The sequence below is a fragment of the Brotaphodocola sp. genome (assembly GCF_050873065.1).
Taxonomy (GTDB): Bacteria; Bacillota; Clostridia; order Lachnospirales; family Lachnospiraceae; genus Brotaphodocola.
Genome location: NZ_JBNMIC010000006.1, coordinates 1 through 57,671, shown reverse-complemented (window position 1 = coordinate 57,671; position 57,671 = coordinate 1). Strand labels below are relative to the sequence as shown.

Annotated in this window: 43 protein-coding genes, 2 pseudogenes and 1 riboswitch (1 of these 46 running past the window's edge); of the genes and pseudogenes, 22 read left to right on the top strand and 23 right to left on the bottom strand. The window is 50.1% G+C overall.

From position 1 onward, the window contains the following. The 3 genes in view from ACR0QE_RS03305 to ACR0QE_RS03295 are tightly spaced (at most 42 nt apart) and all read right to left on the bottom strand, a layout consistent with a single transcriptional unit that may run on beyond the window. Positions 1-82 carry the beginning of an ABC transporter permease gene (locus tag ACR0QE_RS03305; RefSeq protein ID WP_432626941.1) on the bottom strand. 731 nt of this gene lie to the left of the window's left edge, so 82 of the gene's 813 nt are visible here — the first part of the coding sequence; the start codon lies at positions 80-82; its stop codon lies off the left edge, out of view. Beyond that, positions 75-1,151 carry an ABC transporter ATP-binding protein gene (locus ACR0QE_RS03300; RefSeq protein WP_432626940.1) on the bottom strand — a complete coding sequence of 359 codons (1,077 nt, stop codon included), beginning with the start codon at positions 1,149-1,151 and terminating at the stop codon, positions 75-77. Before ACR0QE_RS03300 ends, ACR0QE_RS03305 begins: the two co-directional genes overlap by 8 nt. A 42-nt stretch (positions 1,152-1,193) precedes the next feature. Next, positions 1,194-1,727, bottom strand: coding sequence for a helix-turn-helix domain-containing protein (locus ACR0QE_RS03295; protein ID WP_432626939.1), 534 nt, complete (start codon positions 1,725-1,727; stop codon positions 1,194-1,196). Positions 1,728-2,065: 338 nt separating this feature from the next. Between ACR0QE_RS03295 and ACR0QE_RS03290 the strand changes: the two genes are divergently transcribed. The 3 genes from ACR0QE_RS03290 (at position 2,066) to rpiB (ending at position 4,884) form a co-directional block, all read left to right on the top strand. Beyond that, the gene (locus tag ACR0QE_RS03290; protein ID WP_432626938.1) at positions 2,066-3,127 is read left to right on the top strand and encodes a lactonase family protein; all 1,062 of its coding nucleotides are present in this window, start codon (positions 2,066-2,068) and stop codon (positions 3,125-3,127) included. A gap of 132 nt (positions 3,128-3,259) precedes the next feature. Continuing rightward, positions 3,260-4,336: a chorismate synthase gene (gene aroC, locus ACR0QE_RS03285; RefSeq protein WP_432626937.1), complete on the top strand. Its 1,077-nt coding sequence runs from the start codon at positions 3,260-3,262 to the stop codon at positions 4,334-4,336. A 104-nt stretch (positions 4,337-4,440) separates the two neighbouring features. Continuing rightward, on the top strand, positions 4,441-4,884 hold the full coding sequence (gene rpiB / locus ACR0QE_RS03280) for a ribose 5-phosphate isomerase B (protein WP_432626936.1): 444 nt from the start codon (positions 4,441-4,443) through the stop codon (positions 4,882-4,884). 151 nt (positions 4,885-5,035) lie between these two features. Here the strand turns inward: rpiB and ACR0QE_RS03275 are convergent, their stop codons facing one another. The 5 genes from ACR0QE_RS03275 to ACR0QE_RS03255 form a co-directional block, all read right to left on the bottom strand. After that, entirely contained in the window at positions 5,036-6,217 is a 1,182-nt protein-coding gene (locus ACR0QE_RS03275; RefSeq protein WP_432626935.1) for an iron-containing alcohol dehydrogenase, read from the bottom strand. 334 nt (positions 6,218-6,551) lie between these two features. After that, positions 6,552-7,241 (bottom strand): potassium channel family protein, encoded by a 690-nt coding sequence (locus ACR0QE_RS03270; protein WP_432626934.1) that lies wholly within the window; start codon positions 7,239-7,241, stop codon positions 6,552-6,554. Between the two features lie 43 nt (positions 7,242-7,284). Continuing rightward, the gene (locus tag ACR0QE_RS03265) at positions 7,285-8,580 is read right to left on the bottom strand and encodes a TrkH family potassium uptake protein (protein WP_432626967.1); all 1,296 of its coding nucleotides are present in this window, start codon (positions 8,578-8,580) and stop codon (positions 7,285-7,287) included. A gap of 135 nt (positions 8,581-8,715) precedes the next feature. Continuing rightward, positions 8,716-9,723: an aspartate--ammonia ligase gene (asnA, locus tag ACR0QE_RS03260; protein ID WP_432626933.1), complete on the bottom strand. Its 1,008-nt coding sequence runs from the start codon at positions 9,721-9,723 to the stop codon at positions 8,716-8,718. Positions 9,724-10,095: 372 nt separating this feature from the next. Next, positions 10,096-11,742 carry a putative polysaccharide biosynthesis protein gene (locus tag ACR0QE_RS03255; RefSeq protein ID WP_432626932.1) on the bottom strand — a complete coding sequence of 549 codons (1,647 nt, stop codon included), beginning with the start codon at positions 11,740-11,742 and terminating at the stop codon, positions 10,096-10,098. Positions 11,743-12,042: 300 nt separating this feature from the next. On the opposite strand from ACR0QE_RS03255, the gene ACR0QE_RS03250 reads away from it, so the two are divergent. The 5 genes from ACR0QE_RS03250 to ACR0QE_RS03230 all read left to right on the top strand — a co-directional run bounded on the left by ACR0QE_RS03250 (position 12,043) and on the right by ACR0QE_RS03230 (position 18,835). Further along, on the top strand, positions 12,043-12,915 hold the full coding sequence (locus ACR0QE_RS03250; protein WP_432626931.1) for an NAD(P)-dependent oxidoreductase: 873 nt from the start codon (positions 12,043-12,045) through the stop codon (positions 12,913-12,915). 48 nt (positions 12,916-12,963) lie between these two features. Continuing rightward, a complete protein-coding gene (gene recJ / locus ACR0QE_RS03245; RefSeq protein ID WP_432626966.1) occupies positions 12,964-14,691 on the top strand; it encodes a single-stranded-DNA-specific exonuclease RecJ in 1,728 nt (575 codons plus the stop codon). A gap of 152 nt (positions 14,692-14,843) precedes the next feature. Then, on the top strand, positions 14,844-16,091 hold the full coding sequence (gene glyA, locus ACR0QE_RS03240; RefSeq protein WP_432626930.1) for a serine hydroxymethyltransferase: 1,248 nt from the start codon (positions 14,844-14,846) through the stop codon (positions 16,089-16,091). 363 nt (positions 16,092-16,454) lie between these two features. Continuing rightward, positions 16,455-17,129: a response regulator transcription factor gene (locus ACR0QE_RS03235; RefSeq protein ID WP_432626929.1), complete on the top strand. Its 675-nt coding sequence runs from the start codon at positions 16,455-16,457 to the stop codon at positions 17,127-17,129. Continuing rightward, on the top strand, positions 17,126-18,835 hold the full coding sequence (locus ACR0QE_RS03230) for an ATP-binding protein (protein ID WP_432626928.1): 1,710 nt from the start codon (positions 17,126-17,128) through the stop codon (positions 18,833-18,835). Before ACR0QE_RS03235 ends, ACR0QE_RS03230 begins: the two co-directional genes overlap by 4 nt. Positions 18,836-19,537: 702 nt before the next feature. On the opposite strand, the gene asnS is transcribed toward ACR0QE_RS03230, so the two are convergent. Further along, entirely contained in the window at positions 19,538-20,929 is a 1,392-nt protein-coding gene (gene asnS / locus ACR0QE_RS03225; protein WP_432626927.1) for an asparagine--tRNA ligase, read from the bottom strand. Between the two features lie 365 nt (positions 20,930-21,294). Between asnS and ACR0QE_RS03220 the strand changes: the two genes are divergently transcribed. The 4 genes from ACR0QE_RS03220 to ACR0QE_RS03205 all read left to right on the top strand — a co-directional run bounded on the left by ACR0QE_RS03220 (position 21,295) and on the right by ACR0QE_RS03205 (position 25,705). Further along, positions 21,295-22,569 carry a glucose-1-phosphate adenylyltransferase gene (locus ACR0QE_RS03220; RefSeq protein ID WP_432626926.1) on the top strand — a complete coding sequence of 425 codons (1,275 nt, stop codon included), beginning with the start codon at positions 21,295-21,297 and terminating at the stop codon, positions 22,567-22,569. Further along, entirely contained in the window at positions 22,566-23,687 is a 1,122-nt protein-coding gene (gene glgD, locus ACR0QE_RS03215; RefSeq protein WP_432626925.1) for a glucose-1-phosphate adenylyltransferase subunit GlgD, read from the top strand. Before ACR0QE_RS03220 ends, glgD begins: the two co-directional genes overlap by 4 nt. Before the next feature lie 88 nt (positions 23,688-23,775). Further along, a complete protein-coding gene (spoVG, locus tag ACR0QE_RS03210) occupies positions 23,776-24,060 on the top strand; it encodes a septation regulator SpoVG (protein WP_177978168.1) in 285 nt (94 codons plus the stop codon). A 265-nt stretch (positions 24,061-24,325) separates the two neighbouring features. Beyond that, the gene (locus tag ACR0QE_RS03205) at positions 24,326-25,705 is read left to right on the top strand and encodes an MATE family efflux transporter (protein WP_432626924.1); all 1,380 of its coding nucleotides are present in this window, start codon (positions 24,326-24,328) and stop codon (positions 25,703-25,705) included. Positions 25,706-25,790: 85 nt separating this feature from the next. On the opposite strand, the gene ACR0QE_RS03200 is transcribed toward ACR0QE_RS03205, so the two are convergent. From ACR0QE_RS03200 to ACR0QE_RS03190, 3 genes are read right to left on the bottom strand one after another with little or no spacing between them, the layout of a single operon-like run. After that, complete coding sequence (locus tag ACR0QE_RS03200; RefSeq protein WP_432626923.1) at positions 25,791-27,227, bottom strand: MATE family efflux transporter; 1,437 nt, start codon at positions 27,225-27,227, stop codon at positions 25,791-25,793. Beyond that, the gene (locus ACR0QE_RS03195; protein WP_432626922.1) at positions 27,220-28,056 is read right to left on the bottom strand and encodes a polysaccharide deacetylase family protein; all 837 of its coding nucleotides are present in this window, start codon (positions 28,054-28,056) and stop codon (positions 27,220-27,222) included. Before ACR0QE_RS03195 ends, ACR0QE_RS03200 begins: the two co-directional genes overlap by 8 nt. Beyond that, a complete protein-coding gene (locus tag ACR0QE_RS03190; RefSeq protein ID WP_432626921.1) occupies positions 28,053-28,964 on the bottom strand; it encodes a polysaccharide deacetylase family protein in 912 nt (303 codons plus the stop codon). The genes ACR0QE_RS03195 and ACR0QE_RS03190 overlap by 4 nt, the downstream gene beginning before the upstream one ends. A 369-nt stretch (positions 28,965-29,333) precedes the next feature. Here ACR0QE_RS03190 and ACR0QE_RS03185 point away from each other — a divergent pair, with 369 nt between their 5' ends. The 5 genes from ACR0QE_RS03185 (at position 29,334) to mfd (ending at position 36,402) form a co-directional block, all read left to right on the top strand. Next, on the top strand, positions 29,334-30,236 hold the full coding sequence (locus ACR0QE_RS03185; RefSeq protein WP_432626920.1) for a transporter substrate-binding domain-containing protein: 903 nt from the start codon (positions 29,334-29,336) through the stop codon (positions 30,234-30,236). 26 nt (positions 30,237-30,262) lie between these two features. Continuing rightward, positions 30,263-30,931: an amino acid ABC transporter permease gene (locus ACR0QE_RS03180; protein ID WP_432626919.1), complete on the top strand. Its 669-nt coding sequence runs from the start codon at positions 30,263-30,265 to the stop codon at positions 30,929-30,931. After that, complete coding sequence (locus ACR0QE_RS03175; RefSeq protein WP_432626918.1) at positions 30,915-31,637, top strand: amino acid ABC transporter ATP-binding protein; 723 nt, start codon at positions 30,915-30,917, stop codon at positions 31,635-31,637. Before ACR0QE_RS03180 ends, ACR0QE_RS03175 begins: the two co-directional genes overlap by 17 nt. Before the next feature lie 240 nt (positions 31,638-31,877). Continuing rightward, positions 31,878-32,456, top strand: a complete 579-nt coding sequence (pth, locus tag ACR0QE_RS03170; RefSeq protein WP_432626917.1) for an aminoacyl-tRNA hydrolase — start codon at positions 31,878-31,880, stop codon at positions 32,454-32,456. A gap of 361 nt (positions 32,457-32,817) precedes the next feature. Further along, the gene (mfd, locus tag ACR0QE_RS03165; RefSeq protein ID WP_432626916.1) at positions 32,818-36,402 is read left to right on the top strand and encodes a transcription-repair coupling factor; all 3,585 of its coding nucleotides are present in this window, start codon (positions 32,818-32,820) and stop codon (positions 36,400-36,402) included. A 135-nt stretch (positions 36,403-36,537) separates the two neighbouring features. Here the strand turns inward: mfd and ACR0QE_RS03160 are convergent, their stop codons facing one another. The 10 genes and pseudogenes from ACR0QE_RS03160 to ACR0QE_RS03115 all read right to left on the bottom strand — a co-directional run bounded on the left by ACR0QE_RS03160 (position 36,538) and on the right by ACR0QE_RS03115 (position 48,347). Next, a complete protein-coding gene (locus ACR0QE_RS03160) occupies positions 36,538-37,950 on the bottom strand; it encodes an NAD(P)/FAD-dependent oxidoreductase (protein WP_432626915.1) in 1,413 nt (470 codons plus the stop codon). A gap of 136 nt (positions 37,951-38,086) precedes the next feature. After that, positions 38,087-38,183, bottom strand: a riboswitch (purine riboswitch). A 68-nt stretch (positions 38,184-38,251) separates the two neighbouring features. Then, positions 38,252-39,580 (bottom strand): annotated as a pseudogene (locus ACR0QE_RS03155) (uracil-xanthine permease family protein). Between the two features lie 3 nt (positions 39,581-39,583). Then, positions 39,584-40,171: a xanthine phosphoribosyltransferase gene (locus ACR0QE_RS03150; RefSeq protein WP_432626914.1), complete on the bottom strand. Its 588-nt coding sequence runs from the start codon at positions 40,169-40,171 to the stop codon at positions 39,584-39,586. A 189-nt stretch (positions 40,172-40,360) separates the two neighbouring features. Then, positions 40,361-40,939 (bottom strand): peptidylprolyl isomerase, encoded by a 579-nt coding sequence (locus ACR0QE_RS03145; RefSeq protein WP_432626913.1) that lies wholly within the window; start codon positions 40,937-40,939, stop codon positions 40,361-40,363. A gap of 76 nt (positions 40,940-41,015) precedes the next feature. Next, positions 41,016-42,092 (bottom strand): M24 family metallopeptidase, encoded by a 1,077-nt coding sequence (locus ACR0QE_RS03140; RefSeq protein ID WP_432626912.1) that lies wholly within the window; start codon positions 42,090-42,092, stop codon positions 41,016-41,018. A gap of 512 nt (positions 42,093-42,604) precedes the next feature. Further along, positions 42,605-43,441, bottom strand: a complete 837-nt coding sequence (locus tag ACR0QE_RS03135; protein ID WP_432626911.1) for an ABC transporter permease — start codon at positions 43,439-43,441, stop codon at positions 42,605-42,607. Further along, the gene (locus ACR0QE_RS03130) at positions 43,441-44,460 is read right to left on the bottom strand and encodes an ABC transporter permease (protein WP_432626910.1); all 1,020 of its coding nucleotides are present in this window, start codon (positions 44,458-44,460) and stop codon (positions 43,441-43,443) included. Before ACR0QE_RS03130 ends, ACR0QE_RS03135 begins: the two co-directional genes overlap by 1 nt. A 64-nt stretch (positions 44,461-44,524) precedes the next feature. Further along, a complete protein-coding gene (locus tag ACR0QE_RS03125) occupies positions 44,525-46,165 on the bottom strand; it encodes an ABC transporter substrate-binding protein (protein WP_432626908.1) in 1,641 nt (546 codons plus the stop codon). A 201-nt stretch (positions 46,166-46,366) separates the two neighbouring features. Then, positions 46,367-47,344: an ABC transporter ATP-binding protein gene (locus ACR0QE_RS03120; RefSeq protein WP_432626907.1), complete on the bottom strand. Its 978-nt coding sequence runs from the start codon at positions 47,342-47,344 to the stop codon at positions 46,367-46,369. Then, positions 47,337-48,347 (bottom strand): ABC transporter ATP-binding protein, encoded by a 1,011-nt coding sequence (locus ACR0QE_RS03115; RefSeq protein WP_432626906.1) that lies wholly within the window; start codon positions 48,345-48,347, stop codon positions 47,337-47,339. Before ACR0QE_RS03115 ends, ACR0QE_RS03120 begins: the two co-directional genes overlap by 8 nt. Before the next feature lie 436 nt (positions 48,348-48,783). Here ACR0QE_RS03115 and ACR0QE_RS03110 point away from each other — a divergent pair, with 436 nt between their 5' ends. From ACR0QE_RS03110 to ACR0QE_RS03090, 5 genes are all read left to right on the top strand, one after another. Continuing rightward, positions 48,784-49,320, top strand: a complete 537-nt coding sequence (locus tag ACR0QE_RS03110) for a V4R domain-containing protein (RefSeq protein WP_432626905.1) — start codon at positions 48,784-48,786, stop codon at positions 49,318-49,320. A 43-nt stretch (positions 49,321-49,363) separates the two neighbouring features. Beyond that, positions 49,364-50,647: a diguanylate cyclase domain-containing protein gene (locus ACR0QE_RS03105; protein WP_432626904.1), complete on the top strand. Its 1,284-nt coding sequence runs from the start codon at positions 49,364-49,366 to the stop codon at positions 50,645-50,647. Positions 50,648-50,667: 20 nt separating this feature from the next. After that, positions 50,668-51,387: a substrate-binding periplasmic protein gene (locus ACR0QE_RS03100; RefSeq protein WP_432626903.1), complete on the top strand. Its 720-nt coding sequence runs from the start codon at positions 50,668-50,670 to the stop codon at positions 51,385-51,387. A gap of 91 nt (positions 51,388-51,478) precedes the next feature. Further along, complete coding sequence (locus tag ACR0QE_RS03095) at positions 51,479-54,013, top strand: ATP-binding protein (RefSeq protein WP_432626902.1); 2,535 nt, start codon at positions 51,479-51,481, stop codon at positions 54,011-54,013. A gap of 78 nt (positions 54,014-54,091) precedes the next feature. Next, positions 54,092-56,821, top strand: a complete 2,730-nt coding sequence (locus ACR0QE_RS03090; protein ID WP_432626901.1) for a hybrid sensor histidine kinase/response regulator — start codon at positions 54,092-54,094, stop codon at positions 56,819-56,821. A gap of 7 nt (positions 56,822-56,828) precedes the next feature. Here the strand turns inward: ACR0QE_RS03090 and ACR0QE_RS03085 are convergent. Continuing rightward, positions 56,829-57,527 (bottom strand): annotated as a pseudogene (locus ACR0QE_RS03085) (EAL domain-containing protein); the annotation flags it as partial. Between the last annotated feature and the right edge of the window lie 144 nt (positions 57,528-57,671).

Here is a 57,671-nt window from a genome sequence, read left to right as displayed (position 1 = left end):
AGTACACGATCAGGGCGAGCGGGATGATCGTAAAGCCGATCATCCAGAAAAGATAAGGTCCGGATAATAATTTCTTATTCATTGACTCCAACCGCCTCCTCATCTTCAGAAGCAGGTTTGTTCATGATCTGGATGTTGAACGGATCAACGCGCAGGCCCACTTTTTTGCCGACCGGGCAGAGGGTGGTGGAGTGAACCAGCCACTCAAAGCCGTCCGGGGTTGTGATTTCCATCTCGTAGTGGACACCCTTGAAGATCAGGTGTGTGCAGGTTCCGGTCAGGGTACCCTGCTCCGGCTCGACAAGTTCGATATCCTCAGGACGGATCACGACGTCGACCGGCTTATTGGTGCCAAATCCCTTGTCGACACAGGCAAATTTGGCGCCGAAGATCTCTACGAGCTCATCGTGAAGCATCACGCCCGGAACGATGTTGCTCTCACCGATGAAGTCGGCGACGAATGCGTTCTCCGGCTCGTTGTAGATCTGCTCCGGAGTGCCCATCTGCTGAATGTAGCCCTGGTTCATGACGACGATCGTGTCGGACATCGTCAGTGCCTCCTCCTGATCGTGGGTGACGTAGATGAAGGTGATGCCGAGCTCATTTTTCAGGCGGATCAGCTCATACTGCATATCCTGGCGCAGCTTTAAGTCGAGAGCGCCGAGCGGCTCGTCGAGAAGCAGAAGGCGAGGCTCGTTTACAATCGCGCGCGCGATCGCGATACGCTGCTGCTGACCTCCGCTGAGGGAGTCAACCGTGCGCTTCTCGTAGCCGTCGAGGTTTACGAGTTTGAGCGCATATTTGATTTTATCGTCGATGTATGCCTTTGATTTGCCCTTGATCTTCAAACCAAAAGCGATATTCTCTGCAATGTTCATGTGGGTGAACAGCGCGTATTTCTGAAATACGGTGTTTAACTGGCGCTTGTTCGGCGGAAGATCATTGATCTCGGTGCCGTCGAAAATGACTTTGCCGGTGTCTGCTTTCTCAAAACCTCCGATGATTCTCAAGGTTGTGGTTTTTCCGCAGCCGCTGGGGCCAAGAAGCGTGACAAATGTATTTTCTTTTACGGAAAGATTTAAGTCATCCAGAACCATTGTCCCGTCAAAGCTCTTGGAAATATTCACTAAATCGATTAAAGACTGACCCATGTACGTCTCCTCCTCATGTGTGTGATCCGTTTTTATCCAAAATTAAAAACTTGGCGGAGAGCTGACCCAGATCAGAGTTGCTCCCGCTTTGCTGGTCAAATAATGTTGTTTGTCCGCGGTGAAGTAGAAGGATTCCCCCTTCTTTGCGCGGTAAGTTTTGCTCCCGATATGAATGGCGACACTGCCCTGAAGCACGTAGCCGAATTCCTCTCCCTCATGAGGAGTGTCCGGGTAGGTGGAACCGCCGGCTTCCAGCGTGAGGAGGATTGGTTCCATCACATTTTTCTGGGCGTTTGGAATGATCCACTTGATTGTGTTTTTTAAGTCTGCCTCATATTTCTCAAAATAATCCGCTTTTCCAAATACGATCTGTTCCTCCGGCGTCTCATTGAAGAATTCTCCCAGAGAAGTACCGAGACACTGTAAAATATCGGTCAGGGTCGCAATGGAGGGAGAAGTTAAGTTCCTCTCCAACTGGGAAATAAAGCCTTTGGACAGTTCCGCACGGTCAGCCAGCTCTTCCTGTGTGAGCCCTTTTAAGATTCTCAGCTCTTTCAGCTTTAAACCGATATCCATACAGATGCCTCCTGAAGATCCGGATATTTCCGGATACTTTTTGTTGCCTTGCATAGCAAGGACGCGCCGGCGACGCGTCCAATGTTAACCAAAAAGTTTAGAAATATTAAATCAATGTAAAATTAATCTCAAAGTTTAGTATTAATAAACACAAAACAACATTCATTATACAGAAAAATCTCTGTATGTCAATAGATTCTCAATAGATTTTTTCAGGAGAGTGTGGTAATATAGAAACAGTTGTTACTGTATACAGACAGGAAGTTTCTGAACGGTAACAAATCGTATTTGTGAAGAGAAACGAAAGACCGAAAAGGGGATCTAAGGAGGAATTGAAAATGGCTGTTTCAGGAAAATATATGGCATATGTAGGTTCTTATTCTTACACAGGAAAAGCGAAGGGAATTACCGTCTACGACGTGGATGTGGAGAAAGGCGTTTTTCACGAGCGCTGTGAAGTGGAAGTGGACAATTCTTCTTATGTGATTGCATCCAGCGACGGAAAGACTCTGTACTCGATCGCAGATGAGGGTGTTGTGGCATTCCGAATTCTTGAGAACGGCAGCCTTTCCAGACTGAACAGTGCAAAGATCAACGGCATGAGAGGCTGTCATCTCTCTACAGATGCCGATGACAAGTATATTTTCGTATCCGGATATCATGACGGAAAAGCGACAGTTCTGCGTCTGAGAAAGGATGGCGGAGTCGGCGAGATCGTGGATGGCGTCTTCCACAAGGGACTCGGAAGTGTTGCAGAGAGAAACTTCCGCCCGCATGTGAGCTGCTGCCGCCGTACCCCGGACAACAAGTTTGTTCTGGCAGTTGACTCCGGTCTGGATCAGGTAAAGATCTACAAGTTCGATGAGAAGGACGAGCACCTGGTACAGGTTGACATGATCCCGTGCGACATCGAGTCCGCACCGCGCTGCTTCCGCTTCAGCTCCGACGGAAAGTTTGCATATCTGCTGTCTGAGCAGAAGAACACGATCGACGTATTTACTTACGAAACGGGAAATCGTGTGCCGAAGATCGAGAAAATCCAGACGATCTCGACAACCGGCAAGAAGGCAAGCCAGCAGACGGCAGCCTGTGCACTGAGATTTTCACCGGATGAGAGACATATGTTCTGCGGAAATGCCGGAGATGAGACCGTTTCTGTATACAACCGTGATCCGGAGACGGGTCTGCTGACCCAGATCTGCTGTCTGCCGATCAGCGGAGAGTATCCGAAGGATATCGCCGTATTCCCGGACGACAGACACATTGCCTGCATCAACCACGGAAGCGGCACGATCACATTCTTCAAGGTGGACTATGAGAAAGGTCTGCTGATCATGAGCGCAAATGAGATCAAGTGCAACGAGCCGAACAGCTGTGCAATCGTAAAAGTCAGCGACTAATGGAAAGTCAGCGACGGATCCGGCAGCCAATCTGAAAGAAAATTTGAGAATGGACCGGAGTGTGAGCAGAGAGAGGGCCGGGCTGTCAGAAAGAGATTCGGGACAGTCCGGCAGAACAGGAGTGAGAGAAGAATGGCAGGATCAACATTTGGGACTGTGTTTCGCGTTATGACCTGGGGAGAGTCCCATGGAAAGGGAATCGGTGTCACGATCGACGGATGTCCGGCAGGCCTTCCGCTGAGCGAGGAGGACATCCAGCCTTATCTGAACAGGAGAAAACCGGGCCAGAGCCGTTACACGACAGCGAGACAGGAGAGTGATCTTGTAGAGATCTTATCGGGCGTCTTTGAGGGAAAGACGACTGGAACTCCGATTGCGATGATGGTTCGGAATACGGATCAGAGATCGAGAGATTATGGAAATATCATGGATGTGTACCGCCCGGGTCATGCGGACTTTGGATTTGACTCCAAATACGGATTCCGCGATTACCGTGGCGGTGGGCGTTCTTCTGGAAGAGAGACGACCGCCCGCGTGGCGGCAGGCGCAGTTGCATGCAAGCTGCTTGAGCATTTTGGAATCAAGGTGACTGCGTATGTGAAGAGCATCGGAGACTTTGAGATTGATCCGGAACGCTTTGATCTTTCTGAGCGCGACCGGAATCCGCTGAATATGCCGGATGCGGTTGCGGCAGCGGAGGCGGGAGAATATCTTGCGCGTCTGATTGAGACTCAAGATTCTGCCGGCGGCATTGTCGAGTGCGTTGCGGACGGAGTTCCGGCCGGCGTCGGAGAGCCGGTCTTTGACAAACTTGATGCGTGTCTTGCAAAGGCGATCATGTCGATCGGGGCAGTCAAAGGCTTTGAGATCGGAGATGGATTTGCAGTGGCAAAGATGCGCGGATCCGAGAACAACGATCCGTTCTGTATCGGTGAGGACGGAAGCGTGAAGAAAATGTCGAACCATGCAGGAGGAATTCTTGGCGGAATGAGCGACGGAAGCCAGATTGTCCTGCGCGCGGCGTTCAAGCCGACGCCGTCGATTTCGAGAGAGCAGCAGACTGTGAACCGTTCCGGTGAGAATACCCGGATCGAGATTCATGGCAGACATGATCCGGTGATTGTGCCGAGAGCCGTTGTCGTCGTGGAATGTATGACTGCACTGACGATTGCAGATCTTCTGCTTCAGAATCGCTGTGCAAAGCTGTAAAAAGAAAAGAACAGAACTTGAAAGATTCCGAAAAATAGAGAAGTACAATATAATAAGATTTGTTAATTTAAGCGATCGATTATGATTTTGGAGGAGACAGGAAAATGAAAATTGCAATGGCAAATGATCACTCAGCAGTGGAAATGAAAAATGAGATCAAGGCATATGTGGAGTCCAAGGGATACGAGGTTATCGACTTCGGAACGAACTCTTCTGAGAGCTGTGATTATCCGGCATACGGTGAGAAAGTCGGACGTGCGGTTGCTTCCGGCGAGGCAAAGTACGGCATTGCAATTTGCGGAACAGGAATCGGTATCGGAATTGCGGCAGGCAAGGTAAACGGTGTTCGCGTCTGCACCTGCAGTGAGCCGTACAGTGCCCGCATGTCGAGAAGACACAATGACACCAACGTGCTGACTTTCGGTGCGCGCGTCATCGGTGTTGAGATGGCAAAGATGATCGTGGATGAGTGGCTTGACAACGAGTACGAGGGTGGTCGTCACCAGCGCCGTGTCGATATGCTGATGGAGATTGAGAAAAACGCATAAGATTAAGAATCAATAGACAGAAAAGGAGGAGCCTCGCGGGCGATTGCGAGACTCCTTCTCTTTTTTATAGAAAATCAATGGTAAAGGAATTTTGAAATTGTGATTTCATGGTTCTAATTTCTATCATTCATTCAAAATGAAGGTAATAAAATTAGAAGTCAACTTCGGTTCCGTAGTATGTGCAGGTGAACAGCTTCTCCATCTGCTCCGGGGTGATGGATCTCGGGTTGGATCCGGTGCAGGCATCGCCGACTGCGTTTGCAGCGATCGTTGCAACTTTCTCCTTGAACTCAGCCTCATCGATACCGAACTCTTTCAGAGTGTGCGGGATGTTCAGCTTCGTGTTGTATGCGCTGATCAGATCGCACAGGGCATTGACCTGAGAGTCCTCGGATACTCCGCCAAGACCGATTCTTCTTGCGATGTCGGCATAACGGCGCTTTGCCTCCGGCTCATGCGCATTGTACTTGATAACATATGGCAGATAGATTGCATTTGCACAGCCGTGCGGAATATGTCCGGTTGAGAATGCGGCGCCGGTCTTGTGAGCCATCGAGTGAACGATACCGAGCAGGGCATTGGAGAATGCCTGGCCTGCAAGACACTGTGCATAGTGCATCTGCTCTCTTGCATCCATATTGCACTTGTAGGAAGCCGGCAGATTGTCGACAACCATCTCGATTGCCTTGATTGCGAGAGCATCGGTGAACGGGGTATGCAGCGTGGAAACGTATGCCTCGATTGCATGGGTCAGAGCGTCCATACCGGTGTATGCAACCTGCTTAACCGGAAGAGATGCAACCAGATCCGGATCCAGAATAGCAACATCCGGAGTGATCTCAAAGTCAGCTAACGGATACTTGATTCCCTTTGCGTAATCGGTGATAACGGAGAATGCAGTTACCTCGGTAGCAGTTCCGGATGTGGAAGGAATTGCACAGAAGTGAGCTTTCGTTCTCAGCTTCGGGAAGTTGAACGGAACGATCAGATCCTCGAACGTGGTATCCGGGTACTCATAGAATGCCCACATAGCCTTTGCTGCATCGATCGGAGAACCACCGCCGATGGCAACGATCCAGTCAGGCTGGAATTCGGTCATTGCCTGTGCGCCCTTCATAACAGTCTCAACAGACGGATCCGGCTCAACGCCCTCGAAGAATTTGACTTCCATGCCGGCCTCTTTCAGATAAGCCTCAACGCGATCAAGGAAGCCGCCCTTTCTCATGGAGTGACCGCCGGATACAACGATGGCTTTCTTACCCTGCAGTTTCTTCAGATCTTCCAATGCACCTTTACCATAGTACATATCTCTCGGTAATGTAAATCTCATCATAATAACATATCCTCCTGTTCTGATTTTAAAATGTTATTGGTCTGAGCTCATGTTCCTTTTTGGTTCATCACCTTTGTTGCTTTGTAAGTGTCAGAGAAGGCTCAGCAAAGATTTTCTGAACGTTTCCCGACCTCTCCTTGATTTCGTTAATATTTTAACGCTAAAAATTCTCAATGTCAAGAGTAAATATAGAAAAAATGAAAGAAATGTGCAAAAAAGCGGGCGATTCATAGGAAAATACAGCAAGATTCCTATAAATGCCCGCGTGAAGTTTGTGTAAAGAGTGTGAAAATATCTACAATATATCTGCAATACCGACAGCGTCTGACAGATCTTATCGATGATTTTCCTCATTCCACTCATTTAAGCGGAAGAGACCGTCACGGCTTCCGCAGAGAATGATTGTATCATTCTTCTGGAACACATAGTCCGGACGGATGTTGTCGGTCACAGTCTGGCCGCTCTCGATTGCAATGATATTTAAGCCGAAGCGGGAGCGAAGGTTTGCCTCCACAATGCTTTTTCCGGCGAGACGATCGGGAACGACCATCTTGGAAATGTTGATCTCCTCACTCAGCTGGATGGAGTCGAGGACCCGGCTGTTTTCGAGACGGTTGGCGAGACGGACTGCCATATCGCGCTCCGGGTAAACGACTTTTGCGCCGAGTTTCTCGAGAATCTCACCGTGTTCCGGGCTGTTTGCCTTTGCGATGACGGTCGGAACTCCGAGACTCACGAGGTTTAAGGTGGTCAGAATCGAGACTTCCATCTGGCTTCCGATGCAGACGACAACGACATCACAGTTCTGGATGCCGGTGTCCATCAGGGTTTTCTTGTCGAGGTTGCCGACAACGAGAGCATTCTCGGTCAGTTCTCTCGCCTCACGGACTTTGTCTTCATCGCGGTCGAGAACGAGAAGATCGGCATCTGCCATCGCAAGTTCTGCGGTCAGAGCGGAGCCGAAACGTCCAAGACCAATGATTCCGTAAGAGGTTTTTTCAGGTTTATGTTTTGCAAAGATCATAAAAGTCCTCCATAGGACGGGCAGCGGTTAAGCAGTCTGCCCGTCAGCCGATTGAAATGTTGCCTTCCGGATAGCGAACGCGCTCTCCGAGTGTGTAGTGCCACAGGGAGAAGACGGTCAGCGGGCCGAGGCGGCCGATAAACATGACAAGGATGCACAGCAGCTTGGAAGCTGTGCACAGCTGTGTCGTGATTCCGGTGGAGAGTCCGACGGTACCGAAGGCGCTCACGGATTCGAAGAGGAGATCGGTGAGCGGAATCTGCGGTTCTAAAATCGAGAGCAGATAGGTACAGACAAAGACGATGCTTCCGCCAAGGATTGTGATGACGGAGGCTTTCCGGAATGCACCTTTCGGGATTGCATAGTGGAATGCCTTCTCTGTGTGGTTTGTTGCCGCCGACTTGACGCCCTGGATCAAAACAAAAACGGTGCTTGTCTTGATGCCTCCGGCTGTCGAACCCGGGGAAGCGCCGATGAACATCAGGACCATCATCACGAGAAGTCCGGGTGTGTGGAAGTCTCCGAGCGGATAGGTGGAAAATCCCGCTGTTCTGGCAGAGACGCTGTGGAAAAATGCGACGAGCCAGGAAAAGTCTTCCGTTAGTTTTAAGAGAATCATTCCCCCGAATGTCAGAAAGAAACTGACGGAGAGAACGACGCGGGCATGCATCGACAGCTTTTTCCAGTGAAGACGCGTCTGGACGAGCTCACAGATCACAAGAAAGCCGATTCCGCCGAAAAAGATCAGAGCGCAGGTCACGAGATTTAAGAATACATCGTCCCGGTAGGGAATCAGGTTCTGCATTCCGCCGAGGATGTCAAAACCGGAGTTGTTGAAGGCGGCAATGGAGTGGAAAATACTGATTCCGAGAGCTTTGAGCGGGGGATAATTTCGTGAAAATACGAGGAAGCTGAGTACGGCGCCGATCGATTCGATGAGAATGGTGGTAAAAAATACGGCGCGGATAAAGCGGATCATTCCTTTTCCGGAGTCGAGATTCATCGCCTCACGGATCAGGGTGCGTCCTTTCAGGTTGATCTTGCGTCCGATCGCAAGAATGATTCCGGCACCGATTGCGGTAACGCCGAGTCCGCCTACCTGAATCATCACAGCCAGAAAAAACTGGCCGAGAGGGGTGAAAGTATCACCGGCATCGACAGCGATCAGTCCGGTGACGCAGACAGCGCTCGTCGCAGTGTAGAGGGCATCGATGTAGCGCAGGTGTACGCCGGCTTTTAAGCTGCATGGCAGCATGAGCAGACCGGAACCGGCCAGAATCGCGAGGGCAAATCCAAGCGAAATGATTCTGACGGGAGTGGTGCGCTTGAGCATTCGGATTAAAAAATCCATAATTACGACTCCTTATGAAATTGTCATCAGAATGATTTCCCGAAGTCAGATGGGAAAGTGACTCCGGGAAGATTTTTCTGAAAATCAAAAATGAATTACAGTAAAAATTATAGCTAGCAAGAATTACAGCAGGATGATGTTGTGCTCACGGCAGGTCTTGCGCATCTCCTCCGGCCACAGGCTTGCCTGTACCTCGCCGACATGGGCGCGGTCGAGAAGAAGCATGCACAGACGGGACTGACCGATACCACCACCGATCGTGCACGGAAGTTCGCCGTTTAACAGCATCTTGTGATATGGGAGCTCTCTGCGCTCCTCGCAGCCGGCTTTCTTTAACTGCTCTGCAAGAGACTTCTCGTCAACACGGATACCCATGCTGGAGATCTCAAGAGCGCAGTTTAAGTGCTCATACCAGAACAGGATGTCGCCGTTTAACTGCCAGTCATCGTAGTCCGGAGCACGTCCGTCGTGCGGCTCACCACACTTCAGTTTGTCTCCGATCTTCATCAGAAATACACAGCCGTGCTCCTTTGTGATCAGATTCTCGCGCTCCTTCGGGGTCTTGTCCGGATAGAGATCCTCAAGTTCCTCGGAGGTGATGAAAGTGATGTCGTTTGGCAGCTCCTTGGCAGCCTGCGGGTACTTATACCACACCTCGTGCTGCATATGTTTGATGATCTTGAAGATCGTGCGGACAGTCTCTTTCAGGGTCTCGATGTTGCGCTCCTCGCGGGTGATAACGCGCTCCCAGTCCCACTGGTCAACGTAGCAGGAGTGCAGGTTGTCGAGTTCCTCGTCACGGCGGATTGCGTTCATGTTGGTGTAGAGACCCTCACCCGGTTTAAAGCCGTACTCTTTGAGTGCCATGCGCTTCCATTTTGCAAGGGAGTGAACAACCTCAACCGTCTGTCCCGGGATTGCCGCAATGTCAAAAGAAACCGGGCGCTCCACGCCATTTAAGTTGTCGTTTAAGCCGCTCTCGCGGGTGACGAACAGCGGTGCAGAGATACGCTCGAGATGCATCTCGCGTCCGAATTCTTTCTGAAAGGTGTCGCGGATGTATTTGATTGCCTCCTGGGTTTCCCGAACACTCAGGTGCGGGTCATAGTTTTCTGGAATAATCAGTGCCATAAAGGTTCCTCCAAATCAATGAGTCGTTTGTAGCTGAGAAAAATCGTGCCAAGTCGTTGCGTTGCATGTCGTTGCATGTGTGGACCTGAACGAAAACTTAAAACAGTTACTATCCTTTATGGTATCATTTTGCAGGAATCTGCACAAGAGAAAATTTTTGTGGGGTGGGTTTGCCCTGGAATTTCTTCGCCTCGGGAGCTTCTACTTTAAGGGCACTTCTTCGATGAATAAAGCAATAAGAGTCACTATGCGCTTACGCGGAACATGTAATCCAGAAAGAGATATACTGGAAAAAATAGGCAACCGTGATAAAAAGCACAGTTGCCTACCTTATAAAATAATTAAAAAATTTCTCTGGATTAAATAATTGTGTTACATCAGATGTAATTTTCTGCACAGGCGGACGATTCGCATTCCGAACGGCATATCGCGGAGTTCGTCCTCGGTGACAGAGCGGGTCAGGATGATCATCAGACCATAGATGACCATAGCAACCGGAACTGCGACGAGGAAGCCGAGGCGGTAGCTGTGGGTCACGGCACGGATTCCTACGTAAACTCCCCAGGCACAGGCTTCCATGATTGCAGAGGAGAGCAGAGGGAGCAGGAAGGTCGTGCGGATTTCCTGACGATAGTGCAGTCGCTTGCCGATCGAGATCCAGTTCAGGATGCAGACAACGAGGGCAAAGGTGACATTTCCGATTACAAGGCCGTAGACACCGAGATTCAGGTGCTCGATCATCACATAGACGAGGGCGATGTGGATCACAAGCGAGATTGCCGAATGGGTAACGGATTTGCGCATCAGGTCAATTCCCTGAAGAACAGCATTTGTGACAGTCGACAGGGAGAAGAAGACAACCGCAGGTGCGCCGATCATCATCAGCTGGGCAGTCAGCTCTCTGCTGTCGCCGAAAATGATCTGCATGATCGGTGCAGCGAGAACGCCCATACCGACGCTGCACGGGATCGCGATCAGCATATTGAACTTGACTGTCAGACCGATTTTGTACTTGACTTCGCGATGCTTTCTCTGGGTGCGGGAGTGGACAATGCTCGGGATCATCGAGGTTCCGAGAGCCGAGGCGATTGCAACCGGCACATTTGAGAGCAGGCGGTATTTGTTGCTGTAAATGCCAAACAAGGTTGCGCGCTCCTTCTCCGTCAGGCCTTTTGCGCTCATCAGGTTTCCGAACATCGCATTGTCGACGGTTCCGCTGAGCTGGTACACAAACTGGCTGAGAATGATCGGGGTCAGTGTCATGAAGAGGGCGACATAAATCGTTTTCCATGTCTCAACCGGGACGGTCTGCGGCTGGGCGAGACGTCTCTTGTTTCTCTTCTGATAGCGGATCATCAGGATCGTCAGGAAGAAGAAAGCGGAGAGTGCACCGCAGAGAGTTCCGAGGGTTCCGCCGGCTGCACTGTAAGAACCTACGTTGTCGCGGCTGGCAAACCACACGGTGAAGGTGTAGGAAGCGCCGATGCTGACACAGGCATTGACGATCTGCTCAATGACCTGAGAGATTGAGGTCGGAACCATATCTCCGAGACCCTGAAAGTATCCGCGGATAACGCCCATGATCGAGAAGACAAGAATGGTCGGTGCCATCACTTTTAATGGAAGAGCACTGTTCGGGCTCTTGAAGACGGTCGAAGTGATCGCATCTGCGCCGAAGAACAGGATCATCGTCATGATTCCGCCGGCGATTGCACCGAAAATCAGTCCGCTCTTGAAGACTCGCTTGGCGTCCTGATACTGACCGCGCACTCGTCTTGCCGCAATCAGTTTGGAGACTGCCAGAGGAAGACTGTACGAGGAGAGGATCAGGCCGATGTTGTAGATTTCGTAGGCGGTGCTGTAATATCCGTTTCCGTCACCACCGAGGATACGGGTCATCGGGATTCGGTACAGCAGTCCGATGAAGCGGACAATGATTCCGGCCACTGCCAGAATACTTCCCTGCACCAGAAATCCGGCATTCCCGCCGGAAGCTGGTTTTTGTGTTTTTTCGCTCATAATTAAAAAATCTCCTGGTAATTTGCTGAACTATAGCATTATTTTTGCTATTCCATAGTATAACGCATTTGCGGAGGAGACACAACAAAATCTGTTGTCACCACTGTATCATACGGCATTTTCAGTTCAGAAAATGCCTATCCGTGTACAGTAACTCTGCTGTCACTGCTGCATCCTGAAAAAAACTCAGTGACATGGCAATCTGCGGGAGGATGTGATAAAATGAGCAGGAATGGATTTGGCCTGAAAGAAACGAAAACAGAAATAATACGAGTTTGTTACAGGAGAGGAGAAACGGTCATGTTAAAAAAGATTGGATTTATCGGAACTGGAATTATGGGAAAGGGAATGATCCGCAATCTGATGAAGGCAGGATATGAGGTTGCAGTCTACAACCGAACAAAGGCGAAGGCGGATGAGGTTGTGGCGGAAGGTGCCGAGTGGAGAGATTCTGTGAAGGCGTGTGTTGCGGACCGTGATGTCGTGATCTCGATTGTCGGCTACCCGAAGGATGTCGAGGAGACATATTTTGGAGAAAACGGTGTGATTGCGAATGCAAAGAAGGGCGCCTATGTCATCGATATGACGACGAGCAGTCCGAAATTAGCAGTTAAAATCTATGAAGCAGCAAAAGCGGCAGGACTCCACGGACTTGACGCGCCGGTGACAGGCGGAGATTCCGGAGCGAAGGCGGGAACTCTGACGATTCTTGTGGGCGGTGATCAGGAAGATTTTGAAGCGTGCCGTCCGGTGTTTGAGGCGATGGGAAAAAATATTGATTACGAGGGAAAGGCTGGAAATGGACAGCACACGAAGATGTGCAACCAGATCGCCATTGCAGGTGCAATCTCCGGAGCCTGTGAGGCGGCAGCTTATGCGAAGGCGGTCGGACTTGACACGAAGACCATGCTGGATTCGATTTCTACGGGTGCAGCGGGAAGTGCGCAGATGAGCAATGTGCTTCCGAGAGCATTAAACGGAGATTACAATCCGGGATTTTTTGTAAAACATTTCATTAAAGATATGAAGCTGGCAGATTCAGAGGCAAAGGATGCGGATCTTCATCTTGGCATGCTTGAGTATGTGCTTGGCATGTACGAGGAGATGGAGAAGAATGGAATGGGAGATTTGGGAACACAGGCACTCCTCAAATATTATGAGAAAGAAAAGTAATAAATATTTATAGGAAGATAGGATAGGAAAGGACAAAAGACAGTGAAGATGGAACATCAGACCAGACCCCAGAGCGTGTGGATGCTTCAGACAAAACGGGCAGATTTCAACGGGATCGCATCGCGCTTTCACATAAGTCCGGTGACGGCACGGATTATTCGAAATCGAAATGTGGAGGGGGAGGAGGACATCCGCAAATATCTGTCCGGAACGCTTGATGATCTCTACAATCCTCATCAGATGAAAGGGATGGATCTCGTAGCCGGGATTATGGAGAAAAAAATCCGCGAGGGCGTGCACATCCGGATTGTCGGAGACTACGATATCGATGGGGTCTGTTCCACCTATCTTCTCTATCAGGGAATTTCGCGCTGTGGCGGCCGCGTGGATTACCAGATTCCGGAGCGGATCAAGGATGGCTATGGAATCAATGAACAGATTATCGAGAAGGCAAAGGTGGACGGTGTCGACACGATTATCACCTGCGATAACGGAATTGCGGCGCTTGGGCAGATTGCGCGGGCAAAAGAACTTGGAATGACGGTGATTGTGACGGATCACCATGAGGTTGTCCGGGGCGAAAACGGGGAACAGTGTCTCCCGGCAGCGGACGCAGTTGTCAATCCGAAACAGGATGACTGCGCTTATCCGTTTCCGGAAATCTGCGGCGGAGTGGTTGCATATAAGCTGGTTCAGGTGCTTTATGAGCGGTTTGGGATTTCGCGTCAGGAGTGGCTCGACATGCTCGAATTTGCAGCGATTGCGACGGTTGGGGATGTGATGCGGCTTCAGGATGAAAACCGTATTCTTGTGCGTTTTGGACTCAGACAGATTGCGCGGACAAAAAGCGTCGGGCTGCGTGCGCTTGTGGAAGCCTGCGGTCTTGACATTACTTCGCTGACTGCTTATCACATCGGATTTGTGATCGGACCGTGCCTGAATGCGAGTGGTCGTCTCCAGACGGCAAAACTGGCACTTGAGCTTCTGCTCTGCTCCGACAATGTCCGTGCAGGACGGATGGCGGAAGAGCTCAGGGAGCTGAATGAAGAGCGAAAAGAGATGACGAGAGATGGGGTGGAGCTGGCGCTTGAGCAGGTGGAAGAACATTACGCGAATGACTCTGTTCTTGTGATTTTTCTGCCCGACTGCCATGAATCCCTGGCGGGAATCATTGCCGGAAGAGTGAGAGAGGCATGGAACCGGCCGACGCTTGTGCTCACGCGGAGTGAGGGATGTGTCAAGGGATCCGGGCGTTCGATTGAGGCCTATCATATGTATCAGGGACTCTGCGGGGTGAAAGATCTGCTGTTAAAGTTTGGCGGTCATCCGATGGCGGCGGGATTTTCGCTGTTAGAGGAGAATGTCGAGGAGTTCCGGCGCAGACTCAATGAGCAGGCGGGGCTGAAACCGGCAGATTTTATCCCGAAAATCTGGATTGATGTGCCGCTTCCTCTCGAATATGTCTCGGAAGCTCTGATTCGGGAGCTCGGAAGACTCGAGCCGTTCGGAAATGGGAATGAGAAGCCGCAGTTTGCGCAGAAGGATCTGATGATCCGCAGTGTGCGTGTTCTCGGAAAGAACAGAAATGCAGTGAAAATGATGCTTGTGACTCCGCATGGACTTCCGATGGATGGAATGCTCTTCACAGAGGGAGATCGTTTCTTAGAAGAACTCGGAGACCGGCGGACAATTGATGTGATTTATTACCCGGATATCAACGAGTACAACGGGAGAAAAAGCCTTCAGATCATGATAAAGGAATACAAGATCCATTAATTTATTTTGTTTACAGCGGACTTAACAAATAAAAATGATCTGTCATGCACGGGAATGCGTACTTGACAGGTCATTTTTTGCGTACTATAATCGGGATTAATAATTCTGACAATAAGAGAAAAATAGTGCAGAATACAGAGAGGAGAATTGCCATGGTAAACGAAGTGATGAAATTCATTACGGAACATGATCCGGAAGTGGGAGCCGCTATTGAAAAAGAGGCAGCGCGTCAGAGAGGAAATCTTGAACTGATCGCATCAGAGAACATCGTCTCTGAGCCGGTTATGATGGCAATGGGAAGTGTACTGACGAACAAGTATGCAGAGGGCTATCCGGGAAAGCGTTATTACGGCGGATGCCAGAACGTGGATGTCATTGAGTCCATCGCAATTGAGCGTGCGAAGAAACTGTTTGGCTGTGATTACGCCAATGTTCAGCCGCATTCCGGTGCCCAGGCAAATATGGCAGTCTTTCTTGCAATGTTAAAACCGGGCGATACCGTTATGGGTATGAATCTGAGTGATGGCGGTCATCTGACACACGGAAGCCCTGTCAATTTCTCTGGTCTGTATTTCCACATCGTTCCTTACGGAGTTGATGACAACGGATTCATCGATTACGACAAGCTCGAGCAGATCGCTTTAGAGGCAAAGCCGAAGCTGATCGTTGCAGGTGCAAGCGCATATGCGAGAACCATTGATTTCAAGCGCTTCCGCGAGGTTGCAGATAAGGTTGGCGCATATCTCATGGTAGATATGGCTCATATTGCAGGTCTTGTTGCAGCAGGAGAGCATCCAAGCCCGATTCCGTATGCAGATGTTGTGACCACAACCACACATAAGACCCTGCGTGGACCGAGAGGCGGACTGATTCTGGCAAACAAGGAAGCAGCAGAGAAGTTCAACTTCAACAAGGCAATTTTCCCGGGAACCCAGGGTGGCCCGCTTGAGCATGTGATTGCAGCAAAGGCAATCTGCCTCGGCGAGGCTTTAAAGCCGGAATTCAAGGAGTATCAGAAGCAGGTGAAGAAGAATGCGGCAGCTCTGGCTGATGCACTTCAGAAGCAGGGCTTCAAGGTGCTGACCGGTGGCACAGACAACCACCTGATGCTGCTTGATCTGCGCGGAATGGAAGTTTCCGGAAAGGAACTGCAGAACCGCTGTGATGAAGTTTACATCACCCTGAACAAGAACACGGTTCCGAATGAGCCGAGAAGCCCGTTCGTCACCTCCGGTGTCCGCATCGGTACTCCGGCAATCACGACCCGTGGTCTGAAGGAAGAGGATATGCCGAAGATCGCAGAGTGCATCTGGCTGGCAGCAACTGACTTTGAGAATAAGGCAGATTATATTCGCGCAGAGGTAACCAAGCTGTGCGAGAAGTATCCGATCTATGAGTAAAATGATCAATCGATAATCTCGAATTGAATACAGAAAAATCGAAACAGGAATGTGAGGGGAGATGTCCGGGAGGATGTCTCCCTTTTTTTATTGCATAGGAAATTGCGTCCTATCATACAAAAAATGCTCCGCATGGATCGCACTGCGGCGGTTATGAAGGATTTTACAAAAACAGGCAGCGGTCTTAAAAACTTTACACAGATTTTACATATAGGCTTGATGTATTTTACAAACCAGTTATATGATGATATATAAGTAAGAAAACGAAGCTGCTGCAATCCCATGGGGGTAAATTGTGGGGGATGGGATAAGGGCAGTTTATAAACCACATATAGGTGAGCGCGAGATGGAGGAAGAAGAGCGATGATTTACCTTGTAGAGGATGATAACAGCATCAGGGAGCTTGTGATCTACACGCTTCAAACGACTGGATTTGAGGCAAAGGGATTTGCCTGTGCAAAAGATTTCTGGAGTGAGATGAAAAAGGAAGAACCGTCACTGGTGCTTCTCGATATTATGCTGCCGGATGAGGACGGCCTGTCGATCCTCAGAAAACTTCGCGATTCCGGTCATACTTCCAGACTGCCGGTCATTATGTTGACGGCGAGGGGAACAGAGTACGACAAGGTGATCGGACTGGACAGCGGAGCGGATGACTATATCCCGAAGCCGTTTGGAATGATGGAACTGATCTCGAGAGTGAAAGCGCTTCTTCGCCGGACAGAGCCGGAGCGCAGAGGCGGTGTTCGCACGCTGGGCTCCATTGCAGTTAATCTGGATAAGCATACCGTGACGGTAAATGGGGAAGCGGTTGCGCTGACTTACAAGGAATTTGAACTGCTCTGTTACCTGATGGAAAATGAGGGGATTGTGCTTACGAGGGATCAGCTGCTCTCCAAGATCTGGGGATATGATTTCGATGGGGAAACGCGGACGGTCGATGTCCACATCCGGACGCTCCGTCAGAAACTTGGAAGTGCCAGCGGGTATATTGAGACAATCCGCGGAGTGGGATATAAGATGGAGGAGCGTGCATGAAACGGCGGATTTTCAGGAGCATCTGCATGGTAGCCCTGCTCTCCATGTTTCTCGGAACATGGACAGCGACGTCTATTTTGGGGAAAGAGGAAACAAGGCAGACTCATGAGGAAGTAAAGCGCGAGGTTAATTATCTGGCTGCCGGACTGGAAGAAAATGGTTCGGAATATCTCAAGGAGCTGGAACGTCTTGAGGGAGAACATCTGACAGATCCGGACAAGCGGATCAGCAGAATCACCTGGATCACGGCGGACGGAACGGTTATCTATGACAGCTATGCAGATCCGTCTTCTCTCCCGAATCACAGTGATCGGCCAGAAGTGAAGGAAGCGATTGAGAATGGGGAGGGAGAGACGTTTCGAGTGTCGGATACGCTTGCAGAGCAGACGTATTATTATGCGAAACGCCTGAACGGAGGAACGATCATCCGCGTTGCGAGCACAACGCGCACGGATTTGGCGAGTGTCATTCACACAGTTCCGGCAATGCTTGCGATGGCAGCAGTCATCTTTGGAATCACCATGATTCTTGCGGATGCACAGACTAAGCGGATTGTAAAGCCGATCAATGAACTGGATCCGGACGATCCGAAGACGGATCAGATCTATGAAGAACTCGATCCTCTTGTCCGGAGTCTTCAGAGACAGAAGCAGACCATTCAGCAGCAGATACAGACACTCAGAGAAAAACAGGAGGAGTTTACGGCGATTACGGAAAATATGAAAGAGGGATTTATTGTTGTCGACAGCAAGGCCAATGTGATTTCTTACAACAGCAGTGCAGTCAGAATTCTGGATGTGGATATTAAAAATATTGAAAATCAGGAAAACGGGCAGGAACACAAAAATGTGCTCAGTTTCAACCGCTCTGCAAGTTTCCGGGAGGTGGTGGATGATGCCCTTCACGGTGAGCGGGGGGAGCAGAATCTGGAACTGAACGGCCGCTATTACCAGCTGATTGCAAGCCCGGTTGTGGAATCGGGGGACAGAAGAGGCGCAGTCGTTGTGATCCTTGATGTGACGGAACAGCAGAATCGTGAGGAACTGCGAAGAGAGTTCACTGCAAATGTCTCTCATGAGCTGAAAACGCCGCTGACTTCGATCTCGGGATATGCGGAGATTATGAAAAATGGTCTTGTGCGTCCGGAGGATATGGGACGGTTTTCGGAGAAGATTTATATGGAGGCGCAGCGCTTGATTACGCTTGTCGGAGATATTATTAAGCTGTCGCGTCTCGATGAGGAGAAAGTGGAGATTGAGAAGACGGATGTGGATTTATGCCAGATTGCGGCAGGAGTCGTGACCCGGCTGAAAGAGACGGCGCGTACGAACGGAATTGAGATCTCGCTGACGGCAAAACCGGCGGTTGTCCGGGGAGCGTCCCAGATTCTTGATGAGATGATTTTTAATCTCTGTGAGAATGCAGTCAAATATAACCGTCCTCATGGTAAAGTTGAGGTGATCGTGGATCGGGTCAACAATCATCCGACCGTGACCGTAAAAGACACTGGAATCGGAATTGCGGAGAAAGATCAGGATCGAATTTTTGAGAGATTCTATCGGGTGGATAAGAGCCACTCCCGCCAGATCGGAGGAACAGGACTCGGACTTTCGATTGTAAAGCATGGGGCAATTTACCATAAGGCGAAGGTGGAGATGGAGAGCAAATTGGGAGTCGGAACAACGATCAAGATTATATTTCCGTGAGTTTTTGTGAACTACTCGGTCATTGAATGGTCGAGGATTCCCGCTTAGATGACCTAAAGAGATATAAAGAGTGTAAGTAGTGTAAAGAGTGTAATGGGTATAATAGGTATAATAGGGGCGCCGACGATGAGTAAAGTCCTGCAAACACGTTCGCACTCCGGGTTCAACGTAGCGGTGCGTAAGATCGCAAAATACGCGATCTAAACACCGACGTTTCACACGGGTTTGCAGTGACTTTCTCACCGCTGGCGCCCTGCTATTGTGTGGATGAAAGCTGTCAGGTGCTTTCCAACAACGTATTCAATATAGCTGGCACCCAGATATTTTTTTGTGTGGAATAAAAGTACACTTCGTATCGGTAGCCGTGTGATAGCGGAGAAATGTTTGGCAGGAATTTGAGTTTGCAGGGGCAGAGAAACTCCTGCATTTCGCGGAAGACACATTAGGGGAAGATATGCACTTGTTTGAGCGAAGCGAGTTTGCATATCTTCCCCTGTTTTTTGTGGATTCCCGAAATGGTTTGGAGTTTCCTGCTCCGAAACCCCGAAAATTCCGCCAAATATTTCGGAGCCATTTGCTCAAGTCGATGTTTACAGAGACTTGGCGCGCGATTCTGGTCAGCTTTGCTGACATTTTCTAATCAGAATCGCTGCGCATCTTTATGGAGCTTTGACTCAGGAGGAAATGTAATTCCCGACTGAGTTACAGCTCGCAGTTACCTACTGTACGCGGGAACGGAATCACGTCTCTGATATTTCCCATTCCGGTCAGATACATAACGCATCTCTCAAATCCCAGACCGAAGCCTGCATGGCGGGTGGAGCCAAATTTGCGCAGGTCAAGGTAGAACTGATAGTCCTCCTGCTTGAGTCCGAGCTCATTCATGCGGGCAAGCAGCTTGTCGTAATCGTCCTCACGCTGGCTTCCGCCGATGATCTCGCCGATACCCGGTACGAGGCAGTCCATAGCGGCAACGGTCTTGTTGTCCGGATTCATCTTCATGTAGAAAGCCTTGATCTCCTTCGGATAGTCGGTTACGAATACCGGGCGCTTGTAGATCTCCTCGGTCAGGTAACGCTCATGCTCTGTCTGAAGGTCGCAGCCCCAGGATACCTTGTAATCAAACTTGTCATTGTGCTTCTCAAGAATCTCAATCGCCTCGGTGTAGGTCACATGACCGAACTCAGAGTTCAGCACACCGTTTAAGCGCTCTAACAGTCCCTTGTCCACAAACTGGTTGAAGAAGTTCATCTCCTCCGGTGCGTTCTCGAGAACGTAACGGATCACATACTTGAGCATGCTCTCAGCGAGATTCATGTCGTCCTGAAGATCTGCGAATGCGATCTCCGGCTCGATCATCCAGAACTCAGCTGCATGACGGGTAGTGTTGGAGTTCTCGGCACGGAAAGTCGGTCCGAAGGTGTAAACATTGCGGAATGCCATTGCATATGTCTCAACATTCAGCTGTCCGCTTACGGTCAGGTTGGTTGGCTTTCCGAAGAAATCCTTCGTGTAGTCAACGGAACCATCCTCATTTTTCGGGATGTCATTTAAGTCCATCGTGGTAACCTGGAACATCTCGCCTGCGCCCTCGCAGTCACTTCCGGTGATCAGCGGAGTGTGCACGTAAACGAAACCGCGCTCCTGGAAGAACTGATGAATCGCATAAGCGATCAGGGAGCGGACGCGGAATACAGCCTGAAAGGTGTTGGTGCGTGCTCTTAAATGCGGGATTGTGCGGAGGTACTCTAAGGTGTGACGCTTTTTCTGAAGCGGATACTCCGGAGCAGAAGCGCCCTCGACGAGAATCTCGGTTGCCTGAATCTCAAACGGCTGCTTTGCCTGCGGAGTAGCCACAAGCGTACCCTTTACAACGATTGCAGCGCCGACATTCAGCTTGCTGATCTCGCTGAAGTTTGCCATCGTGTCGTGGTAAACAACCTGAAGAGTCTCAAAATAGCTTCCGTCGCTGACAACAATAAATCCGAATGCTTTGGAATCACGGACACTGCGCACCCATCCTCCGATGGTGATCTCCTTGTCCATGTAGGTTTCTCTGTTTCGGTAAAGTTCCCGAACCGTAACTAAATCCATGATAAATCTTTCGCTAAAAAATAAAACTTTTTAGCTTTTCCTTTCTTAAAAAATTTTTCAGCCTATCTAAGAGTATACTTTATTTTTTTCTGTGATTCAAGGGAAAAGGCACGTTTTTGTCGGTAGAATTCCGAAAAATGGAAATATCGCGAAGAATCGAAAGTGCCCGGAAAATAAAATCAGGAAGACTTAGGTCTTGTGGTTAATATAAGAAAAAACACTATATATAGACAAAAAAGTTTTGAACCCGAGAAATGTCGGAAAATGCACAAAAAACTCACAAATTAATTTCAATATTTGTTCACTATTTGAGAGATGTGTGGTATAATAAAAATCACCAAGAAAATACACAGCGAGGTGATAGCGTGATTAAGAAAGAGATGATCGCCATGCTTTTGGCGGGAGGACAGGGAAGCCGTCTTGGCGTGCTGACACAGAAGGTAGCAAAGCCGGCGGTTTCATTTGGAGGTAAATATCGAATCATTGATTTCCCACTCAGCAACTGCATCAACTCCGGAGTTGATACGGTTGGAGTTTTAACGCAGTATCAGCCACTGAGGCTGAATGCACATATCGGAATTGGTATTCCGTGGGATCTTGACCGCAATGTGGGCGGTGTTACCATTTTGCCACCTTATGAGCGCAGCAAAGGAAGTGACTGGTATACCGGAACCGCAAATGCAATTTTCCAGAACCTGGAGTATATGGAGACGTACAATCCGGACTATGTTCTGATTCTTTCCGGAGACCATATCTACAAGATGGATTACGAGGTTATGCTGGAGTATCACAAGGCAAACAATGCAGATGTGACAATCGCAGCAATGCCGGTTCCGATTGAGGAGGCAAGCCGTTTCGGTATCGTTATTACCGATGATAACAACCGGATTACAGAGTTCGAGGAGAAACCTGCAAATCCGAGAAGCAATCTTGCAAGCATGGGCATTTACATATTCAGCTGGCCGGCTTTAAAGGAAGCTCTGCTGAGCCTGGCTGATGTACCTGGCTGTGATTTCGGAAAGCATGTGATTCCTTACTGCTTCGATAAGGGTGAGAGAATTTTTGCTTATGAGTACAACGGATACTGGAAGGACGTCGGTACCCTGGGCTCCTACTGGGAGGCAAACATGGAGTTGATCGACATCATTCCGGAGTTCAACCTGTACGAGGAGTACTGGAAGATTTACACGAAGAGCGATATCATTCCGCCGCAGTATGTGGCACCGGATGCAGTGATCGAGAGAAGCATCATCGGAGAGGGAACAGAGATTCACGGCTCCGTTTACAACTCCGTAATTGGTGCGGGTGTCACGATCGAGCCGGGCGCAGTTGTGCGGGATTCTATTGTGATGCGTGACAGTGTGGTAAAGGCCGGCGCCAATGTCAATAAGGCGATCATTGCGGAGGACACGCAGATCGGTGAGGGCGCGGAGCTGGGAATCGGCGAGTATGCACCGAGCAAGTATGATCCGAAGGTTTACCAGTTTGATCTTGTGACCGTCGGGGAACACAGTGTGATCCCGGATCATGTGAAGGTTGGTAAGAATACTGCAATATCCGGAAAGACAGAGAAAGAGGATTATCCGGATGGACAGCTGGCAAGCGGAGACTACATTATAAAGGCAGGTGGCGTGCGATGAGAGCGATTGGTATTGTATTAGCAGGCGGAAACAGCAAGAGAATGAAAGAGTTGTCCAACAAACGGGCAATCTCCGCAATGCCGGTTGCAGGAAGCTACCGAAGCATCGATTTTGCGCTCAGCAACATGAGCAATTCCCATATTCAGAGCGTGGCAGTGTTCACGCAGTACAATTCCCGTTCCCTGAATGAGCATTTGAGCTCCTCAAAGTGGTGGGATTTCGGAAGAAAACAGGGAGGTCTGTTCGTATTCACTCCTACGATTACCGCAGAGAACAGTGACTGGTACCGCGGTACTGCGGATGCTCTGTATCAGAACCTTTCGTTCTTAAAGAACAGCCATGAGCCGTATGTAGTCATCGCTTCCGGTGATTGTGTGTACAAGCTCGATTACGGCAAGGTTCTCGAGTATCACATCGAGAAGAAAGCAGACATCACCGTTGTCTGCAAGGATATGCCGGAGGATATGGATGTCACCCGCTACGGTCTGGTAAAGACCAACGATGACGGCCGGATCACGGAGTTTGAGGAGAAGCCGATGGTGGCAACATCCAACACCGTCTCCTGCGGAATCTATGTCATCCGCCGCCGTCAGCTGATTGAGCTGATTGAGCGCTGTGCCGCTGAGGACAGAGTGGACTTCGTAAGAGATATCCTGGTTCGCTACAAGAACCTCAAACGCATCTATGCATACAGACTGGACAGCTACTGGAGCAACATCGCTTCCGTGGATTCTTATTACCAGACAAATATGGATTTCCTGAAACCGGATGTGCGCCGCTACTTCTTCCGTGAGTATCCGGACATCTACTCCAAGGTGGACGATCTTCCGCCGGCAAAGTATAATCCGGGAGCATCCGTAAAGAACAGTCTGATTTCAAGCGGATGTATCATCAACGGAACCGTGGAAAATTCTGTTCTGTTCAAGAAAGCCTATGTGGGCAACAACTGTGTGATCCGCAATTCCATCATTCTGAATGATGTCTATATCGGGGATAACACGGTCATTGAAAACTGCATCGTCGAAAGCCGGGATACAATCCGTGCGAATACGACTTACATCGGTACGCCGGATGATATCAAGATTGTAGTGGAAAAGAACGAGAGATACACTTTGTAGGACAGGCTAAGCAGCAGCCTGAATGCTGAAAAATACAAGAGAGCGTAGTGTGGGGGACACATATACGACACGGAAGGGGCTTTGCGATATGCAGATAACGGATGTTAGAGTGAGAAGAATCGAGAAAGAGGGAAAGATGAAGGCCATTGTCTCTATCACGCTGGACAATGAGTTCGTCATTCATGATATTAAAGTAATTGAAGGGGAGAAAGGTCTGTTTATAGCAATGCCTAGTCGTAAGGCAGCAGACGGAGAGTACCGGGATATTGCGCATCCGATCAATTCGGAAACCCGTGATACGATTCAGAAAGCCATTTTGACAAAATATGAGATGACCGCTCTGGAGAGTCAGGAAGACGAGACTTACGCATAGACACACGGGATTTGTAGACGATGCGAAGATGAGTAGGGAAAAACTTCTGGACAGATTCAGGAAAAGCATCTTGAAAAAAGAATAGATTGATAAGTGAATGAGAAAAAATCTCCTGCCATGGCGGGGGATTTTTTCTTTATATAAATCTTTGGAAATCTCTCTTGTTTCTATCTTGCAGAGGAAATTTGTGTGTGCTATAATGAGTCCCGTTTATCTGAAATATCATTTTTCAGTTGGATTTTTATTAGGGAAAGGACTTTAATTTATGGAAAAAACGCAGAGAAAAGACATGTCCCCGGTTCGGGATATGACGAGCGGAAGCCCATTAGGCCTGATTCTGGCATTTGCGGTGCCGATGCTGATGGGAACGCTGTTCCAGCAGTTTTACAGCATGGTCGACACGATCATTGTAGGAAAATTCCTCGGGGTTGATGCGCTTGCCTCAGTTGGCTCGACCGGTGCGGTCAACTTCATGGTAAATGGTTTTGTGATCGGTGTGACGGCAGGATTTGCAATTCCGGTTGCCCAGCAGTTCGGCGCCCAGAATTACCGGAATATGAGAAAATATGTGGCGAACACGATCTGGCTGACGATCGCATTTTCCGTTGTGATGACAGTTGTGATCGGAGCTTTGACGTGGAAGATTCTCGTCTGGATGCAGACCCCGGAAAACATCATTCAGGGTGCCTACAACTATATTTTCATCATTTTCCTCGGAATTCCGGTGACGTATCTGTACAACCTGACGGCGAGCATCATCCGTGCACTCGGAGATTCAAAGACGCCAGTCTATTTCCTGATTCTGTCGTCCCTTGTCAATATCGTGCTTGATTATATCTCGATCAACTTCCTCGGAATGGGAGTTGCGGGACCGGCATGTGCGACGGTCGTCTCTCAGGGACTTTCCGGTATTCTCTGCGTCCTTTATATGAAGAAGAAATTCACGATTCTCCATTTCCAGAAGGGAGAGATGGAGTTTGACGGGCGGATGTGCCTGAACTTGTGCAATATGGGAATTCCGATGGGACTTCAGTATTCCATCACCGCGATCGGCTCGGTTATCCTGCAGACTGCGGTCAACACGCTCGGTTCTGTCGCAGTTGCCTCCGTCACGGCGGGTCAGAAAGTCAGCATGTTCTTCTGCTGTGTCTTCGATGCGCTCGGAGGAACGATGGCGACGTATGCGGGTCAGAATGTCGGTGCGGGAAAGATTGACCGAATCATCAGCGGAATCAAGGCAGCGACGATTCTCGGAAGTATCTATGCGGTTGCAGCCTTTGCGGTTCTTTTCTTCTTTGGAGGATATATTCCGCTTCTGTTCGTGGATGCGGACCAGACGCTTGTGATCCATCAGGCACATCTCTTCCTGATTTTCAATTCGCTGTTTTATATCCCGCTTGTCTTTGTCAATGTATGGCGTTTCTGCATTCAGGGTATGGGATACTCGGCGTTTGCGATTCTCGCCGGCGTCTGCGAGATGTTTGCGCGGTCGCTGATCGGTTTTGTCGGAATTCCGATGTTTGGATACATTGCGGTCTGCTTCGCATCCCCGCTCGCGTGGATCTGTGCGGACTGTTTCCTGATTCCGGCATTCTATCACTGCATCAGACGCTTGAGAAGACTCTTGAATCAAGAAAAAAAGTAATGGACAGGATAGATTTCTGATTATCAGCGCTTTGCCAAATAACTGAAAGTAAAAGGCAATTTGCAAAATGGAGAAGAAACCAGAGTTAACTCTGATTCCTTCTCCATTTTTTGCTTTTAATTCTCCAGATACACAGGATCATGCGGATCAGACAGTCGACTGCGATTGCGAGCCAGACGCCGACAACGCCGAGTCCGAGTGGATGGATTGCGATCCAGACGAGACCGATTCGCAGTCCCCACATGCCGACAATGCTCACGAGGAGGGCGAAGCGGACATCCCCGGAAGCGCGGAAGATGCCGCCGGCGATCACGGTGAAGCTGAAAAAGATCTCTGTGGTCGCAGCGACAAAGAGGGTGCGTGTTCCGAGTGCGACGACGCCGGGATCCGGGCTGAACAGGTGAATGATCGGACCGGAGAACAGGGCGACGGGGATACACATCAGGATGATGACGATGGATCCGATCCAGGAAATTCGGACTGCAAAGCGGTCCGCGAGATCGGTCCGGTGTGCGCCGAGTGCCTGACCGACGAGAGCGGTTGCCGTGTAGGCAAAACCGTAGGCGGGCAGATACAGAATTCCCTCCGTCTGGTTGGTCAGATAGTGTGCGGCGAGAGAGACAGTGCCAAGACCTGAGATCATTGCGGTCAGCGCAATCTGTCCGGAAGTCAGGGTCAGGCGTTCAAGGAGTACCGGAACGCTGATCTGCCAGAGTTGGGACAGAATCTGACGTTCCACGCGAAAATTGGCGCGGAACACATTCAGCTGAATCGGAGTCCTTCCAAAAGTCAGGAAGGCGAGCAGAATCAGCAGAAGCAGGCATTGGGAGAGGGCGGTGGATGTCGCAGCACCGGCGACGCCAAGACCTGCTCCCCAGATGGAGAATGATGTGGATCCGACCGAGATGGTTCTCACCGGATAAATCAGAAAGAAGTTTCCAATGATGTTTGCAGCATTTGCGGTCAGATTTGCAGTCAGCGGAATCCGCGTGTTTCCGGCGGAGCGGAAGACTGCGGAGATCGTCACGGACATTGCCTGGGCCGTCAGTCCAAAGCCGATGATCTGCATATAGCGCTGGGCCTGCGGGATGACTTCCGGGGCGGCGCCAAGCCAGATCGGAAGCGGATGGCAGATCAGCTCGACACCGATGGACAAAAGAATTCCGAGAACGGCGGAGCAGAGCAGGGCCTGGGCGGTGATGCGCCTCGCACGCACGGGATCACCGGCACCGACGGTGTGGGAGATCAGATAGGAAAATCCCACGCTGAGTGCCGTGATAAATCCGTTGATCAGCCAGATGCTTGAGATGTTGACGGCGACGGCAGCAGTCGCAGATGCACCGATGGAACCGACCATCGCGGTATCTGCGAGAGAAGCCATGCAGATCAGAAACTGTTCAAGGATCGCCGGCCATGCGAGCATCAGGATTGTGCGTGTCAGATGGCGCTGGGCGGAATCTGACAAAATATCCGGTATCTGGGATCCCTTTGACGGGGTCTTTGCGGCTGCCTGATTACTCATGGTCCGGCACCGTAAAACCGTTCTGCTTCAAAACCCAGGATGCGACGGCGCGGTTTGTGTCAAGCCATGCGCCGTGGGATTTCATATATCCGATCAGGCGGCTGAGCATCTGGACACGGCTTGCACGTCCGACAAACTGCGGATGAAGAACGAAATTGATCATGCGGCCCTCGACAGCGAGAGTGTCAAACTCATCTTTCCAGATCTCGTACATCTCGTCCGGGGATTTGAGTCCGTAACGCTCCGGGGCGGCATCGGTGTAGAAATCATAGGCGGTGTCGTCGAAGATCGAATCCTTCGGAAGCTCGACGAGCGGAACAGTCTTTCCGTCAATCTGGTGAAGAAACGGGCCGTCGCTGTCGCGCCAGTTGCTGCTGTAAATATATCCGTGCTCAAGGAAGAGACGAAGGCTGTAGTCATGGATGACTCCGCCGGGAGCCCGGTGGCCGGCGATTTTCTGACCGGTCAGATCATAGATGATCTTTTCACTGCGGTGCATCGTGGCATCTTCCTGCTCGTAGGTGGTTGCTGTGGACTCCTCGTGGAGATAGCCGTGGAATCCGATGTCATGTCCACGTCTTGCGATCTCTTTCACGACGAGGGGATACTTCTCTGCGATGACGCCCGGGATGAAGAAGGTAGCTTTCACCTGGTGTACATCGAGCATGTCGAGAATGCGCGGAACGCCCTGCTTCGGGCCGTAAGCTCCGCGGGAAAGGTTTGTCATATGTGCAGTGCTTCCGTCACCATGTGTTGTCCACATGGTTTCAGCATCGAGATCGAATGCCATCATGACGGCGATTCGTTTATTGTCCGGCCATTTCATCATCTCTGATTTCCTCCGTTTTCTTTTGTCTGCATGATTTCCAGATTTTCTTTCTGATTTTGTTCAAGCACGTAGCGGGCAACATCCTCGCAGGTCGCAATCCACGCGCCGTGAGCCTTCATGTAGGAGATCAGTTCTCCGACCATTCCGATCCGGCTTGCGCGCCCGATCATCTGTGGGTGAAGTTTCAGAATGAAAACTTTGTTGCCCTCGAGTGCGAGGCCGTCGAATTCCTGCTTCCAGTTGCCGAAAACTTCGCGGTTCGGGTACATACAGCGGACTGCCGGATCGCTGAACGTGAAATAATAATAGGTAAAGTCATCCATCGTGATATCGTTTGGAAGTTCGACGAGGGGCAGAGTCCGGCCGTCCTCATCCCACAGGTAAGCCCAGTCGCAGTCTTTCATCGAAGAACTGTAAAGGTAGCCGCGCTCAGTGAGAAGCTGTGGAGTAAATGGATGAATCACACTCTCCGGTCCGCGGTGACCGACCGGTTTTCTGCCGGTGATTTCCTTGAGGATTGCTTCGCTTCGGTCGAGGATCGCACACATTTCCTCACGGGAAAGGTTGGGATCGGACTCGTGCATGTATCCGTGACAGGCAATCTCGTGCCCGCGGCGGTGGATTTCCTCAACGGTGTCGCGGTAAGTCTCAGCGACGATTCCCGGAACGAAGAATGTGGACTTGATGTCCATCGTGTCAAGCATGTCGAGGCATCTGCGAAGTCCCTCATGCGGGCCATACTGTCCTCGTGAAAAGTCTGTGAATCCGATCTTGGTTCCCTTTGTCTTTGCGCGGGAGATGCGAAGAAATTCGGCATCGTAGTCGAAAGTGACCATGACTGCAATCCGTGCGCCGTTCGGCCAGGTGATTGCAGGACCGCTGCTTTTTCCGTCTGCAATGTAATTCATAAGTAGAAGTACTCCTTTCAGGTTTCCATTAGGTTTGCGTTTTTTACAAATTTGTCAGAAACAAAAAATGTATAAATATAGAAAATAAAGACATATCATACTGCATCCATTTAAAAGAGGTCCGATTTGTTCGGAATGGGATGCATCTCGATTATAAGCATGGGTTTTCTCAATGTCAACTGCCAGCGATTTTGCGTGAAAAAACAAAAAATGAGAAAAACAAATTATGAATGACATTTTCACTAGATTTTGTATAATTTTTGTTTTAAATTGCATACATGGACAGTTGAAACCCGGGAACGAAAGTGCTATAATTATGCGATATCTTGTATTTTGATACATAAAGGTAGAATGAGGAGGAGAAAAACAATGAGAAAAAGTCTGATTTGGGCAGCAAGCGCAATGATGGCAATCGGTCTGCTGACCGGTTGTGGAAGCAGCAAGAGTGCAGAGACCACCGCAGCAGCGTCTTCTGCAGCAGAGAGCAGCAGCGAGGAGAGCAAGGAGAGCAGTGCAGCAGAGGCTGAGAGCAGCTCTGAGGGAGCAGAGAGCAGTGCAGCAGAGGTATCCGCAGACAACCCATTCAACGGAAAGACCGTGAAGGTTGGATGTTCTGCAACTTTCGTACCGTTTGAGTCTATCGAGATGGCAGCTGACGGAAAGAAGACTTATGTCGGCATGAACATCGACATCGTGAGAGATGTTGTAGAGAAGAACGGCGGAACCGTAGAGTTCGTTGACATGCCGTTTAAGAGCCTGATGGCAGCAATCCAGGCTGGACAGATTGATTTCTGCAGCGGCGGTATGGCTCCGACTGAGGAGAGAGAGAAGACCCTGGATTTCTCTGAAATCTTCTTCTATCCGAGAAACGCAATCGTGTACCGCGCAGAGGATGATTACCCGAATCTGGATTCCCTTCAGGGAAAGACCGTTGCTTACGCATTTGGAACCAACTACCAGCAGGTAGCTGAGAGCATTCCGGATGCCAAGGCAGTAGGTATTCAGGGAAGCCCGGCATGTATCGAGGAAGTAAAGAGCAAACGTGCAGATGCCTGCATCATTGATGGTGCCGGTGCAGCAGAGTTCTTAAAGAACAATGCAGAGCTGAAGATGAGCCTGCTTGATAAGACCGATGACTGCTTCGCAATCGGTTTCCCGAAGAACTCTCCGTACTATGAGACTTTCAACAACACGCTCAAAGAGATGATGGAAGATGGCGAGCTGGATAAGATCATCGCAGATCATCTGAGTGAGCAGTTCATTCTGGACTAATTGGATCCGGAAAGGTAGGAATTGATATGAAGCTTGATTTTAGCAGCGTCTGGCAGTATTGGCCGTTTCTTTACCATGGCGCGCTGACAACCTTGAAAATAACGGCTATCGCGGCTGTGCTTGGATTCGTGCTTGGTGTTCTGCTGTCGCTGATTAAAATCAGCAAATGCAGACCATTAAACTGGTTTGGAACGTTTTACACTTCGATTTTCCGTGGAACTCCGCTTCTCGTTCAGCTGTGTATCGTCCATTTCGGACTTCCGCAGCTGACGGGCATGACGCTGACGACGATGCAGTCCGGTGTCCTGACCTTCTCGCTGAACTCCGCAGCGTATATCTCTGAGATCTTCCGAGGCGGAATCAACGGCGTGGATAAGGGACAGTACGAGGCGGCAATGTCCCTCGGTGTCGGCTATCGCGATATGATGAAGGACATCATTCTTCCGCAGGCTGTCAAGCACATCCTGCCGAGTCTGGTAAACGAGGCGATTTCTCTTCTGAAAGAGTCTTCTATTCTTTCTTATATCGGAGCCGTGGAGCTGCTCCGTGCAGCAGACCAGATCACTGTGCTCACCTTCCGTTTCTTCGAGCCGTATCTGGTTATCGCAGTGATTTATTATATTCTGGTAATGATTTTATCGATGGTTGCAAGCCGTCTTGAGAGGTGGGTGAACAGAAGTGATCGAGTTTCGTGATGTACATAAGAGCTTTGGCTCACTGGAGGTATTAAAAGGAATCGATTTAAAGATTGAGAAGGGACAGGTTGTAACGCTGATCGGACCTTCCGGTTCCGGAAAATCCACGATTCTGAGATGTATGAATCTTCTGGAGCGCCCGACGAGCGGTCAGGTCCTGATTCAGGGAAAAGACATTACCGCGCCGAAGACGGATATTCAGTCGATCCGCAAAAATATCGGAATGGTATTCCAGCATTTTAACCTGTTTCCGCATATGACCGTTATGGAAAATATGACGTATGCGCCGATTCGAGTAAACAAACTTTCCAAGGATGCAGCGGAGAAGAAGGCAATGGAACTGCTGAAACTGGTGGGTCTGACGGAGAAAGCGCAGACTTATCCGGGAAAACTTTCCGGTGGTCAGAAGCAGAGAATCGCGATTGCGAGAGCGCTTGCGATGGAGCCGGAGATCATGCTGTTCGACGAGCCGACGAGTGCACTTGATCCGGAGATGGTAAAAGAGGTTCTTGAGGTTATCAAGGGACTGGCGCATACCGGAATCACGATGGCGCTTGTCACTCATGAGATGGGATTTGCGAGAGAGGTATCCGACCGAATTTGCTTCATTGACAATGGTCTGATTGTGGAGGATGCGGATCCGGCAGAGTTCTTCTCACATCCGAAGAGTGAGAGAGCACAGAACTTCCTGGATATGGTACTGTAATTTTTATAAAATAGAAATGTGAAAAAGAAGTCTTTCGGGGCTTCTTTTTTTGCACTATAAAAGAAAAATTCCACAGAAGTTATAAGAAAAATTAAAGATGAGAGAGCGTTAGGCGGGACTTTACAACCTACGTCACAACTGCTAAAATGGTGCAAGACTCTACTTATGAATGACTTTAACTATATGATAGAAGCGAATACAGAGCGCCTTAAATGTTTGTAATTAGGAAAGGAAAAAACAATGTATATAATTGCAGGACTTGGAAACCCGACACGGGAATATGATAAGACAAGACACAATGCCGGATTCTCTGTCATCGATGTGCTGGCAGACCGCCATGGCATTGATGTGAGTGAGAAGAAGCATAAAGCACTTTGCGGAAAGGGAATGATTGAGGGGGAGAAGGTCATTCTTGTGAAACCTCAGACTTATATGAATCTCAGTGGAGAGAGCATTCGCGAGGTTATGGATTATTATAAACTCGATCCGGCTGAGAAGCTGATTGTGATTTATGATGATATCAGCCTTGATCCGGGACAGCTCAGAATTCGTCTGAAGGGAAGCGCGGGCGGTCACAATGGAATCAAGAATATCATTGCCCAGCTTGGAACTCAGGAATTCCCGAGAATTAAGGTTGGGGTTGGTGCAAAGCCGCCGAAGATGGATCTTGCCGATTACGTGCTAGGACATTTTTCGGCTGAAGATCAGATTGTGATGAATGAAGCATTTAAAGAGGCATCAGACGCTGTAGAAATGATGTTGCGAGATGGTGCTGATCGTGCAATGAATCATTACAATGCAAAGAAAAAGGCAGAGTAACATATAGAAGAAAGTTTGCAATACTCACGCTTATAGAGAAGAGGAACAGCCACTCTGAGTTGTATTGTTTTGTGCAGAGAGCTATCAGATGTGGAAGCGACAGAGGCGAGAAGGTCTAAGCAAACCCGTGTGAGACGCCGGTGTTTAGGTCGCGTCCTTTGCGACCTTATGCACCGCTGCGTCCGCTCTGCGTATCGAGGAAGCGCCAGTGACGCTTCCGCTGATTTACCCGGAGTGCGAACGAGTTTGCGTGACTTATCTCGCCGGTGGAGCACTGAGAATAATACACAAGAATAATATAAAAGATTAACGATGTAAGGTGTAATTAGAATTAAATGTGACATATGGAGGTGAAGAGAAGATGAGTCAGGTGTTTGCGAGTCCGCTGTCAGAACTGGCGGAGTTTGAGGAATTCAACAGTGCTGTGAAGAAGAAAAAAGGCCCGCTTCAGATGAGTGGCTGCATGGATTCTCAGAAGGTGCATCTGATGCAGGAGACGGATTCCGAGATGCCGTGGAAACTTGTGGTGACTTATGATGACGCGCGCGCGAAAGAGATCTATGATGATTTCTGCTGTTTCCGGAGTGATGTGTGGCTGTATCCCGCAAAGGATCTGCTGTTTTACAGTGCGGATATCCACGGAAATCTTCTGGCGCGCCAGAGAATTTCCGTGCTTCGTCATCTGATGGAAGATACTTCCGGTGTGGTTGTGACGACGCTTGACGGTCTGATGGATCATCTTCTTTTACTCTCCCAGATGAAAAAGCAGGTTTTGCACATTGAAAATGGTCAGGAACTTGATCTGGAATTCTGGAAAGATCAGCTGGTGAGACTCGGGTATGAGCGCACAGGTCAGGTCGACGGGATGGGGCAGTTTTCCATCCGGGGCGGAATTCTTGACATTTTTCCGCTGACGGAGGAGGTGCCGATCCGAATTGAATTGTGGGATACGGAGGTCGATTCGATCCGCTCGTTCGATTTGGAGAGCCAGCGCTCGATTGAGCAGCTTGAGTCCGTCTCGATTTATCCGGCGATGGAGACGATTCTGACGCCCGGTCAGCTTGCAGATGGTGTGAGAAAAATCCGCGAGGAGGAGAAGATTTACGAGCAGAGTCTGAGAAGCCAGAGAAAGACCGAGGAGGCCGGACGCATTCTGCGGATTGTGAGAGAACTGACAGAGGGAATTGAGGAAGGCTGGAATCTTCAGGGGCTTGACGCGTATCTCTCGTATTTCAGCAGGGAGACGGTATCGTTTCTCGATTATTTTGATCCGGAGACAAGCATGATCTTTCTTGATGAGCCGGCGAGACTGAAAGAAAAGGGAGCGGCGATTGAGACAGAATTTCGCGAGAGCATGATGCATCGCTTAGAAAAGGGATATCTGCTTCCGTCCCAGACGGGTCTTCTCTATACGGTGAATGAGGTGCTCTCACACGCGCAGCGAAAAAACACGGTCTATCTGACCGGGCTTGAACAGAAACTTCCGGGGATGGAAGTGAAGAACCGCTACGCGGTCAATGTGAAAAATGTGGCTTCGTATCAGAATAATTTTGAGATGCTGATTAAGGATCTCCAGAGATGGAAGCGTGAGAAATACCGGGTGATCCTGCTCTCTGCCTCGAGGACGCGCGCAAGCCGTCTTGCCGGAGATTTGAGAGAGTATGAGCTGAGTGCATTCTGTCCGGATGACGGGGAGAGGAAAGTTCAGCCGGGTGAGATTCTTGTGACTTACGGAAAACTGCACCGGGGATTTGAGTATCCGCAGATCAAATTTGTTGTGATCACGGAAGGCGATATGTTTGGTGCAGAGCGGAAGAAGAAAAAGCGCCGGAAAACCTCATATGAGGGAAAGAAAATTCAGAGCTTTACAGAACTTTCGGTCGGTGACTATGTGGTGCATGAGGATCACGGACTTGGTATTTACCGCGGAATTGAGAAGATCGAGAGAGATAAGATCGTGAAGGATTACCTGAAAATTGAGTATGCGGATGGAGGAAATCTCTACCTTCCGGCTACAAGACTTGAGGGAATCCAGAAATACGCGGGCGGGGATGCGAAGGCGCCGAAGTTAAATAAACTCGGCGGAGAGCAGTGGAACAAGACGAAGACGCGGGTGCGGACTGCGGTGAAGGAGATTGCGAAGGACTTAGTCAAGCTCTATGCGGCGCGCCAGAATACAGATGGCTTCGTCTACGGACCGGACACGGTGTGGCAGAGAGAGTTTGAGGAACTTTTCCCCTATGAGGAGACGGACGATCAGCTTGCGGCGATTGAGGACACGAAGCGGGACATGGAGAGTCACAAGATCATGGACCGCCTGATCTGCGGAGATGTCGGCTACGGCAAGACCGAGATTGCGCTGCGCGCTGCATTCAAGGCGATTCAGGAGGGAAAACAGGTTGTCTACCTCGTTCCGACAACGATCCTTGCCCAACAGCATTACAATACATTTGTCCAGCGAATGAAGGAATTTCCGGTCCGCGTGGATCTGATGTCGCGTTTCCGCACACCGACCCAGATGAAGAATACGATCGAGGCACTCAAAAAGGGACAGGTGGACATCGTGATCGGTACCCATCGTGTTCTCTCAAAAGATGTGAAATTCAAGGATCTCGGTCTTCTGATCATTGACGAGGAACAGCGGTTTGGAGTTGCGCACAAGGAGAAAATCAAACAGCTCAAAGAAAATGTGGATGTGCTCACAATGACGGCAACTCCGATTCCCCGCACGCTTCATATGAGCCTTGTGGGAATTCGTGACATGAGTGTGCTTGAGGAACCGCCGGTTGACCGGGTTCCGATCCAGACTTATGTGATGGAATACAATGAAGAGATGATCCGGGAGGCAGTGAACCGTGAACTTGCGCGCGGCGGACAGGTTTATTATGTATACAACCGCGTCAAGGACATCGAGGAGGTTGCGGGAAAAATTCAGAAACTGGTTCCGGATGCCAATGTGGTTTATGCGCACGGACAGATGTCGGAGCACAAGCTTGAGAAGATCATGTTTGATTTTATCAACGGTGATATCGATGTTCTGGTATCGACGACGATCATTGAGACAGGCTTAAATATTCCAAATGCGAACACGATGATCATTCACGATGCGGACCAGATGGGGCTCTCTCAGCTCTACCAGCTCAGAGGCCGTGTGGGACGATCAAACCGGACATCCTATGCATTTTTGATGTACAAGAGAGATAAGCTGCTCAAGGAGGAGGCGGAGAAACGTCTTCAGGCGATCCGGGAATTCACAGAACTCGGAAGCGGAATCAAGATTGCGATGAGGGATCTTGAGATCCGCGGAGCCGGAAATGTGCTCGGGGCGGAGCAGCACGGACACATGGAGGCAGTCGGTTACGATCTGTACTGCAAACTTCTGAATCAGGCAGTGCTTGCGCTCAAGGGAGAGCGGAACGAAGAGGAAGAATTCGAGTCCGTTGTCGAGTGTGACATTGATGCCTACATTCCGGCTTCCTACATCAAGAATGAATACCAGAAACTCGATATTTATAAGCGGATTTCCGGAATCGAGAACGAAGAGGAATACATGGATATGCAGGATGAGCTGCTTGACCGGTTTGGAGAGATTCCGAAACCTGTGGAAAATCTGCTCATCGTTGCGGCGCTCAAAGCGGCGGCACACCGCGCTTATGTGACAGAAGTCAAAGTGAACCGTCAGGAAGTCCGCTTAAAGATGTTCAAGCAGGCAAAGCTGAATCCGGAGGGAATTCCGGAGCTTGTGGCATCCCAGAAGGGAAGTCTCAAATTTATGATGACGGATGAGCCGTATTTTATGTATACAGAGAGAAAGCATCAGAAGGACTGCACAGCCATGCTCGAGAAGGCGAAAGAACTTCTTTTCGCGATCGGAAAACTGGCGGAAGAAGCGCAGGAGAAATCAGCAGAGACTGAGAAAAACGAGGCACCGGTGTCTGAGCGATAAATAAAAGTTGTGTGGACCCGGTGCAGAAAAAAATAAAATTGTGGATAATTGTGCATAACAGAACGCGCGGAGGATTGTGGAAATCTTCCGCGCGTTTCTTATGTGGAAAAACAGTGCCCCAAGGACATGTGGATCTTACTGCTCCATCTTTTTTAAGATGCTCTCTGCAACGCTGAGACCGTTTGCAGATGCCTGCTGAAGACCTCTCGTCACGGAAGCGCCGTCGCCGACTGCGCGCAGACCCAGGATGCTCGTCTCAAAGTCCTTATTTACGACAACTTTATTGGAGTAGAATTTTACTTCAACACCGTAGAGCAGAGTCTCGTCGCTTGCGATACCCGGTGTTACCTTGTCGAGGGCGATCAGCATCTCGCTGATATCCTTCATGATGCGGTAAGGCAGAACAAGGGAGAGATCTCCCGGAACAGCATCCTTTAAGGTCGGGATCAGGTTGTTTCTGCACAGACGCTCCTCCGTGGTACGGCGTCCTCTCTGGAAATCACCGAAGGTCTGAACCATGATGCGGCCGCCGCAGAGCATGTTGGACAGCTGTGCGATGTGCTTGCCGTACTCGATCGGCTCGTTGAACGGGCGGGTGAAGTTCTTGCTCACGAGAAGAGCAAAGTTCGTGTTGTTTGTCTTGTACTCCTGAGACTTGTAAGCGTGACCGTTTACAACGGCAAGACCGTTCTCATAGTATTCCGTCGCAACCTCACCGGACGGGTTGGTACAGAAAGTACGAACCTTGTCATCGAAGGTAGGGGTGTAGTAGACCAGCTTTGCCTCGTAGAGGTTCTTGTTCAGGAACTCCATAACCTCATCGCGGACCTCGACGCGGACACCGATGTCGACAGTTCCGACCTGAGTCTCGATCTCGTGCTCACCGCAGATGTGTGAGAACCAGTCAGAACCCTCACGTCCGATTGCAGCAACGATCTCCGGAGCGTAGTAAGTCTCACCCTTGTCGGTGATAACGCCCTTTGCCTCATTATTTTCAATCACAATGTTGTCTACCATGGTATTGAATTCCATGATGACGCCCTGAGCAAGCAGATGCTCCTGAAGGCGGGTGTAGATCTTGTAGCCCTCCTCTGTGCCGAGATGACGGATCGGGCACTCAATCAGCTTTAAGTTTGCGCCGATTGCCTTGCGGCGGATCTCCTCGATCTCTTTCTGCTTGTTGACGCCGTACACACCGGTATCGGCACCGAATTTCAGGTAAATGTCATCGGATTCCTTGATGAGTTTTACTGCGCGATCGTAACCAAGAATCTCCGGAAGGTTTCCACCGACATCCGGGGAGAGGGAAAGTTTTCCGTCTGAGAAAGCTCCGGCACCCGCAAAACCGGTCGTGATGGAACACGGTTTACAGCCAACACATACACCGGTTGTTCTCTTCGGACATACACGCTTTTCGATCGGACGTCCTTTCTCGATCATAAGGATTTTCATATCCGGTTTCTTTTCGATCAACTTGTATGCGCAGAAGATACCGGAAGGACCTGCACCGATGATGATGACATCATAATTTTTCTGATTCTGACTCATGCACAAAACTCCTTTTCTTAAAAACAAAATGGTGATACTCATTCAAAATCTGTCTGTTCAGTTTATTCAGATGAATCATTGAAAAACCTGAATAAACTTGAAGCTCTGGGTTATAAATGCGCACAAAAAACCAGCATACACGAAACAAGAAGCCTGTAGGCAACTGTTTCGGCAGCTGGTAGAAACGTTCAACCATATCTTGAACCTATACACGCATTACAACGTTTATAGGCTATCATAAAATGCAAAATTCTGCAAGTGGAAAATGTCCTGTATTTCCATTAGAACAGTCCGTTACCGCTCATCCCTTTTTCGCCGTTGCTTCCATGTCTGCCGGAAGCACCAGATTCAGGAGAACAGATACGAGGAAAACGACGGCAACGCAGTTTTCCGCGAATACGGTTCGGATGATCTGCGGAAAGATTTCAAACAGCTCCGGTGCCTGAGTGAAACCGATTCCGACACTCAGGGAGACGGAAGCGATCGTGATGTTTCTCTGGCTGTAACCGCAGCGGCTCATCATCTGAATTCCACTCATGACAATCATTCCGAACATCATGATTGTACATCCGCCGAGAACGGCATCCGGAAGGGTGGCAAGAAGTGCTCCCACAGCCGGGAACACTCCGGCGATGATCATGATGATGGCACCTGTCGCAATCGCATAGCGGTTGACAACCTTTGTCATGGCGACGAGACCGATGTTCTGGCTGAAAGAGGTGATCGGAAGGCATCCGAACAGTGCGGAGATGGAGCTCACGAAACCGTCACAGGTGATTGATCCGGTAGTCTCTTTCTCAGTAGCATTTCGGTCAAGTGCGGAAGATGCAAGCGCGGAGGTGTCACCGATTGTCTCCGTCGCAGAGACGAGGAAGATCAGCGTGACCGCGATAATCGCATTGATGTCGAATTCCGGCTTGAACGGAAGAAAACTCGGAAGAGCGATGAGGGAAACACCATGCAGGGCGGAAAAATCAACCATTCCCATGCAGATTGCGAGGATGTATCCGACAATCAGTCCAAAGAGGACGGAGAGCTGTTTGAAGTAAGATTTTGCAAAAATATGAAACAACAGACAGCAGATCAGGGTTACAGTTCCGAGAATCTAGTTTGACGGGGCACCAAAATTTTCGCTTCCGCTGCCGCCTCCGAAAGAAGCGGCGCCGACAGAGAGCAGGGAGAATCCGATGGAGGTGACAACGCTCGCGGATACAACCGGAGTGATCAGTTTCATCCAGTACTTCGCAAACAGTCCAAGGATTCCCTCAATGAGTCCGCCGACAAGAATGGCACCGACGATTGCCGGATACCCGTAAGTGGGGCCGACGTAACAGAATACAGAGACGAAGGTGAAGCTGATTCCCATTACGATCGGCAGCCCGGAGCCGATCCGCCAGATCGGAAAGAGCTGAATCAGCGTTCCGATTCCGGCAATGATCATCGCACACTGGATCAGCATGGCACTGTGGGAGGCGTCCAGACCGCAGGCACCGGTGACAATGATGATCGGCGCGATGTTTGCGACGAACATTGCCAGAATGTGCTGAAGACCGAACGGAACCGCCTGTGCAAGCGGGACATGACCATCCAGCGTGTAAATATTTTGAACGGAGGACTCTGTCGATTTCATTTTTTATGCCTCCTGCGGACGGAAGGTGATCTCACCTGTCTCATCGTTCATGCCGTCCACAATGGCAAGAGACTCCAGATGGTATCCGAGGTTGCGGATCATGCGGCCGCCCGGCTGGAAGCCCTTCTCGATTGCGATGCCGATGCCCTCAACCGATGCACCGGACTCGGTCACGATGGAGAGAAGACCCTGAAGTGCGCAGCCATTTGCGAGGAAGTCGTCGATGATCAGAACATGATCTTCCGGCTTCAGAACTTTCTTGGAGACGATGATCTGATTCTTGCACTTGTGTGTGAAAGATTCTACCTCAGCGACGTACATCTCACCGTCGAGATTGATGCTCTTTGATTTCTTTGCAAATACAACCGGAACGTGGAAGTGACGTGCAACCAGGCAGGCAATACCGATGCCGGAAGCCTCGATCGTCAGGATCTTGGTGATCGGAGCGTCACCGAAACGGCGCTTAAATTCAGCGCCCATCTGATCGATCAGATCAATATCCATCTGATGATTCAGAAAGGTATCTACCTTCAGTACGTTACCCGGTTTTACAACTCCGTCTTTTACAATGCGTTCTTCCAGAAAATTCATGCTCTTTCCCTCTCCTATGTTTATGAAATTTGAAAACTAATTACTGTGTAAATAGTTACAAGTATTGTACTACAAACAAGATAAAAATAAAATGAGGCATTTAGCCATTTTTAAAAAAAATCTGCACGGGTTTCTGTGGGGATTTTCCTAACAAAAAATCCCCACCTTGAAAAGAAGCGTGACGGAAACTTACAGCTTCGGCCAGCATTTCGGCAGTTTCGGATTCTCTACGCGGATGGGTTCCGGATAGGTTTCTCCAAAAAGTTCGACTTCTACAGTCTCGATCACCTGCGGATCCACCGGTTTGTTTACCTCAACTCCCGGGATCGGGAAATCGACGGGAACCGTCTTCACGCCCGCAATGCGTCTGATTTCCTCCATTCCCGATATGACGTGTCCGAATACGGGATAAGTTCCCTTGTGATCCGGACAGTCGCGAAGCGGGAAGAAAAATTCACAGCTTGCAAGTCCCGCATCACCGTATCCGCCCATGCACACGCAGCCCGGATGAGAGTCGAGAGGGGTGATCTCCGGATGAAGTTTGAATTCATTCGGAATCAGATACTGAAGTTCCTTTTTGCCAAAGGCCGTGTAGCTGACATCGACCCAGTTTCCCGGGACGATGCGCTCGATTGCATGGTGGTCAAGATAACCATGGCAGGCGGCAAAGAGAAAGCTGTTTACTGTGTTCGGTGCGGACTCGGGAAGCAGTTCGATCACGATGTCGGCACCGTTTGCCATATGAAGTGTTGCAACTGGATGTTTCATAAATAAAATCCTTTTGTAACTGTTCAGTACCTTCACAGTTACATCCTTTCAACAATTGGACTCTTTCAGCTTGTGCTTATTCGATGATCTCAAGCTGCTTTGGATAGTGGTTGAGAACTTCCACTCCATCTTCGGTCACGAGAACGAGATCCTCAACGCGCACACCGGTATCCTTTGGAAGATAGATACCCGGTTCGATCGAGAAGATCATGCCCGGTTTTGCCTCCCACATATTTGTGGAGGAGACATCTCCAAATTCATGCTCGGACAGACCGATGAAATGACCGAGACGATGTGTAAAATATTCACCCCAGCCCGCATCGGAGATCAGACCTCTTGCGGTGTCATCAAACTCGTGAAGCGGAACACCCGGACGGATCTTGGAGATTGCAGCCTCATTTGCACTGCGGACGGTATCGTAGACTTTGCGGTGCTCGTCGCTGACGGTCTTGAAGTAGAAGGTACGGGTCATATCGGAGCAGTAACCATCTTTGATGCATCCGACGTCAAACAATACGCAGTCGCCAGCCTTGACAGGAGTGTCATCCGGAGAGTGGTGCGGATCGGCGGCATTGGCACCGAAAGCGACGAGCGGTGGGAAGGAATAGCCATCGGCGCCAAGATCGAGATAGATCTGAAGCATCTGGTCAGCGACTTCTTTTTCGGTCACGCCTTCATGGATCAGGGTCTTAAACTGAGCCATTGCCTTATCGTTGATGTCGGAAGCGACGCGCATCTTTTCCTGTTCTTCCTCATCCTTGACTCCACGGGTCGTGTCGACTGCCAGAGAACCATTGATGAAAGAAGAAGCGGCGTGCATTTCCATCAGCGGAAGCAGGAAACGTGCCTTTAACTCCTTGTCAACTGCGAGAGGAGCCTCCTTGTCGAGATATTTTGCGACAATCTCCATAACCGGGTCTGTGTCAGAATACCATACTTTCTCAACACCGACATCCTCCGGAACGTGGAAGAGACGGTTCAGGAAATAGACATGATGGCCATCTGCGCGAAGCAGAAGACCGTAGAAACGCTCAAATGGAGCCATAGAGACACCGGTCAGATAGCAGATGGACATCGGGTCCACGATCAGCATCTGCTCAGCACCCTGTTCCTTCAATGCAGCGAGAATTCGATTTGCTCTTGATTCGTTCATGATAAATAACGTCCTTTCTCATTCTATTTGTAATCCCTTATGTATATCCGCTCTCTTAGCAAGAGGAAATCTACATAAGAAATTTTTATCTAAGGAAATTATAGTACGGATTAATCCGGGAAAAAAGATCCCAGATGCACAAAAAATCCCGGTTGCGGGATTTCATGAAAATATGCTCTATAAAATTTGGGGGAAAATCCATTTATATGTCAGAAAGAACATTTGGAATTTCCAAGTAGTTATATGCGCTATGAGCGTTGATTTGAAACTTTTATAAGAAAAGTCATTTATATCTAGGCGACGAAGGCGAAAAAGTCACTGCAAACCCGTGTGAGACGTCGGTGTTTAGGTCGCGTCCTTTGCGACCTTATGCACCGTTACGTCGAACCCGGAGCGAGAGCGAGTTTGCAGGACTTATTTTGCCGGAGTCGCCCCTAAAATAAAAGATGAAAATTTTAACACTCAAAAGCTGAATGCCATAAAAGTTTCAGAATAGTCTTGAAGCAAGCCGGTTAGAACTGCGTTCTCAGCTTCGGATCAAGCAGATCTCTCAGACCATCTCCGATAAAGTTTGCGCCGACTGCCATCGTGAAGATTGCGAGTCCCGGAAATCCTGCCACCCAGAACTTGTTGAAGTAATCCACACCGTCAGAAACCATCATGCCCCACTCCGGGGTTGGCGGTGCAGAACCGAGTCCGAGGAAACTCAGCGTCGAGAACATCAGAATCTTGTTTCCGATATCGGTCGTCGCCATAATCAGCACGGAGCTGACACTGTTCGGAATGATGTCGAGCAGCAGGATGCGGAGCTTGGAGGCTCCGAGCGCCTCAGAAGCGGTCACATACTCATTTTCCTTGACACTCAGCACAACGCTTCGCATCAGACGCGCGTAAGTCGGCCAGGATACAATGACAAGCGCAAACATCGTGTTGAACAGATTGGATCCCATCACGGCGTTGATGATCATTGCGAGGATCAGCGACGGGAAGGAGAGGATCATCTCCGAGAAACGCATCATTACATTGTCAACCCATCCGCCGACGTATCCGGCAAGCGCACCGTAGAACGTTCCGATCACACCTGCGATCGTCACGGAGAGACAGCCTGCAAGCAGGGAATAGCGTCCTCCGTAGATCACGCGGCTGAAAATGTCACGTCCGAAATTGTCGGTTCCGAACCAGTGCAGAGCGGACGGCGCCTTTAACCGCATCGTCAGATCCTGGGCGATCGGATCATACGGAGCAATGACCGGGGCAAGGATTGCAGCCAGAATCCATCCGAGACAGATGAGAATTCCCAGGGTAAAAAGATAGTTGGATTTCAAAAGTTTTTTCAGGGAATGAATCATTAGCTGCACCTCACTCTCGGGTCGATGATTCCGTAAAGGATATCGACTACCGTGTTGATAATCATGTAGTTGAGTGCAATCAACAGCGCAACGCCGATGATTGCGGGATAGTCGGCTGCCATGACAGATTCGTAGGCGAACTGTCCGACACCCGGCCATTTGAAGATTGTCTCGACGAGAACCATGCCGCCGAGCAGATTTCCAAGTCCAAGACCGATGACAGTCATAACCGGGATCAGCGCATTGCCGAGCGCATGGTGAAGAATCAGTGCCATGCCGCCAAGACCCTTCGCCTTTGCTGTTCGGATGTAGTCAGTCGACAGGGTGTCAAGCAGGTTCGATCTCGTCGTTCTCGTGATCAGTCCCATCGTGAATGCGGCGAGCACGATGCTCGGCAGAATCAGGTGACGCGCCGCATCGAGTGCTTTTGCCGTGTCTCCCTCAATCAGGCTGTCGATGATGTACATGCCGGTCACGGTTGCCGGGGCAGAGAACGAGTTGCTCAGCCGTCCCGGTCCCGGGAAGATCTTCAGTTTGTAGTAGAAGAAATACAGCATCAGCAGTGCAAACCAGAATGCCGGAATGCTGACGCCGGTGACGGAGATAGCTCTCACAATCTGATCGAGAACGCTGTTTCGGCGGATGGCGGAGATGATGCCAAACAGGATGCCGAACAGGGACGCGATCACAATGGAGAAAAGAGCCAGCTCCAGAGTTGCCGGATAGCACCGTGCGAGGTCGTCGAGGACCGGGCGGTTGGTGCGGATGGACGTTCCAAGGTCAAAGTGCAGCAGGTCACGAATGTAGTAGAAATACTGCACAATGAGTGGCTGGTCCAGACCGTGTTTTGCCCGATAGGCAGCCACGATCTCCGGATCATTCAAGGCTCTCTGGCTTAAGTTAGCAACGACCGGGTCACCCGGGATCATCTTTGTGAGGATGAAGACAAGGGTGGCAACTCCGAGAAGCATGACAGCCAGATAAACCACACGTTTTCCAATAAATTTCAGCTCTCCCATTTGGTACCTCTCTTTTGATTCTTGTGATGCAAATGTAACTTGAAGCGGATGCCTCTCCCCTTCGTTATTTTACATTGATTTCTGTCAAGTCGATGGTGTAGGAATCAAAGATGTCTACATTTGCCAGACGGCTTGAGTGTGCAATGTGTGCCGGAGCCTGTGCGATGACGATGAACGGACCGTCCTCATACATGGAATCCTGAATGTTCTCAAGAACTTTGGTTCTTGCGTCGTTGTCGGTGGCAGCCATTGCCTCAGTGTACATGCCGGCAAGCTCAGGATCAATGTCAGCAGTCCAGCCTGCGCGCTTTCCAACAGTTCCGCCCGGCAGGAATTCAAGCTGTACGTTCGGATCGCTGTAATCGACGCCCCAGTACATGACAGTAAAGCCAAGAGTTCCGTTGCGGTAAGCATCGCCGTAGCCGGCAGCCCATGCCTCGGTCACGATGTTGACATCAATGCCGATCTGGGACATATCATCTTTTACTTTCTGTGCAAGGTCGGTCAGCTGGATTCCTTCCATATCCAGATCAGATACGGTCATATCTACGCTGAAGCCATCCGGGTAACCAGCATCAGCAAGGAGCTGTTTTGCCTCCTCGAGGTTGGTGTAGTCGTCCGGACGCTCGCCCTTGCTGCCCATGAATCCCTTCTGGATGATGGAGTAAGGGGTTACGGTGCCCTCGCCGCAGATCATGCGGATACCGGAGTAGTCGAGTGCCTTGCGGATTGCCTGCTGTACCTTCGGGTTGGATACCGGGCCGCCGTACTCCTCGTTCATGTTCATCATCACGAAGCCGATCATCTTGGTCAGACCGTCGGTGATCTCTACGTTCTCTGCGCTCTTGAGTTCCTCGAGGGTGTCATCGGTCAGGTTCAGTGCGATGTCGATGTCTCCGCTTGAGAGCGTCATCATCTGGGTGTTTGCATCCGGCTGGATCTTTAAGATGTACTTGTCCACGTTGGTGGCAGTGCCCCAGTAGTTCGGGTTCTTCTCAAGGACAACTTCCTCATCCGGAGTATAGCTTGTCAGAATATACATGCCGCTTCCTGCACTTGCGCCGTCGAGGAAGCTCTGTGCAGTATCGGTGGAAGCTGCGTCCTCCGCGTCGGTTCCGCCGTTCTCCTTGACAACTGCGCTGTCGAGAATTGCGAGGGAGCTGTAAGTCAGCTTGGAGAGGATTGCGCTGTCCGGCTCGGTTAAATGGAAGATAACCGTGGAGTCATCCGGAGTCTCAATGCTGTCGATCGTGTCGCAGATGAAGGACGGGTTGCCTTTTAAGTTTTTGGTACGGTTGATGCTGAATGCGACATCAGCGGATGTCATCGTGTTTCCGCTTGCGAATACAACGCCATCCTTTAATTTTACCGTCAGGGTCAGGCCGTCATCGGAGAACTCGTAGCTGTCTGCAAGGTCCGGCTGAGGGGTTCCATCGTTCTCATAGAATTTGAACAGGTTCTCATAGCAGGCATTGACGATCAGCTGTGGATATTTCTCGTATACATATCCCGGGTCCAGGGTGGAGAAACCGGATCCCATTGCGATGATGACGGTGTTGTCTCCGGCAGAAGCCTGAGACTCGGCAGCGGAATCGGATGTTCCGGTCGGAGTTGTCTCCGTGGTGGACTTACTGCCACCACAGGCGGTGCAGCCTACTGCGGTTGCCATAGCCAGTGCAAGAGCCATGAATTTTTTCTTTTTCATAATTGTGACCTCCTCTTTTTTCCTAATTTGCAGCGGGTTGGTGCCAGTATATTGCCGGTATGTTGCCGGTATCCGGCATGCTGCCAGCTGCAATGATTTTATCAGAGATGCCGGAATGTGCTTGCAGACCGACATGATCTCTCAGTTAAAACTCAGAACGGATGTCCCCATATAGAGGCTGGGGATCCATAAATCTTTCACCTAGTCGTAGAGATGGCAGGCGACAAAGTGTCCCGGCTCAATCTCACGAAGTTCCGGAATTTCACTCGAACAGCGCTCACACGCCTTTGGGCACCGGGTGTGGAACCGGCATCCGGACGGAGGATTGGAAGGACTTGGGACCTCGCCCGAGAGATGGATTCTCTCTTTCTGCTCGGAAGCGTCCACCTGCGGGATTGCGGAGAGAAGCGCTTCCGTGTAAGGATGATAGCGTTTCTCATAGAGCTGGTCGTAGGCGGCGATCTCCACCATCTTTCCTAAATACATCACACCGACGCGGTCGCTGACCTGATAGACGACGTTTAAGTTGTGGGAGATGAAAAAATAGGTGAGACCGAGCCGTGCCTTCAGATCCTGAAGCAGGTTTAACACCTGTGCCTGCACCGACACATCGAGGGCGGAGACTGCCTCATCGCAGATGATGATCTGTGGGTTTAAGGCGAGCGCGCGTGCAATGCCGATTCGCTGCTTCTGTCCGCCGGACATCTCGTGCGGATAGCGGCTCAGATGATAGGTGTCGAGTCCGACGAGATGGAGAAGTTCCTCGATTCTCGCATCCACATCGATCTTTCCGGTCAGGTGATGGATCTCAAATGGTTCCATCAGGATCTGGCGGATTGTCCGTCTCGGATTGAGGCAGGCGGAAGGATCCTGAAAGATGATCTGCGCCTTCTTTCTCATCTGCTTCAAATCATTTCCCTTGAGGGCGGAGATGTCATCCCCGTCGAGGTAGACATGACCGTCCGTCGGCTCAATCAGGCGGATCAGAGTTCTTCCGAGCGTACTCTTTCCGCATCCGGACTCTCCGACGACGCCGAAAGTTTCGCCCTTGAAGATATCGAAGGAGATGTCATCGACGGCCCGGACGGTGCCGGATTTCTTGTCTTTTCCCTTAAAATATACTTTGACGTGGTCGGCACGGACAAGTACGTCTTTGGAATTTTCATGTTTCTCAGCCATTGTCAGAACCTCCTGTCGTTTCCTTCAAATTGTCATAGCGCCAGCAGCGTACCTTGCGGTTCTCGCCGGCATCGAACACCGGAGGCTCCGCCTGCTTGCAGCGGTCGGTCGCATACGGACATCTCGGCCAGAAACTGCAGCCGGAGATCCGCTCCGTCGGATTCGGAACCATGCCCTCGATCGTACTTAACGGATTTCTCTCCTTTGTGATTTTGGGAATTGCGCTCAAAAGTCCCTGTGTATATGGGTGGAGCGGATTCTTAAAAATCTCGCGGACAGGAGCCTGCTCCACAATGTGGCCGGTGTACATGACGATCACGGTGTCGCACAGCTCACTGACAACGCCGAGATCGTGGGTGATGAAGACAACCGAGGTCTTCATCGTCTCATTTAAGTGGCGGATCAGATCGAGAATCTGTGCCTGAATCGTCACATCGAGGGCGGTCGTCGGCTCGTCGGCGATCAGAATCTGAGGCTGACATGCGAGTGCCATCGCGATCATGACCCTCTGGCGCATACCGCCGGACATCTGGTGCGGATATTCGTAGGCGCGGGCCGCCGGGTTTGCGATGCCGACTGCCTGCATCATGCGGATCGCTTCATCCATCGCTTCCTTTTTCTTCATTCCGCGGTGGAGGCGGAGAGACTCTGCGATCTGCTTTCCGCAGCGCAAAATCGGGTTTAAGGAAGTCATCGGTTCCTGAAAGATCATGGAGATCTCATTTCCGCGGATGCCTCTCATCTCTTTCTCGGAAAGTTTCGTGAGATCCTGTCCACGGTAGAGAATCTGTCCGCCGGTGATCTTGCCCGGAGGATTTGGAATCAGCTGCATCATTGCGAGGGAGGAAACGCTCTTTCCACTTCCGCTCTCCCCGACAATTCCAAGTTTCTCTCCGCGATGAAGCGTATAGTTCAAGTGGTCAACCGCATGCACGGTTCCTGCCATTGTCCGGAATTCCACGCACAGGTCTTTGATTTCAAGTATCGTCTCTGCCTGATTCATAGTGCCCCTCATTTCTATCTCAGCTCCCTTTCACTCTATCACTTTGGTGTTCAACAATTTAAAGCAGTAGAGCAAAAATGGTAAAAAAATACGGATTTCTGTAACTCAAAAAAAGAAAAAATCTTTTGGGTTGTTATATAAATGACAGGATACCACACTTCCATGCGGAATTCAATAAGAAGAAAGAGAAAAACGCTGCTGCCATTTTGGCACAATATGAAAGTCCTGATTCAGAAAATACCGGACGGAAACCTTAAAAAATAAATTGCGGACAAGGAAAAACAGGAAGAAAAGCGACAAAGAGTAGAAAAAAATCAAAAAAAGGCATAAAAAACAAGTCGGATTTTGTCACATTGTTGAACGAAACGTCAGAAAATGTTATAATCAGAACATCATTTAGGGGAACAGACTTGGAAATGGGAAGGGGAAGAGACTTATGGAAGACAACATTTTTATGGAAGATCGCAAGCCGATCACATTTGAGGAGTACTTGCAGTACAATCCGAACAGCAGAGAGAACCTGGGTGAGGAGCTTCCCGTCCTTGTTTATCGACTTCTGGAGTACTCACTCCGGGATGAACTGATCCAGGAACTTGGGAAAGAGAGACAGGTGGAGATTTTCCGGAAAGCGGGGCGCAAGGCCGGTGAGTATTTTGCAAAGAATCTGCTGGGTCTCGATCAGCCGATGGACACGTTCATTGCAGAGCTTCAGGAAAAGCTGAAGGCGTTCAAGATCGGCGTGCTTCGGATTGAGGATGTTGATGAGGAGAACGGCAAGATTATTCTGACGGTGTCAGAGGATGCGGACTGTTCCGGACTTCCGATTCTCGGAGAGACGGTCTGCAATTATGATGAGGGATTTATCGCTGGAATTCTCTCTCTGTATTCCGGAAAGGAATACACCGCGATTGAGATTGACTGTTGGGCGACCGGCGACCGTGTCTGCCGCTTTCGAGCAGAGATCAAAGAGTGAGGAGACGGATCAGAAATCGATTACAGAAGAAAAGGGGGGCAGAATGGAAGACAAAAATTGTGAGAAGCTGTTTGAATATCTGCGCGATATTCTGTACAGCCCGGACACGCACCCTTTAGACGTGGAGACTCTCGATCCGCCTTACCAGAAACTGGGAAAAGGACTTCGTTTTCTTGATAAAGCAGTGAGAGAAATGAAATCGTATTCTGCAGAACTTTCAAGAGGAAATCTTTCTGTCAATCAGCCGGAAAAAGACAATTTTCTTTGTCAGAATCTAAAAAATATGCATGCGAACTTAAACCATATGGCCTGGCAGGCCAAACAGGTGGCAAGGGGAGACTACTCTCAGTCCGTTTCATATCTGGGAGAGTTTTCCGATGCTTTCAACAAGATGACGGCGCAGCTGAGAGAACGTGAAATGCGTCTGAGAGAAGAGGCACAGAAAGAAAAAGCGCATGCGAATATGATGGAGGGATACAGCCAGCTTCTGATGGAACTGATCTGCAGGAGTGAGGAGCAGATTCTTGTCGTCAGCGTGGAGGATGGCCAGGTGTTCTACTGCAACACGAAGGATGCGAATGAGGACCCGAAGACGAATGAGATTTTCGGGATCTGTCTTGAGATGACGAGGCAGGAGGGAGAACTGGAACATCTTCAGGAGATGGCGGAGCAGATCTGGGAGACGGAAGACTCCGCACATCGCATTTACAAGATTACGACGGGACTTATGCACTGGCAGGGAGAACTTGCCTATGTTCATATCATCCGTGAGGCGACTGCAGAGCGGGCGAGAGAGAAGAAACTTGAGGTGGAGGCATACCGGGATCCGCTCACAGGAATCCGCAACAGGACCTACTTTGAGGAGCAGATGAGAAAACTGCTTGAGCGCAAGGAAAAGATGGTGTTCTGCTATTGCGATCTCGACCACTTAAAGTATGTGAATGACCGATATGGCCACCTCGAGGGAGACCGGTATATCCGCCGGTTTGTGGATACCGTCAAATCCTGTGTCCGAGAAAATGACCTGTTTGCGAGAGTCGGCGGGGATGAGTTCTGCGTGATTTTAAGAAAGTGTCCGCAGGAGATGGCAGTGCGGAAGATGAGACGGATTCAGAGAGAGTTTGAGGAGACGGGAGAGATTCCTTATCCTCAGAGCTTCAGCTGCGGTCTTGTGGAGATTTCAGGGAAAAACAGACAACAGACGCTTGAGGAGATCATCCAGTGTGTGGACAAGGCGATGTATGAGCAGAAACGGGATCACAAAGAAGAGTACGAAAAACAGCTGAATCTTTCTGCGAGTGAATGGATCGTGACACATACGCACTGAGATTCAAAGAAAGAGGATGTATGAAGAAAAAATCAGGATGGATGATTCCGCTCATTATGTCGATGAGCCTTCTGGCTGCCTGTGCTTCTGTCCCGGGTCAGGCGGCGGATCACGGACAGGGGGAGAATCTTCCGGAACTGAAAATTGGGTGCGATCTCTATGCGCCGTATTTCTATGTCGGGGAAGACGGGAATTATACCGGGGTGGATCGCGAGATCGCCTCAGAGGCCTGCAGGCGTCTGGGGTATCGCCCGGTATTTAAGGAGATTATCTGGGGAGAACAGGATCAGCTTCTTAAGGACGGAGATGTGGACTGCATCTGGTGCAGTTTTTCGATGAATGACCGGGAGAATCTCTATCACTGGGCGGGACCGTACCTGTACAGCCCGGAGGTCGTGGTAGTTCCGGCGGACAGCAGGATTCAATCCCTTGAGGATTTAAGAGGAAAGACCATCGCGGTTCAGGTCGATTCCAAGGCAGAAGAATATTTTCTCAAACGGTTTGACAAATCGGGAGAGGGTGTCCGGCGTGTTGTGTCGTACAGCAGGCTGAACGATGCCTTTGTCGCGTTCGGAAAAGGATACGCGGATGCGATTGTCGGCCATGAGATGGCATTGAAAATGTACACAGCGGAGAATTCTGATCTGTATCGCTATCTGGATACACCGATTCTGATGGCAAGGCTTGGCGTGGCATTTGATAAGAAAAAGGATTCCGAGCTGGCAGAGGAGCTGACATAGACGCTCAGAGAGATGAATGAAGACGGAACCATTCCGCAGATTGCCGAGAAGTATGGGCTGAGTGCGGAGTGGACTTTGGGGGTGAGAGACCATGAACAATAACCGCCCGAAGCGGTGGACGAGAAAAATCGATGCCGTTCTGGCCGGAGTCAGCATTTTTCTGCTTCTGGTTTATCTTGTGGTTGTCTACAAGAATGACCGCAGATACATTGCGGATCTGGCAGATGAGACGATTGCGTTCATGGAGTCGGTCTGCCAGAGATATGACAACTACGAGCTTGGAAGTCAGGCGAAAATCCGGCAGGGACTTTTGGAAAAGGCGGATACGCTGACGGATTTTATTCCGAGAGACCAGCTCGTAGATCCGGAGTTTCTCACGGAGTTTGCAAAGAAAAGCGGTCTGGATGGAATTCTTGTCTTGAATCGCGACCGGGAGGAACTCTGCGGGATAGACTTAAACGGAAGGGACGCCTATGTGCTCTGGAAATCGCAGCTTGGGCAGCCGAGTCTTAGCAATGTGTTTCAATACCCAAAGAAGGCTTACTGCGGGACGATGACGGCTCAGGGGGTCCATTATAACCTTGTGCTCACCGCGGCAGAGGATGTGGCAGTTCTGTGCTATTCCGAGATCAGAAAGCCTGAGACGGATGTCTACGAGCCTTCGATCGATCAGATTCTGACAAACAATACCTTTCACAAAAATCCGGTGATTATCATCACAGACGGAACGCAGATTCTTGCAAGCAACGGAAAAGAGATCAGGCAGGATATTCCCGTAAAGAAAACCCCGATCACGAATGCGGGGGATTTGAGCCACTATGAGGGAAAGCTGATCCATTTAAAGCGTGCGCACAAAAGCTGGTATGGGAAACGGGCCGTGTACGGACATTACTATATCTATGTCTTTTATCCTGCCCAAGAAGTGTTCACCAATATGCTTGCCCTCGTTTTTGGCGGAATCGCAGTCTACATGGTTCTGTGCATGCTTGTGCTTCTCGTGCGTCAGCACTCGCAAAAAGAATATTTGAGCAGGGAGAGAAAACGACTGAATACCGTTAAGGCGATCAGCAGTATCTACGTGACGACGGCAATCCTTCACCTTCACCGGATGGAGTTTGATGAAATCCGGTGTTCAGACCGGATGCAGTCTTTTCTGGCTGGGAAGAGAGGGGCCAGAGAAGTCATTGAGACGACGGCTGCAAGGATTATTGCGCCTGAATTTAGAAAGCGGTACCTGGATTTCATGAATCCGGAGACCATGAAAGAGCGCCTGAGAAATGTGAAGAACCGGAGTGCGATGTTTCGCGATGCAGACGGGATCTGGTATCTGTGCGTGCTGATTCCCCAGCAGTTTGAGGAGAACGGGGAGGTCCGCGATGTTCTGGTTGTGGCGAGAAATGTCAATGATTACAAGCAGAATGAGGAGCGGTACAAAGAAGAGCTGAAAAAGACGGCGCGGGATGCGGAGCTTGCAAATGGAGTCAAGAGCTCGTTCCTTCGCCGTATGAGCCACGATGTCCGGACGCCGGTCAATGGAATCCGCGGAATGGCGGTGATTGCAAAACGCGTCGCCTCCGACCCGGGGCGGGTCGCAGAATGCATGGACAAGATTATCTGCTCTTCAGACTATCTTCAGGATCTTTTAGACGATGTGCTGAGGATGAGCAAACTCGAGTCCGGGGAGATTGCATTCGAGGAGAGAAAGTTTGACTTGAGAGGTCTGTTGCAGGATATCCGGTTTTTCATGGAGGAACAGGCGGAGGAGAGACAGGTTCATTTCACGATGGAGATGGATGGAATCTCCCATCACAGAGTCATCGGAAGTCCGCTTCATGTTCGGCAGATCATACAGAATCTCGTGTCCAATGCGGTGAAATTCAACCATGCGGACGGAAGTGTGAACATCTGCTGCCGTGAGATCGGTGTGCCGGAGAAGGATGGCACCGCAGAGTATGAGTTTGTGATCAAGGACACCGGAATCGGTATGAGTCAGGAGTTTCAGAATCATGTGTTTGAAGTCTTTGCGCAGGAGGAGAATACGGCGAGAAGCACGTATTCCGGAAATGGTCTTGGCCTTTCGATCGCGAAAGAACTCATTGACCGCATGGGAGGAAATGTGGACTTTATCAGCGAGAAAGGGGTTGGAACGACCTTTACGGTGCGGATTCCGCTGAAGCTGGACGAAGATCGGCAGGAAGAGGTGCGGGAGGAGAGCAGAAAGCAGTTTTCAATCCGGGGAGTGAGGGTCCTGATTGCGGAGGACAATGAACTCAACATGGAGATTGCGAAGACCCTCCTCGAGGACGAGGGCGCTGTGATCACGCAGGCATATGATGGACAAGAGGCGGTAGAAATCTTTTCTTCCCATGAGCCCGGCAGTTTCGATGTGATCCTGATGGACATCATGATGCCCAAGATGGATGGGCTTGAGGCGAGCAGAAAAATCCGCAGCCTTGACCGGAAGGATGCGCAGACAATTCCGATTTTTGCGATGACGGCAAACGCGTTTATTGAAGATAAGAAGAAAAGCAGGGCAGCGGGGATGAATGAACACCTATCGAAACCGCTAGATATGCAGGAGGTCATGGAGATGATCCACTGCTACTGCTGTGAAAATCAGGGCTAGAAAAGACCTAGACCTGAGGGAGAATGAGTCAAAAAGTCGAGAGAAAAGATCAGACGGGAAACAATGGAGGCTGACAACATGACGGAAATAAGTGAGCAACCGAAGTCTGTGACCGGAAACGGGCAGACTTCAGATGGGGGGAATAAAAAACAGAATTGCAGGAAAAACAGCCGGGACAGGATGGAAGAGAGAGTCGGATTTGACCTGATGATGAAACGGCTTGCGGATATCGGTGTCAACCGGTTTGGAAGTGAGCGGATTCAGGCGGTGGAGGCATTTCTTGAGGAAGTCGCCGTGTATACGGGGGCGGATCACATCTCGGTCTTTGAATTTCTGAATTCAGAATTTTATGAGCGCATTTATGAATATCGGGTATCAGCGGACGAGACGTTTGCCCTCAGTGGAGGGATGCTTGCGCGAAAGGGACTCGAGGCGTGGAATGAGGCGTTCGATGCGGGAGAGACGATTGTTGCGGAGAGCGAGACGGACCCATGGATTCAAGGGCTTCCGGCATCTTACCAGGAGATGGCGGGAGGAGAGATCCGCACGCTGATTGCGTTTCCATTTCAGCACAACAACAGTCTGATGGGATTTTTTTCGATCGAGAATGCTGATATCAAGATGGCGAAGAATTTTCTCTCCGTGATTCCGGTCATCGGGGCCTACCTCGGAAGTGTGCGGACGAACTACCAGAAGGAGAACACGATCCGACAGCACGTGGCAATTCTGAACCAGAATCGTTTAGAACTCGACAGGGAGAGACAGTTTCTGAGCGTTCTCTGCCGCGACTACACATCCGTCTATTATGCGGATCTCGCCTCGGACAGCTTTGAGGCACTCAAGATCGATCAGGGGGCAAACGCAGCGGAATTTAAAGAACTGACCCAGGAGAGGAAAACTCTGTGTTACAGCAAAATGATCCGCCAGTACGGGGAAAACTATGTGGTCAAGAGCCAGTCAGAGATGTTTCTGAATCTGATGAGTCTGGAAAATCTCTCGAGAGAGCTCGCCCACAAAGAGAGGATCATGTTCCACTACCAGAGTGTGCCCAACAAGATGGGGCAGAGGTATTTTGAGATTCAGGTGATCCGTATCTGTGAAAGCAGGTTTGATCATAAGGTTCTAGTCGGCTTCCGTCACGTCGATGACCTCGTTGCGAGGGAGCAGAGACAGCGCCAGGAACTTGAGCGTGCACTTGAGGACACGAAGCGGAGCAATGAAGTGCTGTCAGCGCTCGGCAAGATTTACTATGCGATTTTCCGGATTGATCTCGAGCAGGACACGTACGAGGAGATTTCGAGCAACCGGAAAGTTCATCACCTGACCGGGACGAGCGGGCGCGCGTCGACGGAGATGATTGAGCTGTGCAATCACTTTGTTGTGCCGGATTACCGGGATCAGATCATGCATTTCTTTGACTTGTCCACGCTGGCGGATCGCTTAGAGCAGGAGGAGACGATTGCGACAGAGTATTTGGCGACGGACGGAAACTGGCATACGGCGCGGTTTATCGTGAAGCGGAGAAACAATCAGGGAAGGGTGACGCATATCTTGTACGTCACGAGGCTGATCAGCGACACGAAGCGCAGAGAGCAGAACTGGATTGCGATCGCGGAGGAGGCGAACAAGGCAAACGAGGCGAAGACCGAGTTCATCTCTCAGGTCGCGCACGACATCCGGACGCCGATGAATGCGATTGTGGGATTTACGGAGATCACGGAGAAGCATGTCGATGATCCGGATCAGGTCCGGTACGGTCTTGAAAAGATTCGCGTGGCGGGAGCTTTTCTTCAGGAACTCGTAGACGATGTGCTTGATATCTCCAGAATTGAGAATGGCCAGATGAAGATTCAGCCGGAGGAATTCAGCATCACAGAGATGATGGAGGAGTTCAAACCGGCATTTGAGCATGCGCAGATTGGAAAGAATCTCAAGTTCTGTTATGATATTCACGACATCAGGCATGACTGGATCATCGCAGATCCCCTCCGCTTAAAACAGATTCTCACAAACATTCTCTCAAATTCGGTCAAATACACGCCGGATGGCGGAACAGTCGGGTGTGAGATCTATGAGGAAGCTGTCGGCACGGCGGGAAATATCGGACTGACGGCTGTGATCTGGGATACCGGAATTGGAATGTCGAAAGAGTACATGGAAAAGATGTATTCCAAGTTTACGAGGGAGACCGACACGCGGATCAACAAGGTCAGCGGGTACGGCCTGGGACTCTCCATCGTCAAAGAACTGACAGATCTGATGCATGGACAGATTGAAGTTGAGAGTGAGCAGGGAAAGGGAACAACCTTCCGCCTCCACTTTGAATTTCCGTATGCAGAGCCGAAGAGAGAAGACCATGATCGGGATGAGGATGCAGATAAGAGCAGTCTGTGCGAGGGAATGCACCTGCTCGTTGCGGAGGACAATGAGCTCAATTTCGAGGTCGCAAAGGAGCTTCTCGAGATGAAGAAAATCACCTGTGAGCGGGCGGAGAACGGTGCCGTCTGTGTGGAGAAATTTGAGGAGAATCCGGAGCGCTATGATGCGATTCTGATGGATATGCAGATGCCGGTGATGAATGGAATCGAGGCAGCGATGGCGATTCGCAGGCTGAGTGTGACGAAAGCGCACACGATTCCGATTCTTGCGATGACGGCGAATGCATTTCAGGAGGATGTCCAGAGATGCTTAAATGCCGGGATGAACGCACATCTGTCAAAGCCGATTGATATGAAGAAACTGATTGCGGAACTGGCAAAGTTAAAAACCTCCGCCTGTTATATCAGAATAGGGGAGGTTTTATCATAAGCCGGTTTTAGGGAACTTTGAGAAAGTCGTTTGCAGGTTCCGGTTTTCCGTAGAAATATCCCTGCGCATACCGGCAACCGAGGGAGAGAAGAAAGTCTGCCTGTTCTTTCGTCTCGACTCCCTCCGCAATGATTTTCATGTCGAGCGTTTTTGCAAGCTGGACGATGAAACGGATGATTTCCATCTGGCGGGGATCCTGAAGACAGGACACAATGAATTGCCGATCGAGTTTGAGCACATCGATCGGCATTTTTGCAACCATCGACAGGGAGGATTCCCCGGTGCCGAAATCGTCCATCTCAATCAGAAATCCGTGATTTCTGAGGTTGGAGAGAATCTGAAACAGGTTCGAGGAATCCCGCACATAGACGCGCTCGAGAATCTCAAGGCGGAGCATGGACGGGGTTAAGCCGTATGTCACGATCAGGTTTGTCAGCACCTCACAGAGATCTTCCTGATACAAGTCTCCGCGCGCGACGTTGACGGAGATCGGAAGCGGCTGAAGCCCCATCTCTTTTCTCTTTTGCAGAATCCGGCAGGCTTCCTCCCAGATAAACTGATCGACATGGTAGATATCTCCTTCTTTCTCGAGGAGGGGGATAAACTTGTCGGGGGCGATGAAGCCGAGTTCCGGGTGAATCCAGCGGATCAGAGCCTCAGCACCGACAAATTGCCCGGTGAGGATGTCGACTTTCGGCTGAAGGAAGAGCTTGAAATGAGGCTACCGCAATCCCACTGACTTTAGACGGTGGGTTAAGGTAGCCAAAAGTTAGATATTATTGTATGCTTATATCATGGGAACATGGAAATCTAAAAACAGACACAAATACTTATTACAATATCATATTAT

Bases quoted from the DNA above. Each gene is read 5' to 3' on its own strand.
- ACR0QE_RS03300 (WP_432626940.1), bottom strand. From the start codon at position 1,151: ATGGGTCAGTCTTTAATCGATTTAGTGAATATTTCCAAGAGCTTTGAC.
- ACR0QE_RS03295 (WP_432626939.1), bottom strand. From the start codon at position 1,727: ATGGATATCGGTTTAAAGCTGAAAGAGCTGAGAATCTTAAAAGGGCTC.
- ACR0QE_RS03290 (WP_432626938.1), top strand. From the start codon at position 2,066: ATGGCTGTTTCAGGAAAATATATGGCATATGTAGGTTCTTATTCTTAC.
- aroC (WP_432626937.1), top strand. From the start codon at position 3,260: ATGGCAGGATCAACATTTGGGACTGTGTTTCGCGTTATGACCTGGGGA.
- rpiB (WP_432626936.1), top strand. From the start codon at position 4,441: ATGAAAATTGCAATGGCAAATGATCACTCAGCAGTGGAAATGAAAAAT.
- ACR0QE_RS03275 (WP_432626935.1), bottom strand. From the start codon at position 6,217: ATGATGAGATTTACATTACCGAGAGATATGTACTATGGTAAAGGTGCA.
- ACR0QE_RS03270 (WP_432626934.1), bottom strand. From the start codon at position 7,241: ATGATCTTTGCAAAACATAAACCTGAAAAAACCTCTTACGGAATCATT.
- asnA (WP_432626933.1), bottom strand. From the start codon at position 9,723: ATGGCACTGATTATTCCAGAAAACTATGACCCGCACCTGAGTGTTCGG.
- ACR0QE_RS03255 (WP_432626932.1), bottom strand. From the start codon at position 11,742: ATGAGCGAAAAAACACAAAAACCAGCTTCCGGCGGGAATGCCGGATTT.
- ACR0QE_RS03250 (WP_432626931.1), top strand. From the start codon at position 12,043: ATGTTAAAAAAGATTGGATTTATCGGAACTGGAATTATGGGAAAGGGA.
- recJ (WP_432626966.1), top strand. From the start codon at position 12,964: ATGGAACATCAGACCAGACCCCAGAGCGTGTGGATGCTTCAGACAAAA.
- glyA (WP_432626930.1), top strand. From the start codon at position 14,844: ATGGTAAACGAAGTGATGAAATTCATTACGGAACATGATCCGGAAGTG.
- ACR0QE_RS03235 (WP_432626929.1), top strand. From the start codon at position 16,455: ATGATTTACCTTGTAGAGGATGATAACAGCATCAGGGAGCTTGTGATC.
- ACR0QE_RS03230 (WP_432626928.1), top strand. From the start codon at position 17,126: ATGAAACGGCGGATTTTCAGGAGCATCTGCATGGTAGCCCTGCTCTCC.
- asnS (WP_432626927.1), bottom strand. From the start codon at position 20,929: ATGGATTTAGTTACGGTTCGGGAACTTTACCGAAACAGAGAAACCTAC.
- glgD (WP_432626925.1), top strand. From the start codon at position 22,566: ATGAGAGCGATTGGTATTGTATTAGCAGGCGGAAACAGCAAGAGAATG.
- spoVG (WP_177978168.1), top strand. From the start codon at position 23,776: ATGCAGATAACGGATGTTAGAGTGAGAAGAATCGAGAAAGAGGGAAAG.
- ACR0QE_RS03205 (WP_432626924.1), top strand. From the start codon at position 24,326: ATGGAAAAAACGCAGAGAAAAGACATGTCCCCGGTTCGGGATATGACG.
- ACR0QE_RS03200 (WP_432626923.1), bottom strand. From the start codon at position 27,227: ATGAGTAATCAGGCAGCCGCAAAGACCCCGTCAAAGGGATCCCAGATA.
- ACR0QE_RS03195 (WP_432626922.1), bottom strand. From the start codon at position 28,056: ATGATGAAATGGCCGGACAATAAACGAATCGCCGTCATGATGGCATTC.
- ACR0QE_RS03190 (WP_432626921.1), bottom strand. From the start codon at position 28,964: ATGAATTACATTGCAGACGGAAAAAGCAGCGGTCCTGCAATCACCTGG.
- ACR0QE_RS03185 (WP_432626920.1), top strand. From the start codon at position 29,334: ATGAGAAAAAGTCTGATTTGGGCAGCAAGCGCAATGATGGCAATCGGT.
- ACR0QE_RS03180 (WP_432626919.1), top strand. From the start codon at position 30,263: ATGAAGCTTGATTTTAGCAGCGTCTGGCAGTATTGGCCGTTTCTTTAC.
- pth (WP_432626917.1), top strand. From the start codon at position 31,878: ATGTATATAATTGCAGGACTTGGAAACCCGACACGGGAATATGATAAG.
- mfd (WP_432626916.1), top strand. From the start codon at position 32,818: ATGAGTCAGGTGTTTGCGAGTCCGCTGTCAGAACTGGCGGAGTTTGAG.
- ACR0QE_RS03160 (WP_432626915.1), bottom strand. From the start codon at position 37,950: ATGAGTCAGAATCAGAAAAATTATGATGTCATCATCATCGGTGCAGGT.
- ACR0QE_RS03150 (WP_432626914.1), bottom strand. From the start codon at position 40,171: ATGAATTTTCTGGAAGAACGCATTGTAAAAGACGGAGTTGTAAAACCG.
- ACR0QE_RS03145 (WP_432626913.1), bottom strand. From the start codon at position 40,939: ATGAAACATCCAGTTGCAACACTTCATATGGCAAACGGTGCCGACATC.
- ACR0QE_RS03140 (WP_432626912.1), bottom strand. From the start codon at position 42,092: ATGAACGAATCAAGAGCAAATCGAATTCTCGCTGCATTGAAGGAACAG.
- ACR0QE_RS03135 (WP_432626911.1), bottom strand. From the start codon at position 43,441: ATGATTCATTCCCTGAAAAAACTTTTGAAATCCAACTATCTTTTTACC.
- ACR0QE_RS03130 (WP_432626910.1), bottom strand. From the start codon at position 44,460: ATGGGAGAGCTGAAATTTATTGGAAAACGTGTGGTTTATCTGGCTGTC.
- ACR0QE_RS03125 (WP_432626908.1), bottom strand. From the start codon at position 46,165: ATGAAAAAGAAAAAATTCATGGCTCTTGCACTGGCTATGGCAACCGCA.
- ACR0QE_RS03120 (WP_432626907.1), bottom strand. From the start codon at position 47,344: ATGGCTGAGAAACATGAAAATTCCAAAGACGTACTTGTCCGTGCCGAC.
- ACR0QE_RS03115 (WP_432626906.1), bottom strand. From the start codon at position 48,347: ATGAATCAGGCAGAGACGATACTTGAAATCAAAGACCTGTGCGTGGAA.
- ACR0QE_RS03110 (WP_432626905.1), top strand. From the start codon at position 48,784: ATGGAAGACAACATTTTTATGGAAGATCGCAAGCCGATCACATTTGAG.
- ACR0QE_RS03105 (WP_432626904.1), top strand. From the start codon at position 49,364: ATGGAAGACAAAAATTGTGAGAAGCTGTTTGAATATCTGCGCGATATT.
- ACR0QE_RS03100 (WP_432626903.1), top strand. From the start codon at position 50,668: ATGAAGAAAAAATCAGGATGGATGATTCCGCTCATTATGTCGATGAGC.
- ACR0QE_RS03095 (WP_432626902.1), top strand. From the start codon at position 51,479: ATGAACAATAACCGCCCGAAGCGGTGGACGAGAAAAATCGATGCCGTT.
- ACR0QE_RS03090 (WP_432626901.1), top strand. From the start codon at position 54,092: ATGACGGAAATAAGTGAGCAACCGAAGTCTGTGACCGGAAACGGGCAG.